General features: G+C 65.6%; 52 protein-coding genes, 2 tRNA genes and 1 pseudogene (2 of these 55 cut by a window edge). 32 read left to right on the top strand and 23 right to left on the bottom strand.

The genetic code is table 11. The annotated features are described in order from the left end of the window. The 3 genes from CH276_RS02025 to CH276_RS02015 all read left to right on the top strand — a co-directional run. Positions 1–131, top strand: the end of a protein-coding gene (locus CH276_RS02025; RefSeq protein WP_176459074.1) for an HNH endonuclease. The gene continues 532 nt to the left of window position 1, outside the view; 131 of the gene's 663 nt are visible here — the last part of the coding sequence; its start codon lies off the left edge, out of view; it ends in the stop codon at positions 129–131. 81 nt (positions 132–212) lie between these two features. Beyond that, positions 213–464: an aa3-type cytochrome oxidase subunit CtaJ gene (gene ctaJ / locus CH276_RS02020; protein ID WP_094631068.1), complete on the top strand. Its 252-nt coding sequence runs from the start codon at positions 213–215 to the stop codon at positions 462–464. After that, complete coding sequence (locus CH276_RS02015; protein ID WP_032394604.1) at positions 451–927, top strand: DUF5130 family protein; 477 nt, start codon at positions 451–453, stop codon at positions 925–927. The genes ctaJ and CH276_RS02015 overlap by 14 nt, the downstream gene beginning before the upstream one ends. A 91-nt stretch (positions 928–1018) precedes the next feature. Here the strand turns inward: CH276_RS02015 and pepN are convergent, their stop codons facing one another. Then, entirely contained in the window at positions 1019–3592 is a 2574-nt protein-coding gene (gene pepN, locus CH276_RS02010; protein WP_094631069.1) for an aminopeptidase N, read from the bottom strand. Between the two features lie 158 nt (positions 3593–3750). Between pepN and CH276_RS02005 the strand changes: the two genes are divergently transcribed. Next, on the top strand, positions 3751–4368 hold the full coding sequence (locus CH276_RS02005; protein WP_045194585.1) for a mycothiol-dependent nitroreductase Rv2466c family protein: 618 nt from the start codon (positions 3751–3753) through the stop codon (positions 4366–4368). 61 nt (positions 4369–4429) lie between these two features. On the opposite strand, the gene CH276_RS02000 is transcribed toward CH276_RS02005, so the two are convergent. After that, positions 4430–5092, bottom strand: coding sequence for a DUF429 domain-containing protein (locus tag CH276_RS02000; RefSeq protein WP_094631070.1), 663 nt, complete (start codon positions 5090–5092; stop codon positions 4430–4432). Between the two features lie 16 nt (positions 5093–5108). On the opposite strand from CH276_RS02000, the gene CH276_RS01995 reads away from it, so the two are divergent. Next, positions 5109–5588, top strand: coding sequence for a ribose-5-phosphate isomerase (locus CH276_RS01995; protein WP_032379225.1), 480 nt, complete (start codon positions 5109–5111; stop codon positions 5586–5588). Next, on the top strand, positions 5589–6383 hold the full coding sequence (locus CH276_RS01990) for an Fpg/Nei family DNA glycosylase (protein WP_032394602.1): 795 nt from the start codon (positions 5589–5591) through the stop codon (positions 6381–6383). Here CH276_RS01990 and CH276_RS01985 read toward each other — a convergent pair. Both CH276_RS01985 and CH276_RS01980 read right to left on the bottom strand, forming a co-directional pair. Further along, positions 6380–7156, bottom strand: a complete 777-nt coding sequence (locus CH276_RS01985) for a hypothetical protein (protein WP_032394601.1) — start codon at positions 7154–7156, stop codon at positions 6380–6382. The genes CH276_RS01990 and CH276_RS01985 overlap by 4 nt on opposite strands. Positions 7157–7265: 109 nt before the next feature. Beyond that, positions 7266–7339: transfer RNA gene (locus CH276_RS01980), tRNA-Gly, on the bottom strand. 170 nt (positions 7340–7509) lie between these two features. On the opposite strand from CH276_RS01980, the gene CH276_RS01975 reads away from it, so the two are divergent. The 5 genes from CH276_RS01975 (at position 7510) to clpX (ending at position 12067) form a co-directional block, all read left to right on the top strand. Beyond that, a tRNA-Pro gene (locus CH276_RS01975) sits at positions 7510–7583 on the top strand. 103 nt (positions 7584–7686) lie between these two features. Beyond that, the gene (gene tig, locus CH276_RS01970) at positions 7687–9066 is read left to right on the top strand and encodes a trigger factor (RefSeq protein WP_032394780.1); all 1380 of its coding nucleotides are present in this window, start codon (positions 7687–7689) and stop codon (positions 9064–9066) included. A gap of 83 nt (positions 9067–9149) precedes the next feature. After that, on the top strand, positions 9150–9800 hold the full coding sequence (locus CH276_RS01965) for an ATP-dependent Clp protease proteolytic subunit (protein WP_082073666.1): 651 nt from the start codon (positions 9150–9152) through the stop codon (positions 9798–9800). A 47-nt stretch (positions 9801–9847) separates the two neighbouring features. Continuing rightward, on the top strand, positions 9848–10489 hold the full coding sequence (locus tag CH276_RS01960; RefSeq protein WP_094631072.1) for an ATP-dependent Clp protease proteolytic subunit: 642 nt from the start codon (positions 9848–9850) through the stop codon (positions 10487–10489). Between the two features lie 297 nt (positions 10490–10786). Further along, positions 10787–12067 carry an ATP-dependent Clp protease ATP-binding subunit ClpX gene (clpX, locus tag CH276_RS01955; protein WP_032394600.1) on the top strand — a complete coding sequence of 427 codons (1281 nt, stop codon included), beginning with the start codon at positions 10787–10789 and terminating at the stop codon, positions 12065–12067. A gap of 79 nt (positions 12068–12146) precedes the next feature. Here clpX and CH276_RS01950 read toward each other — a convergent pair whose 3' ends face one another. The 3 genes from CH276_RS01950 to CH276_RS01940 all read right to left on the bottom strand — a co-directional run bounded on the left by CH276_RS01950 (position 12147) and on the right by CH276_RS01940 (position 15182). Next, on the bottom strand, positions 12147–12959 hold the full coding sequence (locus CH276_RS01950; protein WP_254924273.1) for an N-acyl homoserine lactonase family protein: 813 nt from the start codon (positions 12957–12959) through the stop codon (positions 12147–12149). Positions 12960–12967: 8 nt separating this feature from the next. Beyond that, the gene (locus CH276_RS01945) at positions 12968–14326 is read right to left on the bottom strand and encodes an MFS transporter (protein WP_032394599.1); all 1359 of its coding nucleotides are present in this window, start codon (positions 14324–14326) and stop codon (positions 12968–12970) included. Between the two features lie 178 nt (positions 14327–14504). Continuing rightward, positions 14505–15182 (bottom strand): TetR/AcrR family transcriptional regulator, encoded by a 678-nt coding sequence (locus CH276_RS01940; protein WP_094631073.1) that lies wholly within the window; start codon positions 15180–15182, stop codon positions 14505–14507. Between the two features lie 110 nt (positions 15183–15292). Here CH276_RS01940 and CH276_RS01935 point away from each other — a divergent pair, with 110 nt between their 5' ends. Both CH276_RS01935 and CH276_RS01930 read left to right on the top strand, forming a co-directional pair. After that, complete coding sequence (locus CH276_RS01935) at positions 15293–16180, top strand: shikimate dehydrogenase (RefSeq protein ID WP_094631074.1); 888 nt, start codon at positions 15293–15295, stop codon at positions 16178–16180. Further along, positions 16177–18063, top strand: a complete 1887-nt coding sequence (locus CH276_RS01930; protein ID WP_094631075.1) for a sugar phosphate isomerase/epimerase and 4-hydroxyphenylpyruvate domain-containing protein — start codon at positions 16177–16179, stop codon at positions 18061–18063. The genes CH276_RS01935 and CH276_RS01930 overlap by 4 nt, the downstream gene beginning before the upstream one ends. Positions 18064–18080: 17 nt before the next feature. On the opposite strand, the gene CH276_RS01925 is transcribed toward CH276_RS01930, so the two are convergent. From CH276_RS01925 to pcaH, 6 genes are read right to left on the bottom strand one after another with little or no spacing between them, the layout of a single operon-like run. Next, the gene (locus CH276_RS01925; protein ID WP_032394595.1) at positions 18081–19292 is read right to left on the bottom strand and encodes an acetyl-CoA C-acetyltransferase; all 1212 of its coding nucleotides are present in this window, start codon (positions 19290–19292) and stop codon (positions 18081–18083) included. Next, on the bottom strand, positions 19285–20106 hold the full coding sequence (locus CH276_RS01920) for an IclR family transcriptional regulator (RefSeq protein ID WP_094631076.1): 822 nt from the start codon (positions 20104–20106) through the stop codon (positions 19285–19287). The genes CH276_RS01925 and CH276_RS01920 overlap by 8 nt, the downstream gene beginning before the upstream one ends. Further along, positions 20103–21284 (bottom strand): bifunctional 3-oxoadipate enol-lactonase/4-carboxymuconolactone decarboxylase PcaDC, encoded by a 1182-nt coding sequence (gene pcaDC, locus CH276_RS01915; protein WP_094631077.1) that lies wholly within the window; start codon positions 21282–21284, stop codon positions 20103–20105. The genes CH276_RS01920 and pcaDC overlap by 4 nt, the downstream gene beginning before the upstream one ends. Then, the gene (gene pcaB, locus CH276_RS01910; protein WP_094631078.1) at positions 21281–22630 is read right to left on the bottom strand and encodes a 3-carboxy-cis,cis-muconate cycloisomerase; all 1350 of its coding nucleotides are present in this window, start codon (positions 22628–22630) and stop codon (positions 21281–21283) included. Before pcaB ends, pcaDC begins: the two co-directional genes overlap by 4 nt. A 23-nt stretch (positions 22631–22653) precedes the next feature. After that, on the bottom strand, positions 22654–23292 hold the full coding sequence (pcaG, locus tag CH276_RS01905) for a protocatechuate 3,4-dioxygenase subunit alpha (RefSeq protein WP_032394591.1): 639 nt from the start codon (positions 23290–23292) through the stop codon (positions 22654–22656). Further along, positions 23285–24001: a protocatechuate 3,4-dioxygenase subunit beta gene (pcaH, locus tag CH276_RS01900; RefSeq protein WP_032394590.1), complete on the bottom strand. Its 717-nt coding sequence runs from the start codon at positions 23999–24001 to the stop codon at positions 23285–23287. The genes pcaG and pcaH overlap by 8 nt, the downstream gene beginning before the upstream one ends. Positions 24002–24109: 108 nt before the next feature. Here pcaH and CH276_RS01895 point away from each other — a divergent pair, with 108 nt between their 5' ends. Then, positions 24110–24859, top strand: coding sequence for a CoA transferase subunit A (locus CH276_RS01895; RefSeq protein ID WP_217901406.1), 750 nt, complete (start codon positions 24110–24112; stop codon positions 24857–24859). Further along, on the top strand, positions 24856–25503 hold the full coding sequence (locus tag CH276_RS01890; RefSeq protein ID WP_094631079.1) for a CoA transferase subunit B: 648 nt from the start codon (positions 24856–24858) through the stop codon (positions 25501–25503). Before CH276_RS01895 ends, CH276_RS01890 begins: the two co-directional genes overlap by 4 nt. Here the strand turns inward: CH276_RS01890 and fdhD are convergent. Then, positions 25480–26325 (bottom strand): formate dehydrogenase accessory sulfurtransferase FdhD, encoded by an 846-nt coding sequence (fdhD, locus tag CH276_RS01885; protein WP_094631080.1) that lies wholly within the window; start codon positions 26323–26325, stop codon positions 25480–25482. The two genes, CH276_RS01890 and fdhD, sit on opposite strands and share 24 nt — an antisense overlap. Positions 26326–26359: 34 nt before the next feature. Beyond that, the gene (gene malQ, locus CH276_RS01880; RefSeq protein WP_052049369.1) at positions 26360–28531 is read right to left on the bottom strand and encodes a 4-alpha-glucanotransferase; all 2172 of its coding nucleotides are present in this window, start codon (positions 28529–28531) and stop codon (positions 26360–26362) included. 84 nt (positions 28532–28615) lie between these two features. On the opposite strand from malQ, the gene CH276_RS01875 reads away from it, so the two are divergent. The 13 genes from CH276_RS01875 to proB all read left to right on the top strand — a co-directional run bounded on the left by CH276_RS01875 (position 28616) and on the right by proB (position 45326). Beyond that, complete coding sequence (locus CH276_RS01875; RefSeq protein ID WP_094631081.1) at positions 28616–29371, top strand: FUSC family protein; 756 nt, start codon at positions 28616–28618, stop codon at positions 29369–29371. Between the two features lie 154 nt (positions 29372–29525). Continuing rightward, positions 29526–29957 carry an ATP-binding protein gene (locus CH276_RS01870; RefSeq protein WP_045194606.1) on the top strand — a complete coding sequence of 144 codons (432 nt, stop codon included), beginning with the start codon at positions 29526–29528 and terminating at the stop codon, positions 29955–29957. Continuing rightward, positions 29957–30742, top strand: coding sequence for a SigB/SigF/SigG family RNA polymerase sigma factor (locus CH276_RS01865; RefSeq protein WP_032394586.1), 786 nt, complete (start codon positions 29957–29959; stop codon positions 30740–30742). Before CH276_RS01870 ends, CH276_RS01865 begins: the two co-directional genes overlap by 1 nt. Positions 30743–30770: 28 nt before the next feature. Continuing rightward, positions 30771–32762, top strand: a complete 1992-nt coding sequence (locus CH276_RS01860) for an alpha/beta fold hydrolase (protein ID WP_094631082.1) — start codon at positions 30771–30773, stop codon at positions 32760–32762. 9 nt (positions 32763–32771) lie between these two features. Further along, positions 32772–35447, top strand: coding sequence for a valine--tRNA ligase (locus CH276_RS01855; RefSeq protein WP_094631083.1), 2676 nt, complete (start codon positions 32772–32774; stop codon positions 35445–35447). After that, positions 35448–36878 (top strand): bifunctional tetrahydrofolate synthase/dihydrofolate synthase, encoded by a 1431-nt coding sequence (gene folC / locus CH276_RS01850; protein ID WP_094631084.1) that lies wholly within the window; start codon positions 35448–35450, stop codon positions 36876–36878. It abuts the gene before it with no gap. After that, positions 36875–37264, top strand: coding sequence for a DUF4233 domain-containing protein (locus CH276_RS01845; RefSeq protein WP_032394583.1), 390 nt, complete (start codon positions 36875–36877; stop codon positions 37262–37264). The genes folC and CH276_RS01845 overlap by 4 nt, the downstream gene beginning before the upstream one ends. Before the next feature lie 70 nt (positions 37265–37334). Continuing rightward, a complete protein-coding gene (gene ndk / locus CH276_RS01840; protein WP_032394582.1) occupies positions 37335–37748 on the top strand; it encodes a nucleoside-diphosphate kinase in 414 nt (137 codons plus the stop codon). A 503-nt stretch (positions 37749–38251) separates the two neighbouring features. Further along, positions 38252–41686, top strand: coding sequence for a translation initiation factor IF-2 N-terminal domain-containing protein (locus CH276_RS01835; RefSeq protein WP_094631085.1), 3435 nt, complete (start codon positions 38252–38254; stop codon positions 41684–41686). Positions 41687–41921: 235 nt separating this feature from the next. Continuing rightward, positions 41922–42233 carry a 50S ribosomal protein L21 gene (rplU, locus tag CH276_RS01830; protein ID WP_032394581.1) on the top strand — a complete coding sequence of 104 codons (312 nt, stop codon included), beginning with the start codon at positions 41922–41924 and terminating at the stop codon, positions 42231–42233. 59 nt (positions 42234–42292) lie between these two features. After that, positions 42293–42556: a 50S ribosomal protein L27 gene (gene rpmA / locus CH276_RS01825; protein ID WP_032379202.1), complete on the top strand. Its 264-nt coding sequence runs from the start codon at positions 42293–42295 to the stop codon at positions 42554–42556. Positions 42557–42732: 176 nt separating this feature from the next. After that, on the top strand, positions 42733–44184 hold the full coding sequence (gene obgE, locus CH276_RS01820; protein ID WP_032394580.1) for a GTPase ObgE: 1452 nt from the start codon (positions 42733–42735) through the stop codon (positions 44182–44184). 2 nt (positions 44185–44186) lie between these two features. Next, the gene (gene proB, locus CH276_RS01815) at positions 44187–45326 is read left to right on the top strand and encodes a glutamate 5-kinase (protein WP_176459073.1); all 1140 of its coding nucleotides are present in this window, start codon (positions 44187–44189) and stop codon (positions 45324–45326) included. On the opposite strand, the gene CH276_RS01810 is transcribed toward proB, so the two are convergent. From CH276_RS01810 to CH276_RS01795, 5 genes and pseudogenes are all read right to left on the bottom strand, one after another. Next, a complete protein-coding gene (locus CH276_RS01810; RefSeq protein WP_441344232.1) occupies positions 45299–46165 on the bottom strand; it encodes a Sir2 family NAD-dependent protein deacetylase in 867 nt (288 codons plus the stop codon). The genes proB and CH276_RS01810 overlap by 28 nt on opposite strands. A 104-nt stretch (positions 46166–46269) precedes the next feature. Next, entirely contained in the window at positions 46270–46668 is a 399-nt protein-coding gene (locus tag CH276_RS01805) for an ectoine synthase (RefSeq protein WP_032394579.1), read from the bottom strand. A 40-nt stretch (positions 46669–46708) separates the two neighbouring features. After that, positions 46709–47986, bottom strand: a complete 1278-nt coding sequence (gene ectB, locus CH276_RS01800; protein WP_254924285.1) for a diaminobutyrate--2-oxoglutarate transaminase — start codon at positions 47984–47986, stop codon at positions 46709–46711. A 48-nt stretch (positions 47987–48034) separates the two neighbouring features. Next, positions 48035–48535: pseudogene (gene ectA / locus CH276_RS28845) on the bottom strand (diaminobutyrate acetyltransferase); the annotation flags it as partial. A gap of 176 nt (positions 48536–48711) precedes the next feature. Beyond that, on the bottom strand, positions 48712–50829 hold the full coding sequence (locus CH276_RS01795; protein ID WP_094631124.1) for a RecQ family ATP-dependent DNA helicase: 2118 nt from the start codon (positions 50827–50829) through the stop codon (positions 48712–48714). Positions 50830–50936: 107 nt separating this feature from the next. Here CH276_RS01795 and crcB (CH276_RS01790) point away from each other — a divergent pair, with 107 nt between their 5' ends. Both crcB (CH276_RS01790) and crcB (CH276_RS01785) read left to right on the top strand, forming a co-directional pair. Beyond that, positions 50937–51356 carry a fluoride efflux transporter CrcB gene (gene crcB / locus CH276_RS01790; RefSeq protein WP_094631125.1) on the top strand — a complete coding sequence of 140 codons (420 nt, stop codon included), beginning with the start codon at positions 50937–50939 and terminating at the stop codon, positions 51354–51356. After that, complete coding sequence (crcB, locus tag CH276_RS01785) at positions 51353–51724, top strand: fluoride efflux transporter CrcB (RefSeq protein ID WP_045194623.1); 372 nt, start codon at positions 51353–51355, stop codon at positions 51722–51724. The genes crcB (CH276_RS01790) and crcB (CH276_RS01785) overlap by 4 nt, the downstream gene beginning before the upstream one ends. 37 nt (positions 51725–51761) lie before the next feature. Here crcB (CH276_RS01785) and CH276_RS01780 read toward each other — a convergent pair whose 3' ends face one another. From CH276_RS01780 to CH276_RS01770, 3 genes are read right to left on the bottom strand one after another with little or no spacing between them, the layout of a single operon-like run. Continuing rightward, entirely contained in the window at positions 51762–52166 is a 405-nt protein-coding gene (locus tag CH276_RS01780; RefSeq protein WP_094631086.1) for a VOC family protein, read from the bottom strand. 9 nt (positions 52167–52175) lie between these two features. Next, positions 52176–52631, bottom strand: a complete 456-nt coding sequence (locus CH276_RS01775; protein ID WP_094631087.1) for a helix-turn-helix transcriptional regulator — start codon at positions 52629–52631, stop codon at positions 52176–52178. Then, entirely contained in the window at positions 52628–53500 is an 873-nt protein-coding gene (locus CH276_RS01770) for a ribokinase (RefSeq protein WP_254924276.1), read from the bottom strand. Before CH276_RS01770 ends, CH276_RS01775 begins: the two co-directional genes overlap by 4 nt. Positions 53501–53594: 94 nt before the next feature. On the opposite strand from CH276_RS01770, the gene CH276_RS01765 reads away from it, so the two are divergent. Beyond that, on the top strand, positions 53595–54860 hold the full coding sequence (locus CH276_RS01765) for an aspartate aminotransferase family protein (RefSeq protein WP_094631089.1): 1266 nt from the start codon (positions 53595–53597) through the stop codon (positions 54858–54860). Further along, positions 54857–57671, top strand: partial view of an FAD-binding and (Fe-S)-binding domain-containing protein gene (locus CH276_RS01760; protein WP_094631090.1) — the 5' portion only. 98 nt of this gene lie beyond the right edge of the window; 2815 of the gene's 2913 nt are visible here — the first part of the coding sequence; it begins with the start codon at positions 54857–54859; its stop codon lies beyond the right edge, outside the window. The genes CH276_RS01765 and CH276_RS01760 overlap by 4 nt, the downstream gene beginning before the upstream one ends.

Genomic DNA, 57671 nt, shown 5'->3' with positions numbered 1-57671 from the left:
TGCTCAGTGAGATCGGCTGGACACTGCGCGCCCAGTTGGTGCCGCCCAAGGGTCCGCACTGGCGACTGTTGGCGACGACCAAGGAGCTCGACCCGACGTGGCTCGCGTACCTCGGTGAGGGTGCTGCCTGACGCGGTCGGGTCCGCACATTTCGGTCACAACACCGGCCCCGACGTGGTCCGACGCGCAATTGTCGACTAACGTCACACCCCGTGAGCATTTTTGAGACCACGCTGATATTCGGGGTGATTCCGGTTGCGGTGATCGGACTCCTCGGCGCGTTGTCCTACTTGACCGACAAGCAGCCCGGTATGGACGTTCCGCCCTACCGACTGACGGACGAGTGGACGCGCGAGCCATTGCTGTGGAGTGCTACGGACGAGGTGACTCCTTTCGGAGGCCACGGTTCGCGCGACGCCGACACAGCCGACTCGATCGGAGGTTCCGCAAGTGGCAAGTGGTGAACTCGTCCGCAGTGACGTCAGAGAAGAAGACCTGCCTTTCGGGGCTGCGCTCACCTCGAGCGGCCGTGTCTCGGCGGCTCACGAGTTCGGGACCGCCAATCCCGAGCACCTGCCGTTCGCCACGCAGGACCTGGTTGCGCTCGACGACGCACTCACCCAAGCGATTCGGCAGACCAAGATCCGGTTCAACGTCTACATCGGTGATCTCGGCGTCGATCCGGCCGCGGGTGCGGATTCGGTGTTCCCCGGGACTCCCGATGCCGTTCGTTCGGTGCTGATCGCCGTCGACCCCAATCGGCACGCACTCGAGATCCGCACCGGCAAGCGAGTGTCCAACCGAGCGACCGACCGGGTCGCACAGTTGGGTGTCACCGCGGCCCTCGGCCCGTTCCGCGACGGAAACCTCATCGACGGTCTGGTCACCTCCGTCCGGGTGATGGCCGCGTCCATCCTGAGCCCCTAGCTCCCTTCCTCCCGACCGCGCTCGTACGACGAGGGCCGGTTGCTCCACCTCCGGGTGGAGCAACCGGCCCTCGTCGTCGGTGCCGTCGAGATCAGCTCGCGTCGAACTCCCGTGCAGCGAGAGCCCGAACGATTCCGGCCCGGCCCTCGATCACCAGGCGTCGGAGCGCGGGCGGTAGGTCGCCGTCGAGGAATCCGTCCGCCGCAGCGAGGGAGTCCTCCGAGATCGACCAGGACGGGTACAGGCCCACCACGACGGTCTGCGCGACCTCACTCGAACGACGCGCCCAGACACCTTCGATGGCGTCGAAATAGCGGGCGACGTACGGTTCGAGCAGCTCGCCCTGACCTGGTCCGGCGAAGCCGCCGATGATCGAGCGGGCCGTGATGTTGGGAACCGCATCGTCGTCCACCACTGTCGTCCAGGCCTGCTCCTTGACCTCCGCGCTGGGCCGAGCGGCTCGTGCAGCCGCTGCCGACCGGGCTCCGGCGGCAGTGTTGTCCCTGGCCGCCTCGGCGTCGATCACCGGCGAGTCCAGGCCGTCGGCGTCGATCGCACCGGCACCGGCCAGCGCCGTGACGATGCGCCAGCGCAGATCGGTATCCACGCCGAGGCCGTCCAGCGACTGCCCCTCCACATCACCGTCGAGCAGTGCCCTCAGCACGTCGATGTGACGGTCGCCGAGCTCGGTGCCGGTGAGAGCATTGACGAATGCCAGCTGGTGATCCGAGCCTGCTTCGGCGCTGCGCGCCAGGTCGAGCAGTGCATCGGCGAACTCGGGGGTACCGTGCTCGGCCGCCCATGCCGGGTCGGCGTAGCTGGAGATTGCGGTCTGGGCCTGCAGCAGAAGTCGTTGCACCACACCCACTTCCGTCTCAGCGCCGATTCCCCGCTGGACGAGGGCCACGAAGTCTCGCGCCTTCATCTCGGCGGATCGAGTCATCTCCCAGGCCGCCGACCACGCGAGGGTGCGGGGGAGTGGCTCGGCGATGTCGGCGATTCGAGAGAGAAGGACATCGAGCGAATCCGGGTCGAGTCGCACCGCGCAGTACGTCAGGTCGTCGTCGTTGACCAGGACGAGCTTGCCGCGCGAGACGCCGACCAACGCATCGACGGTCGTCGACTCGGCAGCGTCGAGGTCGAGTTCGACGCGGTCGGTGCGCACCAGCTTGCCGTCGACGTCGTCGTAGATTCCCACCGCGATGCGGTGCACGCGATGCTCGCCCGCACCCGGGGCAGCACCGGTCTGCAGCACCGAGAAGCGGGTGAACTTGCCGTCGGCGTCGACGTCGAAATCCGGGCTCAAGGTGTTCAGGCCGGTGGTGCGCAGCCACTGGGCACCCCAGTCGGAGAGATCGCGTCCCGACGACTTCTCCAGAGCGGCAAGCAGATCCGAGAACGTGGCGTTGGCGAAGGCATGATCGACGAAGTACGCCCGCAATCCGGCGAGGAAGTCCTCCTTGCCGACGTACGCCACCAGTTGCTTGAGCACACTCGCGCCCTTGGCGTAGGTGATGCCGTCGAAGTTGACCTCCACGGCCGCGAGATCGGGAATGTCGGCGGCGATGGGGTGCGTCGACGGCAACTGGTCCTGACGGTAGGCCCAGGCCTTCTCGACGTTGGCGAAAGTGGTCCACGCGTTGGTGTACTCGGTTGCCTCGGACTGGCACAGCACCGAGGCGAACGTCGCGAACGACTCGTTGAGCCACAGGTCGTCCCACCACGTCATGGTCACCAGGTCGCCGAACCACATGTGTGCCATCTCGTGCAGCACTGTCTCGGCGCGCCGTTCGTACGAGTACCGCGTCACCTTGGACCGGAAGACGTAGTCCTCGAGGAACGTGACGGCACCCGCGTTCTCCATGGCACCGGCATTGAACTCGGGCACGAAGAGCTGGTCGTACTTGCCGAACGCGTAGGGAGTGCCGAAGTTCTCGTGGTAGAAACCGAAGCCCTGCTTGGTCTCGGTGAACAGGCGCTCCGCGTCCATGTGCTCGGCAAGTGAAGCGCGGCAATAGATTCCGAGGGGAATGGTGCCGTGGTCGTCGGTGTACGAGTCGGTCCACTCCGCGTAAGGTCCGGCGATCAGTGCGACGAGGTAGGTGCTCATCAACGGTGTCGTGTCGAACACGTGCTCGCCCGCCGCAGGCTCGGCGGCGTGCGCGGCATTGGAGATGACCGTCCAGCTCTCCGGCGCGGTGACCTTCAGATCGAAGGTGGCCTTGAGATCGGGCTGATCGAAGCAGGCGAACATACGCTTTGCATCGGCGGTCTCGAACTGCGAGTACAGGTAGACCGTGCCGTCCGACGGGTCGACGAAACGGTGCAGTCCCTCGCCCGTGTGCGAGTAGACGCAGTCCGCATCGATGACGAGTTCGTTGTGCTCGGCCAGATTCTCGAGCGCGAGGCCGGTCGACTCGTCGTAGTCGGCGGTATCGAGATCGGTGCCGTTGAGCGTCGCGGAGCGGATCGTGCTCGCGATGACGTCCACGAAAGTCGACGCCCCGGCGGTGGCCGCGAACGTGATGGTGGTGAGCGAGCGGAAGGTCTTCTCGCCCGGATTGCCCTCGCCGTCGGTGAGATCGAGAACGATCGCGTACTTCGTTTCCCCGATGATCGCCGAACGCTCGGAGGCTTGGTCACGCGTCAGGTTGGGAGCAACCACTTCAGTCGACACCTCTTCGTGTAGTTATGGATAGTGCCTTCCATCCCATCACGTCACGCGTACCCCTCGCTGGCCGACGGGCCGTGCGGAATGTCTGCGCGGTGGGCGGTTGTTACGCAATGAAGAGACGTTGACCTCGACTTCCAAGGAGTAGGACAGTGGCCGGTTCAGGACAGAAAGACACTGCGGATTTTTGGTTCGACCCACTGTGCCCGTGGTGTTGGATCACCTCGCGGTGGATTCTCGAGGTGCAGCAGGTGCGAGACATCGACGTGAACTTCCACGTCATGAGCCTGGCAGTGCTCAACGAGGGCCGCGATCTGCCCGAGGAATACGCCGCGATGATGAAGAAGGCCTGGGGGCCGGTTCGGGTGGCGATCGCCGCAGCCAAGCTGAAGGGCGACGAGGTTCTCGCCCCGCTGTACGCGGCCATGGGAACGCGAATTCACAACGAGGGCAACAAGGATTTCGACGTCGTGATCTCGGAGTCGCTCGCGGAACTGGATCTGCCCGGTGACCTTGCGAAGGCCGCCGAGAGCACCGACTACGACGAGGACCTGCGGACCAGTCATCACGCGGGCATGGACAAGGTGGGGCCCGATGTCGGCACCCCGACCATCCACGTCAACGGCGTGGCTTTCTTCGGCCCCGTGCTCTCCCGAATCCCGCGCGGTGAAGAAGCAGGCAAGCTCTGGGACGCGTCGGTGATCTTCGCGTCGTACCCGCACTTCTACGAGCTCAAGCGCACCCGCAACGAGGACCCACAGTTCGACTGATCGCATGACCCTCGTGCGCGGAAATTCGTACCCTGCTACGAGTTTCCGCGCACGGGGTTCGTCAGGCGACGATCCGATCCGAGCTGTCCTCGGTACCGAACGTCCGATGCTCGCCGACGTGAAACCGCCTCGCCGACCACGCCGCTGCGGCCGCGTCGAGAACATCGTCGACGGCGGGTCCGGGCGGCAGATCCGCGAGATCGAGGTGTTCTTGCCAGCGCATCAGGGTGGACAAACGCTGCCCGGCGCCTCGACCGGACTTCTTCGACGCGAACGTCGTCGTCGGTGACATCGCCCGGAACGAGCATTCGGGATGTACCTCGACGTACCGGTCCCGGTCGAAGTCGGCATCGAGCCAGGCCTTCACGGACGGCAGGATGTGCCACGTCTGCTTGCTGATCGCCTTGCCGGTGAGTTGCCGAGACACCGCACACGCTTCGGGATACGACTCGGCGGCGAGCACGTCGACGACCGGCGTGTGGAAGATCGAGCTCCTCGCCGTTCCGAGAAACCTCTTGGCCTCCAGTTCGCTGACGCGATAACCGCCCCGGGGCAACGACAGCGGCATGTCGACTCCCACTCGTGCGCAGTCCCGAGTCACCTCGAGCACGTCGGCCACCGACGCGCAACCGGTCCACGTCAGCGTGGTCCCGGCCGAGATCGCGACCACCCATGCGCCCTTCGCGCCGTCCACACCGGCGAATTTCTCGGCTTCGGAGTTCACCTGTCAGACTCTAGGCATGCGCGTATACCTGGGTGCCGACCACGCCGGCCTCGAGTTCAAGAATCAGATCATCGAACACCTGACGGCGACCGGGCACGAGCCCGTCGACTGCGGTGCCTTCGACTACGACCCCGTCGACGACTACCCGGCATTCTGCATCGACGCAGCACGCCGCGTAGTCGCCGATCCGGGTAGCCGCGGCCTGGTGCTCGGCGGTTCCGGAAACGGCGAGCAGATCGCCGCCAACAAGGTGCCCGGCGCTCGCTGTGCGTTGGCGTGGAGCGTCGAGACCGCGAAGTTGGCCCGCGAGCACAACGACGCTCAGCTCATCGGCATCGGCGGCCGCATGCACACGCTGCCCGAAGCCCTCGCGATCGTCGACGCCTTCCTCGGTACCCCGTTCTCGGGCGAGGAGCGCCACCAGCGTCGCATCGACATCCTGTCCGAGTACGAGCGCAGTGGCGAGGCACCCGAGGTGCCGGGAAAGCCCGCATAGGTGCCCGAGGGTCACACTCTGCACCGACTGGCTCGGTTGCACGGACGTCGGTTCGGCGGGGCACCGGTTCGGGCGAGCAGCCCACAGGGGCGGTTCGCCTCCGGTGCCGCGCTGATCGACGGCCTCGTCCTCGAGAAGGCCGAGGCCTGGGGCAAGCATCTGCTGCATCGGTACGAGTCCGATCTGATCGTTCACATCCATCTCGGTCTGTACGGGAAGTTCACCGAACAGGCTGTGCCGCTGGACGATCCGGTCGGTGCCGTGCGATTGCGCATGGTGGGGGAGAAGTACGGTGTCGACCTGCGCGGCCCCACCGCCTGCGAGATCTACACCGAGGAGCAGGTCGACGCCCTGGTGGCGCGCCTGGGACCGGACCCGCTGCGTAAGGACGCCGATCCGGACGCAGCGTGGGCGCGAATCTCCAAGTCGCGCACGGCAATCGGCACGTTGCTGATGGATCAGAAGGTGCTCGCCGGAGTCGGCAACGTCTACCGCGCCGAGATCCTGTTCCGGCACGAGATCAACCCCATGCGGCCCGGCAAGGACCTCGATCGAGCCGAGTGGGATGCGATCTGGTTCGACCTCGTCGACCTCATGGCGATCGGTGTCCGACGCGGGCGCATCATCACCATCCGGCCCGAGGACGATCACGGCGACACTTACGGTGCACGGCGACCGCGGTCCTACGTCTACCGCAGGCAGGGGTATCCCTGCCGGGTGTGCGGAGCCGACATCCTGCACTCGGTGATGCAGGCTCGAAACCTGTTCTGGTGCCCGGTCTGTCAGGCGACCTAGAACCCGCCGAAGTCGCCCCCACCGCCGAAGTCGGCTCCGCCGTCGAACATGCCCCCGCCGCCGTCGTCCATCGCACCGTATTCGGTGTCGCCGCCGGAGTAGTCGTCGCCGCTGCCCCCGTCGGAACCGTCGGCCCCCATGTCTTCGCCTGCCGCGGTCTCCTCCGGCACCCCGGCCATGCCGGAGAACATCGCCGAGAACAGGAACATCGAACCCATTCCCCATGCACCTGCCACCAAGGCCGGCCGCCACCACGGCTCGGAGTACCAGCCCGCGGGTACCGGACGACCCGCGACTCGGCCACCGGGGTAGTAGTTCGGGGTGCGATCGGACGGATCCGGCGATGCCGCGATCTCACGGCCCTCGAAGTCGACCTTGCGATCCTCGGTGACTCGACCCGCCTGCTGCTGGCCGTCGATGCCCTGGACCTCCGGGCCCGGGTCCATGCCCATCGCCAGGCGGGCGGCGCGGATGTAGTAGAGACCCTCGAGCGCCGTCTGCTTGGCCAGTCGGGCCTGTTCGGGGGTAGTGGCCTGGTCGATCTGCGAACCGGCGGCGATGTTGCGTTCGGATGCGTCGGCCAGGGCCTGCTTGGAGGCGGTGTCGGTGCCGATCAGGTTGTAGACCTGGCCGCCGAGACGCTCGATCGACTGCCGGGCATCGGCCTTGGCGTCGGCCAGCGCGGTTTCGGCGGCCGCGGCCGAGTTCTTCTTGCTTCGCAGCACCAACAGGGCCACTGCGGCGATGACGATGACGATCAGGACGATTTCCACTGCGGACCTTCCGCCGACGATGCATGCCCGGTTCGTACGGACAATTCGGACACCGTCCAGGGTACGCGGACACGAAAAAGCCCCGCACCAGGAGTGCGGGGCCTTTCGGTGGAGCCGATGACGAGAATCGAACTCGCGTAGCCTGTTTGGAAGACAGGGGCTCTACCATTGAGCTACATCGGCGTGCAAACAACAGTCGTGGGATCGCCAGTTCCGTCGCCTGCGTTTCAAGACTGTACCCAACGCCGACGCCGGATTCCAAACCGGCCCGCCGCGAGCGGTTCGTCCGAACGTCATCGGTGGGGCGCCCACGGGGGGCTACTATCGGTTGCTGTTCAATGGTGTCCGTACGACGGGGTGTGGCGCAGCTTGGTAGCGCATCCGCTTTGGGAGCGGAGGGTCGCAGGTTCAATTCCTGTCACCCCGACAAAATAGAGCCGCAGGCACGGCTCGCCGTGTTCGTGGCGAGCGAGAGCAGACAGCACACCGGAACCACCAGCAAGCAAGAACCACCAGAAGGAGCATGTCCCGTGAAGAGCACCGTCGAGCAGCTGAGCCCGACGCGAGTCCGTATCAACGTTGAGGTGCCCTTCGAGGAGCTCAAGCCTGATTTCGACCGCGCGTACAAGGCTTTGGCTCAGCAGATCCGCCTCCCCGGCTTCCGTCCCGGCAAGGCTCCGGCCAAGTTGCTCGAGGCTCGTGTCGGCCGTGGTGCGGTTCTCGAGCAGGTCGTCAACGACGCTCTTCCCTCTCGCTACTCCGAGGCCGTGACCAACGAGAAGGTCAAGGTCATCGGCCAGCCCGAGATCGAGATCACCAAGATCGAGGACGGTACCGAGCTCACGTTCACCGCCGAGGTCGACGTCCGCCCCGAGATCGATCTGCCCGACTACTCGACCATCAGCGTCGTCGTCGATCCGCTCGAGATCAAGGACGAGGCCGTCGACGAGCAGCTGCAGTCGCTGCGCCAGCGTTTCGGCACCCTGACCGGTGTCGATCGTCCCGTCCAGTCGGGCGACTTCGTCTCGATCGACCTCTCGGCCACCGTCGACGGCGAGAACGTCGAAGAGGCGACCGCGAGTGGGCTGTCCCACGAGGTCGGCTCCGGCCAGCTCATCGAGGGACTCGACGACGCGATCATCGGCGTGTCGGCCGACGAGTCGAAGGAATTCACCTCCACTCTCGTTGCCGGTGAGTACGCAGGCAAGGAAGCCGTCGTCACGGTCAAGGTCGTGTCCGTCAAGGAGCGCGAGCTGCCCGAGGCCGACGACGAGTTCGCTCAGCTGGCCAGCGAGTTCGACACGTTCGACGAGCTGCTCGCCGATCTGAGGACCCGCGTCGAGCGAGTCGCGAAGGTCGAGCAGGCCGGTCAGATTCGCGACAAGGTGCTCGAGACGCTGCTCGACACGATCGAGATCCCGGCTCCCGAGGCCGTCGTCAAGGCCGAGGTCGATTCCCAGGTGCACGAGGCCATCCACGGCCTCGACCACAACGAGGAAGCACTCGCCGAGCTGCTCGAGTCGCAGGGTTCGAGCCGCGAGGAATTCGACAAGGACGTCAAGGAAGGTGCCGAGAAGTCGGTGCGCACCCAGCTCCTTCTCGATGCGATCGCCGAGGCCGAGAACACCCAGGTCGGGCAGGAAGAGCTCACCGAGCGAATCATCTTCCAGGCGCAGCGCTACGGCATGCCGCCCGAGCAGTTCATTCAGCAGGTGCAGCAGGCCAACCAGCTCGGTGCCGTGTTCGCCGATGTCAAGCGCGGTAAGGCGCTGGCTTCGGTCGTCGAGCGCGTCACCGTGACCGACACCACCGGCGCGAGCGTCGACACCGCAGAGCTGTTCGGCAGCCCCGCCGATGCTCCCGACGAGGTCGAAGCAGCAGATTCTTCCGAGGGCGAACAAGAGAAGTAACGCTCACAGCGAACGACGGCGGTTCCGGGACTCCGGAGCCGCCGTCTTTCGTTAGTGTCTGTGTCAGGAACCAACGATTTGTTATGGAAAAGGCAGGTACCGTGACTGTTCAGAATCCGGCGGCTTCGCACCAGCAGAGTCCCGTCATGACTTCGGCTGCAGCAGGGCTGAATCTCAGCGACTCCGTGTACGAGCGTCTGCTTCAAAACCGCATCATTTTCCTCGGTACCCAGGTCGACGACGACATCGCCAACAAGTTGTGCGCTCAGATCCTGCTGCTCTCGGCCGAGGACCCCACTCGCGACATCGCGCTGTACATCAACTCGCCCGGTGGCTCGGTCACCGCGGGTATGGCCATTTTCGACACGATGGAATTCGCCGAGTGCGACATCGCGACCTACGGAATGGGTCTGGCTGCCTCGATGGGTCAGTTCCTGCTCTCTGCCGGTGCCAAGGGCAAGCGCTACGCCCTGCCGCACGCGCGCATCATGATGCATCAGCCTTCGGCCGGTATCGGCGGCAGTGCCTCCGACATCGCCATCATGGCCGAGCAGTTCGCGCACACCAAGCGTGAGATGGCTGAGCTCATCGCCCAGCACACCGGCCAGACCGTCGAGCAGATCACCGAAGACTCAGATCGTGACCGCTGGTTCACGGCGCAGGCGGCCAAGGAATACGGGTTCGTGGACCACGTCGTCAGCCGTGCGCGGCAGGCCGGCGGAATCGGCGAGTAACTCGGCCGCTCCCGGCGACCCTCGATCACTTACATCTTGGAGAAACGATGACAAACCTGTTCGACCCCACTCAGCTGCCGTCCTCCCGATACATTTTGCCCTCCTTCGTCGAGCACTCCAGCTACGGCGTGAAGGAATCGAACCCGTACAACAAGCTGTTCGAGGAGCGCATCATCTTCCTCGGCGTCCAGGTCGACGACGCGTCCGCCAACGACGTCATGGCGCAGCTGCTGGTGCTCGAGGGCCTCGACCCCGACCGAGACATCACGATGTACATCAACTCGCCCGGTGGCTCGTTCACCTCGCTGATGGCGATCTACGACACGATGCAGTACGTCCGCGCCGATGTTGCGACCGTCTGCCTCGGCCAGGCCGCGTCGGCCGCGGCCGTCTTGCTCGCCGCAGGCACTCCCGGTAAGCGTGCGGCGTTGCCCAACGCGCGCGTGCTGATTCATCAGCCCTCGAGCGGTGGCATTCAGGGCCAGGTGTCCGACCTGGAGATCCAGGCCGCCGAGATCGAGCGCATGCGTCGACTCATGGAGACCACCCTCGGCCGCCACACCGGCAAGGATCCCGACGTCATCCGCAAGGACACCGATCGCGACAAGATCCTCACCGCGGAACAGGCCAAGGACTACGGAATCATCGACACCGTGTTCGAGTACCGCAAGCTCTCTGCCCAGAAGTAGCAGAGCGAGTATCACCGGTCGGACCTGACGGGTCCGGCAGAAGATTCCGACGCCGGGCGTGAGTGTGAAACTCCGCCCGGCGGTCGTGATCGACGACCCGAATGGTCCATTCGACGAAATCGGGTGGCGAATCACCGGAAACAACCCGCCCATGTTCGGCGAACACGGGTACCGTCGCATCCAAGAACTCGGTCGACCGAAGTCGGCATGACGACAGACCGAGAAGTAGCCCACGAAGGTTTCGGCCACACCCGGTCGGCGTGGGTCGTACGCGGACAAGGAAGTAGGAACCTCCGAATGGCACGCATCGGTGACGGTGGCGATCTGCTGAAGTGCTCCTTCTGCGGCAAGAGCCAGAAGCAGGTCAAGAAGCTCATCGCTGGACCAGGGGTGTACATCTGCGACGAGTGCATCGACCTCTGCAACGAGATCATCGAAGAGGAATTGGCCGAATCGAGCGAGGTCAAGCTCGACGACCTCCCCAAGCCCTCCGAGATCAAGGACTTTCTCGAGAACTACGTGATCGGTCAGGACGCTGCCAAGCGCACATTGGCCGTAGCGGTCTACAACCATTACAAGCGCATCCAGGCCGGTGACAAGGCACGCGACGTGCGAGGCGAATCCGTCGAACTGGCGAAGTCGAACATCCTGATGCTCGGACCGACGGGGTGTGGAAAGACATACCTCGCGCAGACCCTGGCCAAGATGCTCAACGTGCCCTTCGCCATCGCCGACGCCACCGCGCTCACCGAGGCCGGATACGTGGGCGAGGATGTCGAGAACATCCTGCTCAAACTGATCCAGGCCGCGGACTACGACGTCAAGCGGGCCGAGACCGGCATCATCTACATCGACGAGGTCGACAAGATCGCTCGCAAGAGCGAGAACCCGTCGATCACGCGTGACGTGTCCGGTGAAGGCGTGCAGCAGGCGCTGCTCAAGATTCTGGAAGGAACTCAGGCCAGCGTGCCGCCGCAGGGTGGTCGCAAGCATCCGCATCAGGAGTTCATCCAGATCGACACCACCAACGTGCTCTTCATCGTCGCCGGTGCATTCGCCGGACTCGAGAAGATCGTCTCCGATCGGGTCGGCAAGCGCGGGCTCGGATTCGGAGCCGAAGTTCGCTCGAAGGCCGAGATCGACACGCAGGATCACTTCGCCGAGGTCATGCCGGAGGATCTGATCAAGTTCGGTCTGATTCCCGAGTTCATCGGGCGACTGCCGATGATCGCGTCGGTGACGAATCTGGACAAGGAGTCGCTGGTGACGATTCTGTCCGAGCCGAAGAACGCGCTCGTCAAGCAGTATCGCCGTTTGTTCGACATGGACGGCGTCGAGCTCGAGTTCACCACCGAGGCCCTCGAAGCGATCGCGGACCAGGCCATTCTCCGTGGAACCGGTGCTCGTGGACTGCGCGCCATCATGGAAGAAGTTCTGCTTCCGGTGATGTACGACATCCCGAGCCGCGACGACGTGGAGAAGGTCGTCGTGACTGCCGAGACCGTGAACGACAACGTGCTGCCGACCATCGTGCCGCGCAAGCCCGAGCGTCCGGAACGCCGCGACAAGTCCGCCTGATACGCGCCGGCCGAGCTGCCGAACAACGACGAATCCCCGACCTCATCGCGAGGTCGGGGATTCGTCGTTTTCGCTGTGTTCAGCCGATGATCACCGCGTGCGCGCCGGGAACGTCGGTCAACGCGGCGAATCGGTCTCGAACCAGGGGGTCGTGGCCGGGCACGACGGTACCGGAGCCGGCGGCGAGCTCTCGGATTCGGTCGAAGGCCCCGTACATGTCCGGCAACGCGTGCAGGATCGCGAACGGGCTGTCGTCCTCGAAGTTCTCGTAGAAATGACTGGCGTCGGAGGCCAACACCACCGGGCCGCGGTCGGTGTTCACCCTGACCACCTGCATGCCTGCAGTGTGTCCGCCGACGGCGTGCACGGACAGCCCGGGGAACAGGTCGAGATCGCCGTCGACGAGGTCGAGTCGACTGCCGCGATCGGCGGTTTCGATGTGTTCGGTGTCGGCTCGCGAGTGCAACCAGTGCTCTCGGGTGATGCGGGCGGCCCACGGCCCGGTCCAGTACTCGAGTTCTCTGCGCTGCACCACGTATCGTGCGATCGGGAGCTCCGCGACGACCCCGGTGTGGTCGTAGTGCAGGTGGGTCAGGATGCAGGTGTCGATGTCGTCCGGTGTCAGGCCGAGCTCGCCGAGCAGGTCGATCGGCGATCCGTGATAGTCGAGCCCGTCGACAGATTCTGCTGTGGCAGCGGATATTCCGGCGTCGATCAGCACCGTGTTGTTCTTCGAGAGGGCGAGCCACACGTAGTAGGCCACCGTCTGGCTTTCGGTACTGCGTTCGTCACGTTGGTGAAAGAGGTTGCTGCGCAATGCCGTTCGACTGGCATACTGCAGGGCGAGCACCGTCCAGGTGCCCGCCGCTGCAGGTCGAAGTGCGTCGATCACGATGTCGGTCAGACGGACGCGACGCGCGCGCTGTCGGTGGTGCGGGTCCGAACGCCGAGCTCGTCGGTGGGGGTACGGAAGGTCTCCTTCGAGGTCGCGACGATCACGACGTTGATGGTGCAGAAGACCGCGGTGACGATAGCGACGGGTAGCCACGCACCGATCTCGGCTCCGGCGATCGCGCCCGCGATGGTCGGCGCGAATCCTGCGATGGCGAAACCGATCTGGGTTCCCAGTGCGGTTCCGGTCAGGCGGACCCGGGCTGGGAACATCTCACCGTAGAACGAGGGCCAGACGCCGCCGGTGGCGCTGTGCACGAAACCGAACATCACGATGCCGAAGACGAAGATGAGAACGTAGTTGCCGCTCGAGATGGACCACAGGTAGCCGAACATCAGGATCGCGCAGCCGATGGAGCCGAAGAGGAACACCGGCTTGCGACCGATGCGATCCGACAGTGCACCGAAGAAGGGCAGTGCGAACAGTGCGACGACGTTGGCGAGAACGCCGACCCACAGCATGGGGGTGCGTTCGAGGCCGACGGTGTTCACGGCGTAGGACAGCGCGTAGACGGTGAAGATCGTGCTGACCGAGGCGATGACTGCGGCCAACATGACGCGGACCACGGCCGACCCATGCTCGCTGAGCAGTTCGGCCACGGGCAGGCGCTGCGGCTCGGTCGAGGCCTTCTCTTCCTCGAAGACCGGGGTCTCGTCGAGCGAACGGCGGATGACGAAGGCGGCGACGACGACGAAAGCGCTGAGGAAGAACGGGATTCGCCAACCCCAGCTGAGCAGTGCCTCCTCGGGGAGCATGGCGACGGGCAGGAACACGGCGGTGGCGAGAATCTGTCCGCCCTGAGTGCCGCTGAGGGTGAAGCTGGTGAAGAACGCGCGCCTGTTGTCCGGGGCATGTTCGAGCGTCATCGAGTTCGCTCCGGCCTGCTCGCCGCCGGCGGAGAATCCCTGGCACAACCGAAGCAGCACCAGGATGATGGGAGCGGCGATGCCGATGGATTCGTACGACGGCAGGACGCCGACGCCCAGGGTGGCGATTCCCATCAGCAGGACCGTGGCGACCATGACCTTCTTGCGTCCGTACCGATCACCGATGTGGCCGAGGACCAGTGCGCCGAGCGGCCGTGCGAGGTATCCGACGCCGAAGGTGGCCAGGGCCAGCAGGGTGCCGGTCGCCGGGTTGGAACCCGGGAAGAACACGCGGCCGAAGACGAGCGCGGCGGCCGTGCCGTAGATGAAGAAGTCGTAGTACTCGAGGGCGCTTCCGACCCATGCGGCTGTCGCCGCTTTGCGCGGGTTCGCCCCGGGGCGAAGCGGCGTCGGGTGGGTGCCGGGGGTGTGCGAATCCATCGTTCTCGTGTCTCTCTTCGTGAGGCGGGGGAGCGTAGGCGCTGGTCGACGATGCGTTCTCGGCAATCGGACCGCTAATGTACTAAATGGTTAACACCGGGTGCCTCTGAATACTGAACGTGATCCATGCCACGTGTCAACCCCTGACGTGACGAGACCTACCGAGAAATCGCGAATTTCAGCGAGAAGGCGAGGTCAGGAACGCGATGATCATGTCGCCGAGCATCGAGCGCAGCCGGTCTCGATGCCGGGGATCGGTGAGGTCACGGCCGAAGAGGGCCTCGAAGGTGTATCGATTCGACAGGCGGAACACACAGAAGCTGCTGATCGTCATGTGCACGTCGAGGGCATCGACGTCCGTCCGGAACACGCCGTCCGCCTGGCCTCGCGCCAGGATGCTCGACAGCAGCTCCGCGGCGGGATTGCCGAGGTTGCTCAATGCCTCGGACGTGGAGATGTGTTCGCCGCGAAGGATGTTTTCGGTGGAGACCAGGCGAATGAAGTCGGGATTTTCCTCGTGATGGTCGAATGTCAGCGATGCGATGGCACGAATGGCCTCGACCGGTCCGAGGCCTTCGACGTCCACGTCTCGTTCGCGCTCGCGAATGCGCATGTACGACCGTTCGAGCACGGCCTTGTACAGGCCTTCCTTGTCGGTGAAGTAGTAGTACAACATTCGCTTGGTCGTGTGTGTCCGCTCGGCGATCTCGTCGATGCGCGCTCCTGCGAAGCCCTTGTCCGCGAACTCCTCGGTGGCCACCTCGAGGATGTTGTGCCGGGTCAGGTCGCTGTTGCGTCGACGCTTGACGCCGTGTCCGCTGGTGTCGTCGGACGTGTCGGTTGCGCGCGGAGCCATGGATCAACTCTATCGGCGCCGATTGTGGCGAAAGGGTTGGGCGCGAGGCAGCCGCGTAGTACCGTCGAGCTAGTTCACCAATTCGTACATTAAGGCTCGAGGAGATCGACATGCCGGAATCCCTGCTCTGCGGACTGATCGGGACGGGTATCGGCAAGTCGCTCACACCCGCGATGCACGAACGAGAGGGCTCCGAGCACGGGCTGACCTACCAATATCGGATCATTGACCTGGACAGCCGTGGACTGACCGTAGAGGACCTTCCCCGTCTCGTCTCCACCGCAGCGGACCTCGGATTTCGGGGACTCAACATCACGCACCCGTGCAAACAACGCGTCATCTCCTCTCTCGATGCGCTCTCCGAGGACGCCGCCCGACTCGGAGCCGTCAACACCGTGGTGTTCGCCGACGGCCGGGCCGTCGGCCACAACACCGACTGGTCCGGATTCGATCGCAACTTCGGCCGCGGACTACCCGGTGCCGACATCGGCGACGTGGTGCAACTCGGTGCCGGGGGAGCAGGGGCGGCCGTCGCCTACGCGATGGCCCGCCGCGGCGCAGGCAGGCTCACCCTCGTGGACGCCGATCCGCTGCGGGCACAACAACTACGGAAATCTTTGTCCGTGATGTTCCCGGACGTCGAGATCCTCTCGGCGGGCCTCGACCGGCTCGCCGCCGTTCTCGACACCGCGACCGGCCTGGTGCATGCCACCCCGATCGGAATGGTCGAACATCCCGGATCTGCTGTGCCCGAGTCACTGCTGAACCCGAGGATGTGGGTCGCCGAGGTCGTGTATCGGCCCGCCGAAACCGAATTGCTCGCTGCTGCATCCCGAGCTGGGTGCCGAACGCTCAGCGGAACCGGAATGGCAGTGTTCCAGGCCGCGGACGCGTTCGAGATATTCACCGGACGCACTGCGGACGCCGATCGCATGATCGCGCACATGAGCGCGCTGATCGCGCTGGAGGATCGCGCGACCGCAGGGGTTCTGGCATGACGCGCATCGCAACGTCGGTGGCCACGGTATCGCTCAGCGGTTCGCTGGACGAGAAGATGCGCGCCATCGCCGAGGCCGGGTTCGACGGTTTCGAGGTGTTCGAGCCGGACCTGATCAGCTCGCCCGACCTTCCCGAGGACGTCGCGAAGAAAGCAGCCGACCTCGGTCTGACCGTCGACCTCTATCAGCCCTTCCGTGACGCCGACTCGGCCGATCCGGAACAGTTCGCCCGCAATCTCGTTCGCGCCGAACACAAATTCGACGTGATGGAACAGCTGGGGTGCGATCTGCTGTTGGTCTGCTCCTCTCCGCTGGCCGGTGCCGTCCGTGACGACGCCCTGCTGGTCGAACAGATGGCAACCCTCGCCGAGCGTGCGCATCGGCGCGGAATGCGACTGGCGTACGAGGCGTTGGCGTGGGGTGCCCACGTCAACACCTACCGCCACGCCTGGGACATCGTCCGGCAGGTCGATCATCCCGCGCTGGGAACGTGCCTGGACAGCTTCCACATCCTCTCCCGCGGTGACGATTCCGCAGGCATTCGCGAGATCCCCGGCGAGAAGATCTTCTTCCTCCAGTTGGCCGATGCCCCGCACCTGGTGATGGACGTACTGCAGTGGAGCAGACATCACCGATGCTTCCCCGGTCAGGGCAGCTTCGATCTGGCGCGCTTCGGTGCCGATGTCGCGGCCTCCGGGTATTCCGGCCCGTGGTCGCTCGAAATCTTCAACGACGTCTTCCGACACTCCGACACCGGCCGCACGGCATCCGACGCGCACCGGTCGCTGCTGTACCTCCAGGAGCAGGTGCGCGGCGTCGAAACACCCACGGACGGAAACGATCTGTTCGCGCCGCCACCGCCGGGTCCGATCGAGAACGTCGTCTCCCTGCGGATCGCGGCCGGGCCTGCGAAAGCAGCGCAGCTGGGCACCACACTGCGGCACCTGGGCTTCGATCTCACCGCAGCACACAGCGAACACGGACTCAGCCTGTTCACCCAGGGTCCGCTGGCCGTCGCCGTCGATACCACGGTGGACACGTTGTGGACCGCGCCGGGTGTCCCGGCTCATCTACCGGCGTTGGCCCAGATCGGGGTTCGCAGCGAGCGCCCGGATCTGTGGCTGACTCGGGCCCGCGCACTGGGAGTCACCGCATCCACCGTCTCCATGCCCGGTGTGGCTGACGCGACCGATGCGGTGGTGCGTCTGGCCGTGACCGGTGCGACGTCGCTGGACCTACGCACCCGCGACAGTGCGGGTGCCTGGCAATCGGCGTTCGATCTGGTGCCGAGGGTGGTGGAGGAGAACCGGGCCTGCGTCACGCACGTGGATCACATCGCGCTCGCCGTGCCTGCCGAGAGCTGGGACGGGGTGATGCTGCTGCTGCGCTCGGTGTTCGGCATGGTGCCACACGAGGGCCAGGACGTCGTCGACGCGATAGGCCTGGTTCGCAGCCGAGCCCTCACCCTCGCCACCGCCAACGGCACGATTCGACTCTCGCTCAACATGGTTCCCGGCCGCCCGTCCGACTCGGACCCGCTTCCCGCGGCCCGGCGCGGAGGCGTCGGACACGTGGCGTTCGGATGCGAGGACATCCATGCCGCTGCGAGAGCGATGACCGAACGCGGGCTCACCCCGTTGCGGATCTCGCCCAACTACTATCGCGATCTCGACGCGCGATTCGGGCTCGGCCCCGAGACCCTGGACGCGATGCAGCGTCTGGGGATCCTGTACGACGCGGACGCGACCGGCGGCGAGTTCTTCCACTTCTTCACCGAGACCGTCGGCGACGACCTGTTCTTCGAGGTGGTCCAGCGCGTGGGTGGCTACGAGGGCTACGGAGAGACCAATTCGGCCGTGCGACTGGCGGCGCAACTGCAGTAGCAGTCACCGGACGGTGGTCAGCCGATTCGCTCGAACACCGCAGCGAGTCCCTGGCCGCCGCCGATGCACATCGTCTCGAGTCCGTAGCGGACCTCTCGGCGGTCCATTTCGCGCAACAGCGTCGCCAGAATGCGGGCTCCGGTGGCTCCGACGGGATGGCCGAGCGAGATGCCGGACCCGTGTGGGTTCAGTCGCGGATCGTCGGGGTCGATGCCCCAGGACCTGGTCACGGCGAGAGCCTGCGCGGCGAATGCTTCGTTGAGTTCGATGATGCCCATGTCGTCGAGACTCAGTCCCAGCCGTCCCAGAGCCTTCTCGCTCGCGGGGACCGGCCCGATCCCCATCGTGCGTGGAGCCACGCCTGCGACGCCCCAGCCGGCCAATCGTGCCAGCGGCCGAAGGCCCAGTGCGGCAGCTTTTTCCGGGGTGGTGACGATGGCGATGGCGGCACCGTCGTTCTGTCCGCTGGCGTTTCCTGCGGTGACGGTCGACTCGGGGTCGATCGACGCGCGGATCGCCTTCAGCTTCGCCAGTGACTCCACGGTGGTGTCGGCTCGCGGATGCTCGTCGGTGGTGACGAGCAACGGATCCGATCTACGTTGGGGGACCGACACTCCCACGATCTCCTCGGCGAACACACCGCTGTTCTGCGCGGCGACTGCACGTCGGTGGGACTGGACTGCGAGTGCGTCCTGATCGGCGCGGCTGATGGAGAACTCCGCGCGCAGGTTCTCTGCGGTTTCGATCATGCCGCCGGGAACCGGAAAGTTCTTGCCGCCCGCGGTCACTCGCGCCCGGGCGAGGCGGTCGGACAGAGCCACGGCCTCGGCCTTGACGCCCCAGCGCATGCCGGTGGCGTAGAACTCGGTCTGACTCATGCTCTCGACACCGCCCGCCAGCACCAGATCGTTGCCGCCGGACTGGACCTGCATGCACGCCTGCAACACCGCTTGCAGACCGGAGCCGCAGCGACGGTCGACCTGCATCCCGGGGACGTCGATACCCAGATCTGCATCGAGCGCGGCAATGCGTCCGATGGCCGGTGCATCGCCGTTCGGGGACGCCTGACCGAGGATTACGTCGTCGATGTCGGCACCGGAAATGCCCGTGCGGGTGACCAGTTCGGCGATCACCGCACCGGCAAGAGCCTGGGCGGAAATGTCCTTGAACTGGCCGCCGAAGCGACCGACCGGGGTCCGAAGTGGTTCGCAGATCACGGCATCAGGCATGGGTGGTTCCTCGCTTGTCGTTGGGTCCGGTGCTCACCCGGAGCAGGTCGATCTCGATGGCGCGGGTGGCGTCGAGCAGAGCCGGTAGCAGTTCGGTGCGCACCGCATCGGCGGAATGCCGCGCGGCCTGGGTCGAGACGTTCGCCGCTGCGACCACGGCTCCGTGTCCGTCGTGGATGGGAGCCGCGATGGAGCGCAAACCCTCTTCGAGTTCCTGGTCCACCAGGCAGAAGCCGTCGGATCGGACCCGGTCGAGTTCGCGGCCGAGCGCGTCGGCAGTGGTGATGGTCTTACCGGTGAGCGGAGTCAACCGCACCCGATCGAGGTATGCCGCGAGTTCGTCGGCAGGCAGTCCGGCCAACAGCACGCGCCCCATCGATGTTGCGAACGCGGGAAATCGGGTGCCGATGTTGATGCCGACGGTCATGATGCGGCTGACCGGAACACGGGCGACGTACACCACGTCGTCACCATCGAGAATCGAGACTGAGGACGACTCGCGCACTCGTTCGGCGAGAGCCTCCAGGTGCGGTCCCGAGACTTCCGGGAGCGACAGGCTCGACAGGTAGCTGTAGCCCAGCTCGAGCACTCGCGGGGTGAGCCAGAACATCGAGCCGTCGGTACGGACGTAGCCGAGTTCGACGAGGGTGAGCAGGAACCGCCGAGCAGTGGCTCGGGTGAGGTCGGTGGCTCGGGCGACATCGGAGAGTGTTCGACGCGGATGCTCGGCGTCGAAGGCTCGGATCACCGCAAGACCACGGCCCAGTGACTGGACGTAGTCCGAGGACGGCGGCGGCGATTCCGCGGAGTTCACGAGGTACCCGATTCGGTCTCGGCCGATGTCTCGGCGATGGCCGCGTTCGCGAGACCGAATGCACTGTTGCTGTTCGGAACTCCCGCGTACACCGCGGTGTGCAGGAACACCTCCGCCATCGTGTCCGGCGCAGTGCCCGCTCGCAGGGCGGCCCGAATGTGCATGTCGAGTTCGTGCTGGTTACCCACCGCCGTCAGGATCGCCAGGGTCAGCAGTCTGCGGGTGTGGTGATCGAGTCCTGGCCGATTCCAGATGTCACCCCATGCAGTGCGGGTGATGAAGTCCTGGAACGGTGCGGTGAAGTCGGTTCGCGCGGCGACGCTGCGGTCGACGTGCGCATCACCGAGGATGCTGCGCCGCACCGCCATTCCGGCATCGTGGGCAGCTGCGCGTCCGAGCGCATACGCATCCGCTCCGATGTGTGCGGCGATCGCCGCGGTGACGGGCCCGGCTTGTTCGACGTTGGCCAGGTGCGCGGCCGGGTCGAGAACTCGGAACGTCGATCCGATGACGCCGTCGGCGATGATCTTCAGGTCCTCGGGCGTGGTCGAGGGGTCCTGCCGGCCCGCGATCACCAGGGTCGGAGCGGTGATCCGGTTCAGATCCGAACGAGAGTCCCAATCCGACAACGCCTCACAGCATGCTGCGTAGCCCTCGTCGGACGTTTCAGCGATCATCCGGCGATGCCGGTCGACGAGATCGACGTCGCGAGCGGCCAGTTCGGGGGTGAACCAGCGCTGGAGGACGGCGTCGGCCAGGGACGCGGTTCCCGCCGACCTGACCGTTGCGGCCCGATCGAGCCATTGCGCCGGCTCACCGAACCTGGCCGAGGTGCACAGCAACGTCAGAGTGATCACGCGCTCCGGGCGATGGATGGCGATCCACTGCGAGACTGCGCCGCCGAGCGAGAGACCGACGATGTGAACACGCCGTAGATTCAGGGAATCGATCAGTGCCAGAACATCTTCGGCCAGTTCCGCGACGGAGTACGGACCCGACGGCACCGGCGATGCCCCGTGCCCACGAAGATCGACGGCGACCACATGGGCAGAAGCGGACAGTGGTCCGATCTGCGGGTTCCACATCGATCGGTCGGAGCCGAGCGATCCGATCAGCACGACGGTCTCCGCGTCGGCGCGGGGTCCTTCGGTGCGTTCGTGAGCAAGTGCGACGGTCATCGTGAATCCTTCGATTCTGTGGTGAGTTCGGTGTCGAGGGCGTGCTCGGCGAGGATCGCGTCGACCAGCTCGGGTGCGTGGCCGAGATACGCGGCGGGGTCGAGTAGTTCGCGCACCGTCGAGGGTGGCAGGAATGCCGTGATGGCAGGGTCGCTGTCCAGCGGCGCTCCCACCGCGCATCGCGCAGTGACTATCTCGCGGGCCTGCTCGGTGTGCGCTGCCAATGCCGCGGTGACACGTTCGGCGAGCAGCGCTCCACCCGTCGCATCGAGATTGCGGGCCATCGCCTCCGGATGAACGTGCAACCCGCTCAGGCTCTGCGCGAGTCGATGGGCGGCACCACCGGTGAAGCGCAGAAGATCGGTGATCGTCTCCCATTCGGCATGCCACGCTCCTGCGGCGCGCTGATGTTCGTGGTCCATGTTCGACAGCACCGTCGACACCGCACCCGGGACTCGCCGGGCCGCAGCCCGCGCGGTGATGGCCGCAACGGGATTTCGCTTGTGCGGCATCGCCGATGATCCACCCGGCGCGTCCTCCGAGACCTCGCCCAACTCGGTGCCGGACATCGCCACGATGTCCTGGGCGATCTTGCCGATCGTTCCTGCCGCGATGCCCAGGGAACACGCGATGTCGGCGATCGCGGTGCGGTCGGTGTGCCAGGGAGTGTTCTGTCGAGCCAAGCCCAGTTCGACGGCCATCGCCGCTGCGATGGCGGGTCCGTGCGGATACACGGCCGCGAGAGTGCCTGCAGCACCGCCGTACTGGACGGCGCACGCACGTCGAACGGCCGCGATCCCGGTCTGCGCGCGGCGTAACGCCGAGAACCAGTTCGCGGCCACCAGACCGAAGGTGGTGGGCAATGCCTGCTGTCCGAGAGTGCGCGCCGCCATCGGGGTGGTCCGGTGGGTCAGGGCGAGACCCCGCGCCGCCGTACTCGCGGCGTCGAGCGAGCCCTCGATCGCACCGAGCGCATCGCGGGAGACGAGCATCAGCGCGGTGTCCATGATGTCCTGGCTGGTGGCCCCGGGATGCACTGCCGTAGCAGGAACATCGGCCTCGGCCACCTCGCTGCGAAGGATCTTCACCAACGGGATCACCGGATTGCCTCCGGCCGCCGAATCCACTCCGAGCCTCGCGATGTCCAGTCCTGCTCCGAGTTCGGTCGCAACAGAGGTGACGACCTCGGCGTGAGCGGCCTGCACGAGACCGACCGTGACCGCGGCCCGGGAGAGCGCCGCCTCGACGGCGAACAACGCTGTCACCCAGGCTCGGTCGCCTACGAGCGGCGCAACGGTATCGCTACCGAACGTCGGATCGAACAGTGCCCCTCGCTCGGATTCCATCGTCCCCTCTCGGCAATCGTGTGTCACAGCGCGAAGAACGGAGTCTCGTCGCCGTCCGGATCGGTGTTCTGCAGCACGATGTCGAGGTGATACCCACCGTGCACCGGTGCTGCGACGAGTCTGGCACGCTTGTGCGCAGGCATGGCGGACAACACCGGATCGACCGCATTGGCCTCGACTTCGTCGGGAAAGTACACCCGTGTCACGGCTCGGTCGAGCATCCCGCGAGCAAAGACGCTGACGTCGATGTGCGGTGCTTCGACACGATCGTCCTCGGCCGGCAACGGTCCGGGCTTGATCGTGGTGATCGACATCGTCCCGGTCTCGTCCGCGAACGCGCGCCCGAAGCCGCGGAAACCGACGGTGCGTGACGCCACCGCGCCGCGCGGATCGTCGGGGTGATCGAACCGGCCGTCGGCATCGGCCTGCCAGGTCTCTATCATGGCGTCGGACATGGGGTTTCGGGCTCCGTCGATGACGGTGAACGAGACGGTGATCTCGCCGTCGGTGCCCTGCGGTACCACGCTCTCACCGTCGGGCCACAGCAGTCCGATATGGACGTAGGGACCCACTGTCTGAGACGGCGTCTGGCCGAACGGTGCGGTGGTGAAGTCGGCACCGGAGACCACCGGGTAGCGCGGGGCGAACTCGGGATCAGTCATCGTGGTCGTCTTCCTCGAAGGGGGTGGCGTTTCGGCCGCGGAGCACGATGTCGAATCGGAATCCGAGGGCCCAGTTGTCCTGTGTCGCTTCGTAATCGAACGCGCCGATCATTCGGGCTCGCGAGTCCTCGGGTGCGGCGTTGAAGATCGGATCCTGAAAGAACATGGGGTCGTCCGGGAAGTACATCTGGGTCACCAGTCGCTGAGTGAACGCCTGGCCGAACAGCGAGAAGTGAATGTGGGCCGGCCGCCACGCGTTGTGGTGGTTGCCCCACGGGTATGCGCCCGGCTTGATCGTGGTGAAACGGTATCGACCCTCGGCATCGGTGAGAACGCGTCCGGTGCCGTTGAAGTGCGGATCGAGCGGTGCAGGCCACCGATCGCCGGTGTGGCGGTAACGGCCGCCTGCATTGGCTTGCCACACCTCGACGAGGGTGTTCGGAATCGCCTTGCCGTCGCTGTCGAGTACGCGGCCGTGGACGATGATCCTCTGCCCTTGTGCCTCACCGCCGTTCGCCAGGGTGAGATCGGCGTCGGCGGCGGTGACACGTCCCTCGCCCAGCACCGGTCCGGTGATCTCGGTGAGTCGCTGGGGGAGCAGGGTCAGCGGCTGCGCCGGATGCCGAAGAGCGGTGGTCCGGTACTCGGGGAAGTCGAGCGGGGCATGGACCCCCGATTGATCCCGATACTCGGGCGGGAGAAGAAGCATCGAAGGTTCCTCACGATTGTGGTGATCTACGCAACAGACACCATAGCGAGATGTTCGCATTGTGGCAACCTGTTCATATTCCGCACAACATGCGGTAGCGTGCGTCTCATGTTGGACAAAGTCGTGGCCAGCGCCACCGAAGCCGTAGCGGACATTCCCGACGGATCGTCGATCGCCGTCGGCGGTTTCGGATTGGTCGGAGTGCCGGAGATTCTCATCGACGCCGTGCTCGTGCAGGGTGCGACCGATCTGGAAACCATCAGCAACAACTGCGGGACGGATGGCTTCGGCTTGGGAGTGCTACTGGCGCAGCACCGTATTCGCCGGACCATCAGCTCGTACGTCGGCTCGAACAAGGAGTTCGCGCGGCAGTATCTCTCCGGAGAACTCGAGGTCGAGCTCACCCCGCAGGGCACCCTCGCCGAGCGACTGCGAGCGGGCGGTGCCGGCATTCCGGCGTTCTTCACCCCCGCAGGGGTCGGAACTCAGGTCGCAGACGGCGGATTGCCGTTGCGTTACGACGGCAGCGGCGGTATCGCACTGGCCAGTCCTCCCAAGGAGACCCGCGAATTCGACGGTGTCACCTACGTGATGGAACGCGGAATAGTCGCCGACTACGCGCTCGTGCACGCATGGAAGGGCGATCGACACGGCAACCTGGTGTTCCACGCCAGTGCACGAAACTTCAACCCGCCGGCCGCCGAGTCGGGGCGCATCACCGTCGCACAGGTCGAGCATCTGGTCGAGCCGGGGGAGATCGGACCGGACGAGATACACACCCCGGGTATTCACGTGCAGCGGGTGGTCCATGTCGGACCGGTCGAGGTCGGCATCGAGCAGAGGACGGTACGAGCATGAGCGAGAAGATGACCCGCGAACAGATGGCGGCTCGGGTGGCGCAGGAACTCGGCGACGGTCAGTACGTCAACCTCGGCATCGGCATGCCGACTCTCGTGCCCAACTACATCCCCACCGACGTATCGGTGATCCTGCATTCGGAGAACGGAGTGCTCGGTGTCGGCCCCTATCCCACCGAGGACGAACTCGACGCCGAGATCATCAACGCGGGCAAGGAAACCATCACGGTCCTGCCCGGTGCGTCCTACTTCGACTCCGCGCAGTCGTTCGGAATGATCCGTGGCGGCCAGGTCGACGTCGCAGTACTGGGGGCGATGCAGGTCAGCGCCACCGGCGATCTGGCGAACTGGATGATTCCCGGGCACATGGTCAAGGGGATGGGTGGCGCGATGGATCTGGTGCACGGAGCGCGACGCGTCATCGTGATGATGGAACACGTCTCTCGCAAGGGTGAGCCGAAGATCCTCGAACGCTGCTCTCTGCCGCTCACCGGCAAAGGCTGCGTGCACCGCATCATCTCGGACATGGCCGTACTCGACGTCACCGAACGCGGACTGCGCCTGGTCGAGACCGCGCCCGGTGTGTCCGTCGACGAGGTCAGAAATGCGACCGCTGCCGAACTACTGGTGGACGCCGACGTCTGAGACGTGAACGCGGTGGGCGTGAGAGTAGATGTTCATGGACCTACCGCGGAGGAAGCCGACGACCGTCAAACCGGACTCGGTGGCGAGGTCGACCGCAAGCGAGGACGGGGCCGAGACCGCTGCGAGAATCGGTATTCCGGACATCACGGCCTTCTGGGCCAATTCGAACGAGGCGCGGCCGCTGACCATGAGCACTGTGGCCTGCAGGGGAATTCGATCGTTGGTCACCGCCCAACCGACCACCTTGTCGACGGCGTTGTGGCGTCCGACATCCTCACGTAGAACGAGCATCTCGCCGTCTGCGGTGAACAGGGCGGCGGCATGCAGACCGCCGGTGGCATCGAAGACCTTCTGCGCGGCCCGCAACGTGTCGGGTAGCCCGGACAGAGTATCGGACGTCACGACGACCGAATCGGCCACGGGGGAATGCTTGGTGCGCAATCGAATTGCGTCCAACGATCCCTTGCCGCACACCCCGCACGAGGACGTCGTGTAGAAGTTCCGTTCGACGCCGGTCTCCGGTGGAGCGACACCCTCGGCCAGGGTGACGTCGAGGACGTTGTAGGTGTTCGCGCCCTCGTCGTCGACCCCGTCGCAGTAGCGAGCCGCTGCGATATCGGCCCCCGAGGCGATCACACCTTCGGTCAGCAGGAAGCCGTGAGCGAGCTCGACGTCGTGGCCGGGAGTTCGCATGGTGACGGCCAGCGCTGTGCCGTCGACTCTCAACTCCATCGGCTCCTCCACCACGAGGGTGTCCGGGCGCTCGACGCGGTGCCCACTCCTGAGTCGGACGACGGGTCTGCGGGTAGTGATGCGGCCCATCAGTGTCGGTTGGATTCGCGGTGACGACGGTGACTCATTCTTCGATTGTGGACCCCGGCGTTCTCGGGCCGTCGACGCGGTCGGTCATTGCGTTCACCAACGACACCATGCGCGGGTGATCGACGAGGTCGTCGACGAGTACTCGCTTGCCTTCGGCGTCGGCCAACGGGATCTTCCAGTTCTCGTACTGGGTTTCGTCGGTGCCGGGCTGGTTCTGGATGCGATGTTCTCCGACTGCGTCGACGAGAGCGACACCGATCAGCAGGGACGGACTGCGCTGGACGAGGCGATGCAGAGCTTCCACCGTTCGGTGGTTGTCGGCGTCGGCGTCGAGCAATCCGCGCTCACGCGCCAGCTCGAGGACCGCCTCGCGTTTTTTCGCGTCGACCTCCTTCTCGGAGTCGATATCGCGTTCGAGAAGGCCGAGACGTGATCGCAGGTCGATGTGTTCGCCGTCGAGATATCCGGCCGTGGGCGGCAGGTCGTGCGTGGTCACCGACGTCAGACACAGACTGCGGTAGTTCTCGGGCGGGATCGGTCCGGATTCGTCGGCCTCGAACCACAGGATCGAGGTGCCGAAGATGCCGCGTTCGGTGAGGTACTCCTGCACCATCGGCTCGAAGACGCCGAGATCCTCACCGACGACCACCGCGCCTGCGCGTTCGGCCTCGAGGGCCAGGATGCCGATCAGGGCCTCGTGGTCGTACTCGACATACGTTCCGCCGCCTGCGTTCTCGGCCTCCTGCGGAATCCACCACAGGCGGAACAGGCCCAGGATGTGGTCGACGCGGATACCGCCGGCATGACGCAGGATCGTGCGCAGCATGTCCCGGTACGGCACGTATGCCAGCTCGCGGAGTCGGTCGGGATCCCACGGGGGTTGATTCCAGTTCTGGCCCTGCTGGTTGAAGTTGTCCGGCGGTGCGCCCACCGTGACTCCCGACGCGAGCACGTCACCGAGCGCCCACGCGTCGGCTCCGCCCCGCGCCACGCCGACGGCGAGATCGTGCATGATGCCGATGTCCATCCCCGCATCGAGCGCCGCACGCTGCGCGGCGGCCAACTGCTCGTCGCAGATCCACTGCAGCCACATGTGGAAGTCGATGCGCTCGGCGAGCTTGGTGCGCTGCTCGAGCACGAAGTCGGTCCGTGGGTGCGCTGCTCTGTCGGTCCACGCCGAATTCTCGGGTCCGAATTTCTCCGCCAATGCGCTCCACACCGCGAAATCGCGCAGTCCGGAACCCTCCCGTTCGACGAATGCACGGAATGCGGACTCGCGGGCCGGGCTTCGTTCCACTTTGTGAACACGTTCCAGGGCACGCAGTTTGGCCCTGAATGTCGAGTCTCGGTTCAGCTTCCCGGTTCGCTTGTTGGCCTTGTCGAAACGCTTCGCGGCTTTCTCGACCTTGGCGAACTGTTGCGGCGACAGCAGTGCGGTCTCGCGAATGTTCTCCACGCGGATGTAGAGCGAGTTGAAGAACCGGCGGGTGGTCGGCAGGTAGGGCGACGCCTCGACCGGTGTGGTGGGTCGGTCGGCGTGCAGCGGATTGACGAGAAGGTAGTCGAACCCGTGCTCGCGGCCCGCGATGTCGGCCATGTCCTCCAGGTCACCGAGATCACCGATTCCCCAGGACCGCTTCGATCGCACCGAATACAACTGAGTGAGCAAACCCGTGCGCTGCCGGTCTGCCAGTTCTGCATTGGGGGACAACGACTTCGGCGTGACCACCACAACCGTGTCCGAGGTTCGGACCGTGTTGTCCTCGCTGATCGTCGTCGCGGTCAGGCTGTGCCAACCGAGCGGTGCGCTGCCGGGAACGACGAACGTGGCGCGACCGATCAGGCGGCCGTCGACCTCACGGGGATCGACCCAGACATCGGCTTGGGTCACCTCGATGGTCTCGCCGTCCTCGGAGACCATCGAGACCTCGACCGGATTGCCGTGTGGCACATGCACCCACACCACTGCATCGGTGCCCTGGGTCGCCACTACCACCGGCGGAAGCAGACGCCGCCACGGCGCGTTCTCGATGTCGGCCCGAGCTCGGTCGACGTCCTCGGTCGATTCGGTTGCGTAGCCGCGCGCGGCGAGCACTCGACGCAGGGTGTCGTCGCTCACTTCGCGAACGGTGTCGTCCCAGCCTCGGTACGAGGTCGATGTGCCGAGACGTCGAGCGAGAGAGCGAAGTGCCTGCGAGTAGTCCACATCGATGATCGTGCCAGTTCGCTGCGTCCCCGTCACCCGGGCCGGGCGGTTTCGGGTCGACCGGGGTCGGGTGGGCGAACTGCGATGAGGTGGACACGACAGTCGGTCTCGCGAGACAGGACGATCGAAACCCTCGTCGTGTCCGCGAAAATGGCGGGTGCCGCGGCGGCGGCGTGGATTCTGGCCACCGAACTGCTGTCGATGTCGCAGCCTTTCCTCGCTCCCTACGCAGCGGTGTTCCTGATCGAGGTGACGATCAGCCGAAGCCTGCGCTCGGCGGCCGAGCAGATCGCCACGGTGACCGCAGGGGTTCTCGTCGCGGCACTCGTGGTTCGCATCGTCGGCCATCCAAGTGTGGCTCTGGCGGTCAGCGTCTTCGTCGGTGCGCTCGTGGGCCGTTGGTCGAAGTTCGGTACGAGCGGAATCTGGATACCGGTGACCGCGCTGCTGATGGTCACCTACGGATCGGCATCCGATCCGGTCGCCTTCGTGGACAGGATCGTCGAGCTCGCGGTTGGTGTGGCGGTGAACGCTCTCGCAGCACCGCCGCTGTACTGGCGGCAATCACAACACGCGGTGGAGTCGGTGCCCTCGGCCGCGGGATCCCTGTTGCGGGACGTCGCCTCGATCCCGTTCCGCCGTTCCACGCGCTCGGAGACGACGTCCGTGTCGCCGGTGCCGACTTCGTGCGTGCCCTGGCGGACGTGGTCGAGGGCCGGTGCGATGCGCGCCGTACCCAGGCGGACGTGGTCGACCGGGTCGCTGCGGCGGAAGAGACGTTGGCAGTGCTCGTGCACACGGTGGTGGCGTCCGGGCAGGGATCCTCCGGAGCGACGATGAGCGCAGGCAGGCTCGTGGGGCCGGCAACGGCAGCGCTCCGAGCGCTCACCTGACGCGTGTGTTGCTTCCGACTGCCAGGATTGAAACGCCGGGCGCTGGGTAGTCTGGCTCGGCGAACGGTAAAACGACTGCTCGGCGACGATGGGAAGTGCGGATGGCTGGGGTCAGCAAGATCGAAGAACTGGAGCGAGGTTCCGGTGCACCGGTCGAGCTGAGGGTGCGTGCAGAGGCAGACCAACTTCCTGTGGTTCGTGCCGTCGCCGAAACCCTCGCAGTGCTCAGCGACTTCACGCTCGACGACATCGCCGATGTGAAGTTGGTCGTCGACGAGGTGTGCTCGCAGCTGATCAAGGGCTCGGTCACCGATGCCGAGCTGTCGTGCATGTTCGCAGTGAGCGACTCCGGAATCCGAATCGTCGTCACCTCCACCCTGACACCCACTTCCGTACCGAAGAAGGACAGCTTCGGGTGGCACGTGCTGCAGACGTTGACCGACGCCATCGAACTGCGTGCCGACGACGCGGTCGACGACGAAGCAGGTCGCACGGTCGCGATCGACGTGGTCAAGCGGAGGAGCAAGGTCTAGTGCCTGTGCCGCACGAACGAAGCACACGGCGAGAGTCCGACGATTACAGCGACGTTGTCGCCCTGATCCAGCAGATGCAAGCGCTCGACGAGAATTCACCGCAGCGCCGAGTGCTGCGCGATCGCATCATCACCCGCTGCCTTCCTCTCGCAGAACACATCGCCCGCCGCTTCGGCGGTCGCGGCGAAGCACACGAGGACCTCCTGCAGGTCTCACGCCTCGGTCTGGTGAACGCGGTCGACAGATTCGACATCGAACGTGGTTCGGATTTCGTGTCGTTCGCCGTACCCACGATCATGGGCGAGGCTCGCCGGTACTTCCGGGACGCAGGATGGTCGGTTCGGGTGCCGCGGCGCATGAAGGAACTGAACTCGATGATCTCCCAGGCGGTGGGATCGTTGTCGCAGAAGCTCGGTCGAGCTCCGACTGCCAGCGAGATCGCCGTCGAGCTCGGGATCGACGTCAAGGAAGCCTCGCAGGCGTTGCTTGCGCGAAGCGCGTATCAGACCGTCTCGGTCGACTCGGTGGTCAGCGAAGATCGATTGCCGCTGATGGACACCCTCGGTGCCGACGATCCCGAACTCGAGAAAATGGAGAGCTATCTCGCGGTGCGCCCTGCGCTCGAGAAGTTGCCCGAGCGTGAGCGTCGCATCGTCGTGCTCAGATTCTTCGGGTCGATGACCCAGACACAGATCGCGGAGAAGGTGGGAATCTCGCAGATGCACGTCTCGCGAATCCTGGCTCGCACGCTCGCTCAGTTGCGTGAGGACCTCGGCGAGGACTGACAGCGGCCGGTGGAGCTAGGCTCGCTGGATGAGCATGTACGACGACGTCGACGAGTACATCGGAGCCCGTCGGGTCACAGGCCTGGCGGCATCGCACGATTTCTCGCGGGCGGTGATCGTAGTTGCCGCACTGGACGATTCGCGGACCGAGTATCGAACGTCGTTGTGGGAGATCGATGTCGACGGTGGTTCGCCGGCCCGACGCCTCACGCACGGCGAGTGGGGCGAGAGCGCTCCGGTGTTCACCCCGGCCGGCGACTTGTTGTTCTCCCGCCGATCGAGCAAGGACGATCCGGCCCGGTTGTGGATTCTTCCTGCCTCGGGCGGTGAGGCGCGAATGATCGAGACTCGGTCGGCCGGTCTGAGCGAAATCCGAAGCGCCCGTTCCGGACACGGGCTGGTCGGGTTCTCGCCGGTGTTCGGATCGTCGAGCACCGATGAGGACGACGATGCCCTGCGCACCGAGCGCAAGGCCAACAAGGTGGATGCAATTCTGCACACCGGGGTTCCGGTGCGTTTCTGGGATCACGATCTCGGTCCTGCCACCCCGCATCTGTTCGCCGGATCGACCGACGGCACGAAGGTGTTTCGTGATCTGACCTCGGATGCGGCCGGAGCTCTGCACGAGGCGGCGTTCGACATCAGTGCCGACGGTGCGTTCGTCGTGTCCACCTGGGCCGTACCCGGCGCTCTGGCGACCGTGCGGACGGTGCTGGTGCGCATCGACACCGCGACGGGGGAGCGCAGCACGATCGTCGACGACGTCGATGCCGATCTGGGCGCGCCGGCGATCTCGCCCGACGGTGCGTCCGTGGTGTTCGTGCGTGAATCGCTCTCCACTCCCGAGGATGCGCCTCGAATGACGCTGCAGCGCTACGACTTCGGGACTGCTTCCGTCGTCGATGTCGCGCCCGGCTGGGATCGATGGCCGATCGACCCGGTGTGGTTGCCGGACGGGTCGGGGGTGCTGGTGACCGCGGACGACGACGGCCGGTCGCCGATCTTCGTCGTCCGCGAGGGTGCGGAGCCGCGTCGGCTGACGAATACGAACGACGCCTACACCCACGTTCACGTGTCCTCGGACGGAACCAGGGTGCTCGCACTCGCCGCGTCCTATCTGGCCGCCCCGCATCCGGTGTCGATCGATCTGTCCGACGGCACCGTTGTGGACCTCGACACCTCCATCGACCGCAGTCCGTTGCCCGGAACTCTCACCGAGATCGACACCGTCGTCGGCGACGGAGCCCGGGTGCGCGGTTGGCTGGCACTGCCCGAGGGTGCCTCGAACGAGGAACCCGCACCGCTGCTGCTGTGGGTGCACGGTGGTCCGCTGAGCTCGTGGAACACCTGGTCGTGGCGGTGGAATCCGTGGCTGATGGTCGCCCGTGGGTACGCGGTGCTGCTGCCCGATCCGGCTCTGTCCACCGGGTACGGCCAGGAGTTCGTGCAGCGCGGCTGGGGCGCGTGGGGAAAGGCCCCGTTCACCGATCTGATGGCGTTGACCGATGTCGCAGCCGCGCTACCGCACATCGACGACACCCGCACCGCGGCGATGGGCGGATCCTTCGGCGGCTACATGGCCAACTGGATCGCCGGGCACACCGACCGGTTCGACGCCATCGTCACCCACGCGAGCCTGTGGGCGCTCGATCAGTTCGGGCCGACCACCGATGCCCCGTACTACTGGGCTCGTGAGATGTCTCCGGAGATGGCGGTGGAGAACTCCCCACACCTGTTCGTCGCGGACATCGCCACGCCGATGCTGGTCATCCACGGCGACAAGGACTATCGAGTGCCGATCGGCGAGGGCCTGCGGCTGTGGTACGAACTGCTCAGCGAATCCGGCCTGCCCGCCGACGACGAGGGCAACACCGACCATCGTTTTCTCTACTTCCCGGCCGAGAACCACTGGATTCTGAGTCCCCAACACGCCAAGGTCTGGTACGAGGTGGTGCTGGCATTCCTGGCGCAGCACGTGCTGGGCGAGAGGGTGTCGATGCCTCGAATCCTCGGCCACTAGAATCGACCGGTGACCAGTTCAGCGCCAGAGCACTCAGAGAACCCCGCCGATTCGATCGACCTGCCCAAGAGCTGGGATCCCAGTGCGGTCGAGGCGGAGCTGTACCGGTCCTGGGTCGACGCCGGGTACTTCGAAGCCGACGCCACCAGCGGCAAGCCGCCCTACTCCATCGTGCTGCCCCCACCCAACGTCACGGGCAGCCTGCACATGGGTCACGCTCTCGACCACACGTTGATGGACGCGCTGAGCCGTCGCAAGCGGATGCTCGGGTACGAGGTGCTGTGGTTGCCGGGCATGGACCACGCGGGTATCGCCACCCAGACCGTCGTGGAGAAGCAGCTCGCCGCCGACGGAAAGACCAAGGAAGAGTTCGGCCGCGAGCTGTTCATCGACAAGGTCTGGGACTGGAAGCGTGAATCGGGCGGAACCATCGGTGGGCAGATGCGACGCATCGGCGACGGTGTGGACTGGAGCCGAGAGCGATTCACCATGGACGACGGCCTGTCCGAGGCCGTGCAGACCATGTTCAAGCGGATGTTCGACGACGGTCTGATCTATCGCGCCGAGCGACTGGTCAACTGGTCTCCGGTGCTGCAGACCGCCATCTCCGACATCGAGGTCAAGTTCGAGGACGTCGAGGGCGAACTCGTGTCGCTGCGATACGGCTCCCTCGACGATTCCGAGCCGCATGTCGTCGTCGCGACCACCCGAGTCGAAACGATGCTCGGCGACACCGCAGTTGCGGTTCACCCCGACGACGAGCGATACAAGGCTCTCGTCGGCACCACCCTCGAGCACCCGTTCACCGGGCGGCAGATCCCCATCATCGCCGACGACTACGTCGATCCCGAGTTCGGCACCGGTGCCGTGAAGATCACCCCGGCTCACGACCCCAACGACTTCGAGATGGGTGTGCGGCACTCGTTGCCGATGCCCTCGATCATGGACAAGGCAGGTCGGATCGCCGACACCGGAACGCAGTTCGACGGCATGGACCGTTTCGAGGCGCGCGTGAAGGTTCGTGAAGCACTGGCCGAGCAGGGCCGCGTCGTCGCCGAGAAGCGTCCCTACCTGCACAGTGTCGGCCACTCCGAGCGCAGTGGCGAGCCCATCGAGCCGCGCCTGTCGCTGCAGTGGTGGGTCAAGGTCGACACCCTGGCGAAGGCGGCCGGTGACGCAGTGCGCAACGGCGACACCGTGATTCACCCGAAGAGTCAGGAACCGCGCTGGTTCGCCTGGGTCGACAACATGCACGACTGGTGCATCTCGCGTCAGCTGTGGTGGGGTCATCGGATTCCGATCTGGTACGGACCCGACGGCGAGACCGTCTGCCTCGGACCGGGGGAGACGCCGCCCGAGGGTTGGGAGCAGGATCCCGACGTTCTCGACACCTGGTTCTCGTCCGGGCTGTGGCCCTTCTCGACGATGGGGTGGCCCGACGCCACGGCGGATCTCGAGAAGTTCTATCCCACCGGTGTTCTCGTCACCGGATACGACATCCTGTTCTTCTGGGTCGCCCGCATGATGATGTTCGGCACCTACGTCGGAGCGGACGACGCGATCACCGCGGGCAAGTCGGGGCCGCAGGTTCCGTTCCGAGATGTGTTTCTGCACGGCCTGATTCGGGACCAGTTCGGCAAGAAGATGTCGAAGTCGCGGGGCAACGGCATCGACCCCCTCGACTGGGTCGACCGTTTCGGTGCCGACGCGCTGCGCTTCACACTCGCTCGCGGCGCGAACCCCGGAGCCGACATGTCCGTGGGCGAAGACCACGCCCAGTCGTCGCGCAACTTCGCCAACAAGTTGTTCAACGCCACCAAGTTCGCTCTGATGAACGGCGCGGCACCGGCAGATCTGCCTCGGCGCGGCGAGTTGACCGACGCCGACCGATGGATACTCGACCGGCTCGAACAGGTTCGGGCAGAGGTGGATTCGGCGTTCGATCGGTACGAGTTCAGCAAGGCCTGCGAGGCGCTCTATCACTTCGCCTGGGACGAGGTCTGCGACTGGTACCTCGAGATCGCCAAGGTTCAGTTCGCCGACGACGCCATCGCCGCCACCACGCGCGGAGTTCTCGGTAACGTCCTCGACGCCCTGCTTCGGTTGCTGCATCCGGTGATTCCGTTCGTCACCGAAACGCTGTGGAAGGTGCTCACGGGCGGCGAGTCGCTGGTGATCGCGGCGTGGCCCACTGCCGCCACCGGATCGTTGGATCCTGTTGCGGCACAACGCATCGAGGACATGCAGCGGCTCATCACCGAAATTCGCCGATTCCGCAGCGATCAGGGACTCAAGCCGTCCCAGAAGGTGGCGGCCCGCATCGTCGGAGTCCGCGACTCCGATCTGGACGGGCAGATTTCGGCGGTCACCGCACTGGCTCGACTGACCGAGCCCGCCGAGGACTTCGCCGCCACGGCCTCGGTGGAGGTGCGCCTGAGCAAGGCCACCGTGGTCGTCGAACTCGACACCTCGGGCACCGTCGACCTCGTCGCCGAACGGGCCCGCCTGGTGAAGGATCTGGCCGCTGCGGAGAAGGAACTGGCGCAGACCACCGGCAAGCTCGGCAACGAAGCGTTCCTCGCGAAGGCACCGGATGCGGTGGTGGACAAGATCAGAACACGCCAGACGATCGCGGGCGAAGAGATCGCACGCATCTCGGCGCGGCTCGAATCGATGGGAACCTAAGTGACCGAACCCGACGCCGCCCTGCCGCTACCTCCGCCGAGCCCGGTCGATCTGGCCGAGCTCGCCCTCGTGGAGGCCGAGCTCGACAAGCGTTGGCCCGAAACCAAGATAGAGCCGTCGACGGCTCGGATCTCGGCGCTGATGGATCTGCTCGGGTCGCCGCAGAAGGCGTACCCGTCGATTCACGTCGCCGGCACCAACGGCAAGACCTCGGTGACTCGCATGATCGATGCACTGCTCACTGCCTTCCACCGACGCACGGGCCGAACCACCAGTCCGCACCTGCAGATGGCGACCGAGCGGATCAGCATCGACGGGAGGCCCATCTCTCCGCGGCTCTACGTCGACACCTACAACGAGATCGCACCGTTCGTCGAGATGATCGACGCGCAGTCCGAGGCTGCGGGCGGACCCCGAATGAGCAAGTTCGAGGTGGTCACGGCCATGGCGTTCGCTGCGTTCGCCGAGGCCCCGGTCGAGGTCGCCGTCATCGAGGTCGGACTCGGTGGGCGTTGGGACGCCACCAACGTCGTCGACGGCGAGGTCGCCGTCATCACCCCGATCGGCCTCGATCACGTCGAGTTCCTCGGCGACGATCTCGCCGGGATCGCAGGCGAGAAGGCGGGGATCATCAAGAAGGCACCGGAATCGCTCGTGCCGCGCGACACCGTCGCGATTCTGGCGAAGCAGCAACCAGAGGTCTCCGAGGTGCTGCTGCGGGCGGCGGTGCAGGCGGATGCTGCGGTGGCGCGGGCCGGATCGGAATTCACCGTGCTCGGGAGGCAGATCGCCGTGGGGGGCCAGCAACTGGAACTGCAGGGGCTCGGCGGGGTGTACACCGACGTTTTCCTGCCGTTGCACGGCGAGCATCAGGCGCACAATGCCTCGCTCGCACTCGCGGCGGTCGAGGCGTTCTTCGGTGCCGGTCCGGATCGCCAACTCGATCAGGACACCGTGCGCGGCGCGTTCGCGACGATCGTCAATCCGGGTCGGCTCGAGCGGGTTCGCAATGCCCCGACCGTGTTCCTCGACGCCGCGCACAACCCGCACGGGGCGGCAGCGCTCGCCGCCGCCCTCACCGACGAATTCGACTTCCGCAAACTCGTCGGCGTCGTCAGCGTCATGGCGGACAAGGACGTCGGAGCGATTCTCGACGCACTGGAACCGGTGTTCGACGACATCGTCGTCACCCACAACGGGTCGGTGCGGGCGATGGACGTGGACGCGTTGGCCGACATCGCGGTGGCCAAGTTCGGTGACGAACGCGTCGTGGTGGCGTCGACACTGCCCGATGCCCTGGAAACGGCGATCGGGCTGGCCGAGGAAGTCGCCGAGCCGGGGGAGGCCGTGTCCGGTGCCGGAGTCGTCGTGACCGGATCCGTGGTGACCGTCGGTGCAGCTCGCACTCTGTTCGGAAAGGACCCCGCGTGAGCGAAACAGAGTTCAGACCACCCACGAACGACCCGTGGAAGGGGTTCCGCGGTGTCGCGGCGGGCACCCTCGTGCTCGAAGCCATCGTGACACTGCTCGCGCTGCCGGTGGTGGCGACCCTCGGCGGCGGCGCGACCTGGTTCTCGACGACCTACATCGTGGCGTTGGCCGTCGTGATGGTCCTGGCGGCGGGCAAGCAGGGGGAGCCGTGGGCGATGAAGCTCAACCTGATTCTCCAGCTGTTCGTCGTGGCCGGGGCGGTGTTCCACCTCTCCATCGGTGCCGTCGGCCTGATCTTCATCGCGGTCTGGCTGTATCTGCTGTACCTGCGCCGTGACATCACCGAGCGGATCCGACGAGGAATGTTGCCGGGGCAGCGCGACTGACCGGGGAAACCCGCCGGTTTCGGCGATGCGGCGCGCGCTGCATCGCCGGGTTCCATTACTGTCGTCTTTCGTGACCGACCGCACCCTTGTACTGATCAAGCCCGACGGAGTTGCCCGGCGTTACGTAGGAGAGATCCTCGGCCGCGTGGAGAAGAAGGGTCTGAGCATCGTCGCACTCGAGCTCAAGACCGTCTCCCGCGAATTGGCCTCGGCTCACTACGCGGAGCACGAGAGCAAGCCGTTCTTCCCCGAACTCCTCGAGTTCATCACGTCCGGACCGGTCGTGGCCGCAGTTCTCGAAGGCCCCCGCGCCATCGCGGCCTTCCGTCAGATCGCAGGCGGCACCGACCCCGTGGCCAAGGCGGTTCCCGGGACCATCCGCGGTGACCTCGCCCTGGATGGTCAGCAGAACCTGGTACACGGATCGGATTCCGTGGAATCGGCCGAGCGCGAGATCGCACTCTGGTTCCCCGGCCTCGCCTGACCGTTCCGCCGTCGACAGAAACAGCAACGTTCGTCAGCCACGCCGCACCCGTCGGAAACCCGATCGGTGCGGCGTGGCGAGTACGCATCACAGCGTGTGGGATACTCGACAACAGATCGACTCCACTGCACCAGTACGTACAGGTTTCACGCTCCACCCGAAGCCCAGGCTTCACGGAAGTTCGCTAGACCGGTGTGATGGATTCGATCGGATGACTGTCGTCTATCCGCTGCCCGTCATCGCAGATGCTCGAACGAGAGACAGGCTCGTTCGCGTTCTTGCTTGATGATCAGGCGCTCGGATCGCCGGTACACCACCATCCAGCCAGGCACTGCACACGCTGTCGTCGACCACCGAGAACTACGAAGTGGTCATCGGCTCGGGTGCGGAGCGAGACCGAACAGCCCACGTCCAACCCGACGTGAGTACACAAGGATTGCCCTCGCGTGGCCGCGTCACACCCGGAAGTCGGATGGACGCGCCCGGGGGCCCGAGGAGACTACGTGGCCGATCAAAGCCCGCCCGAAGATGTACAGAACGAAAACGCAGGACGTACGGAGGCCCCCGGCCCGGTGTCGCCTGTGGAAACCGACGCGGTGTCGTCGGTGCAACCCGACACCATCGAGCTGCCGACCAGGTTGCGCGTGCACGCATTGGCGAAGATCCTGGGCGTCACCAGCAAGCAGCTGCTCGTCACCCTCGGTGAGCTCGGCATCGAAGCGCGCAGTGCTCAGTCGAGCCTGAGCCGTGACGTCGCCGAGTCCGTTCGTGATTCGGTCAACGGCCCCACAGCAGCAACTCTCGATTCCTCGACTGCCGAGCCGACTCCGGTGCCCGATGTCGATGTGCCTGCTGCCGATGAGCCCGCAGGCGAGGTTCCGTGGACCGAGCCGCAGCTGTTCACCAGTGCGCCCGCACCGGAGCCGGAGGCGGCCAAGCCCGCGGCAACGACCGACCAGCCCACAGCGACGACCTTCGCCACCCCTCTGTTCCTGCAGCCCGCCGCTGTCGATGCTCCGGCGACGGAATCGACGGAGTCACCGGCCGAGCCTCCGGCTCGCCGTCGCCGCAGCCGCAAGGCCGCGCCCAAGGACGAGGCTGCGAACGCCGAGAGCAGTGCCACTACCGACAGCAGCGAGTCCGCAGTGACGCCGGAGACCGGTGCATCCGAGGTCTCCGCCGTCGAGACCGACCGGTCCTCCTCCGAGGCCGGTGAGTCGGCCGAAGCCGAGAGCTCGACCGACGGTGACGGCGACGACGATCAGTCTCAGCCTCGACGTCGCCGGCGCGGCCGTCGTGGTCGCGGACGCGGTCGCGGCGAGCAATCCTCGGACGAGTCGACCGACGAGAACTCGGACGACGATTCCGACGGGGACACCGACAGCACCGACACCACCGATTCGACCGACGCGGAGTCGAGCGACGACGCGGACTCGGACGAGTCCTCGGCAGGTGACGGGCAGCAGTCGAACTCGGGACGACGCTCGCGTCGGTCACGTACTCGCAGCCGTTCCTCCGACCGTCAGAACTCCGATTCGTCCGACTCCTCCGACGACGCGCGCACCGCGGACTCCTCGGCCGAGGACGGCGACGACGAGTCCGATTCCGGAGCCCAGGACAACTACGACGACTCCGACAACGGTGGTTCGGACGGAGACGGCTCCAGCCGCCGCCGCCGTCGCCGTCGCAGGCGCAAGACCGGAGCCGAGGCCGCTGCCGAAAGCGCGACGTCCGAGGACGATCCGCCCAACACCGTCGTGCACGAGCGTGAGCCACGCAACAAGAGTCGCGCACCCCGGGACGAGGTTCAGGGAATCACGGGTTCGACGCGCCTCGAGGCCAAGCGTCAGCGCCGCCGCGACGGGCGCGATGCCGGCCGTCGTCGTCCGCCGATCCTCACCGAGTCCGAGTTCCTGGCGCGCCGCGAATCCGTCGACCGCGTCATGGTCGTGCGCGAGAAGGCGACACCGGATCATCCGCTGACCACACAGGTTGCCGTGCTCGAAGACGGCGTGCTCGTCGAGCATTTCGTCACCAGCAGTGCCACCGCGTCGATGGTCGGCAACGTGTACCTGGGCCGCGTCCAGAACGTGCTGCCCAGTATGGAAGCAGCGTTCATCGACATCGGCCGAGGCCGTAACGGTGTGCTGTACGCAGGCGAGGTCAACTGGGACGCTGCCGGTCTCGGCGGGAGCGCGCGCAAGATCGAGCAGGCCCTCAAGCCGGGCGATCAGGTTCTCGTGCAGGTCAGCAAGGACCCGGTGGGGCACAAGGGTGCTCGCCTGACGACGCAGCTCTCGCTCGCCGGTCGCTTCCTCGTCTACGTGCCAGGTGGAAGCTCCACCGGTATCAGCCGCAAGCTGCCCGATACCGAGCGCAAGCGGCTCAAGGAGATCCTCCGCGACATCGTGCCTCCCGAGGCAGGCGTCATCATCCGCACCGCAGCGGAGGGCGTCAGCGAAGAAGAGCTCGCACGTGACGTGACTCGCCTGCAGGCGCAGTGGGCCAGCATCGAAGAACGCTCGGCCAACGCCGAAACCGGCAAGGGCGTGCAACCGCAGACGTTGTACGAAGAGCCCGACATGCTGGTCAAGGTCATCCGAGACCTGTTCAACGAGGACTTCTCCAAGCTCGTCATCGAGGGCGACAAGGCATGGACGACGACGTCCAACTACGTCGAGACCGTGGCCCCGGACATGATGGAGCGGCTGCACCGCTACGAGGCGGACGGCAGTTCGGTCGACGTCTTCGCTGCGCACCGCATCGACGAGCAGCTGGCCAAGGCTCTCGATCGCAAGGTCTGGCTGCCCTCGGGCGGCACCCTGGTGATCGATCGCACCGAGGCGATGACCGTCGTCGACGTCAACACCGGCAAGTTCACCGGCTCCGGCGGCAACCTCGAAGAGACCGTCACCCGCAACAACATCGAGGCGGCCGAGGAAGTCGTTCGCCAGATGCGTCTGCGAGACATCGGCGGCATGATCGTCGTCGACTTCATCGACATGGTGCTCGAGTCCAACCGCGATCTCGTACTGCGGCGGCTCACCGAGTCCCTCGGACGCGACCGGACTCGCCATCAGGTGTCCGAGGTGACCTCGCTCGGACTGGTTCAGATGACCCGTAAGAAGCTCGGTACGGGGCTCGTCGAGGCGTTCTCCACCACATGCGAGCACTGCCAGGGTCGCGGCATCGTCGTGCACCCGTTCCCCGTCGATGCCAAGCCTGACAACGACGGCGGACGGTCGAGTTCGTCGCGGTCCGACAGCAGCAACTCGGGAACGAGCAGCAGGCGTCGACGCGGCAAGGACAACAAGGCCGACGGCAACGATCGGTCGGACGGTGGCGACCGGGCGTCCTCGAACGATCGGGCAGGCACGGCAGACGGTCACGAGCCCCCGGTGGTCGATCCGTCGATCAAACGAGCGCACCCGGTGGCGCTGGCCATGGCCGCGCATCACGACGACGTGGTCGCCGACGTCAGCCCGGCCGATGTCGAGACACCGGCACCGGCCGAAGCTGCCGGCGGCGACGCAGTGGTGACCGTGGTCTCCGCCGACGACGTGGACGTAGCGGCCGCGTCGGTTGCCGACGCCGAGACCGAGGCCACCGAAGTCGACACGCCCGCCGAGACTGCGGCCGACGAGCCGTCGGCTCCGGTGGCTGCCAAGGCTCGACGCGGACGGCGGGTGGCCCGCAAGGCTGCCGCGCCGACCGGCACTGCACCCGACGCGGGCATGGTCATCGTCGTACCCGCCACGGACGACTCGGGGGACGCCACGTCTTCCGACCAGGCCGGGACGGCACCCGACGAGCCGTCGGCACCGCTCACTGCGGCGGCCGAGCAGCCAACGGAGCCGGTCGAGGTGCCTGCCGCACGTCCTCGCAGACGGCGCGCAGCAGCGCGGCCTGCAGGTCCTCCGGTGGACGTCGATGCCTAGCAGAGCAGGGCAGTTTGACCCTGGCCGTCTCCCTGCCGTAACCTTGATAAGTCGCTCCCGGTGACACCGTTCTGCCGTGCCGTAGTGGTGCTGTAGGGAACAACGGTTCTCGAGCGGGTCGGAATGATCATCATCCCGACCGGCCGATAGGGAGCAAGCAAACACGTTTTACCAGACCAGTCGTGTTGCCATGCGCAATGCGAGCAAGTTCGAAGAAGCAAGGGGTAGCCCTCCGATGGCAACGTACGCGATCGTCAAGACCGGCGGAAAGCAGTACAAGGTCGCTGTTGGTGACCTCGTCAAGGTCGAGAAGATCGAGGGAGCGCCCGGCACTGCTGTCTCGCTTGCTCCGGTCCTCGTCGTAGACGGATCCGACCTGACCACCGATGCAGACAAGCTGGCGAAGATCTCGGTCGCCGGTGAGATCGTCGAGCACACCAAGGGCCCGAAGATCCGCATCCACAAGTTCAAGAACAAGACCGGATACCACAAGCGTCAGGGACACAGGCAGAAGCTCACTGTCCTCAAGGTCACCGGCATCAAGTGACCAGGTCCCTTCGGACCCGCGTTCTCCCAAGCTGATTCACCCCGAGGAGGGTATGCAACATGGCACACAAGAAGGGCGCATCGAGCTCCCGTAACGGTCGCGACTCGAACGCTCAGCGCCTCGGCGTCAAGCGTTTCGGCGGCCAGACCGTAGGCGCAGGCGAGATCCTGGTTCGTCAGCGCGGCACGCACTTCCACCCCGGCGTCAACGTCGGCCGTGGCGGCGACGACACCCTGTTCGCACTCGCCCCGGGCGCAGTCGAATTCGGTGCCAAGCGCGGTCGCAAGACCGTGAACATCGTTCCGGTCGCTGTAGAGGCCTAGTCCTTCTGCAGCGCTCGCGCCCACGATGGCCGACGCGACCGGGCGACTGCTCGAGTCGACCATCCACGGCGTACGTTCACAGCTCCCGATAGGGGCGGACCAGGGTCATGAGACCGGTCCGCCCCTATCGCTTTTTTTCTCCCGCTTTTTCTTTCACGAAAGGATCGAAGACAGCTATGTCACGATTCATCGACCGCGTGGTGCTGCACGTCAGCGCCGGCAAAGGTGGCAACGGCTGCTCTTCGGTTCACCGCGAGAAGTTCAAGCCTCTCGGTGGCCCCGACGGTGGTAACGGAGGACAGGGCGGCGGAGTCGTGTTCGTCGTCGACAGCAACGTCCACACTCTGCTCGACTTCCACTTCTCCAGCCATGCAAAGGCAGGCAACGGAACTCAGGGCATGGGCGGCAACCGCGAGGGTGCCAACGGCGAGGACCTGATCCTCAAGGTTCCCGACGGCACCGTCGTGCTCGACAAGAAGGGCAACGTCCTCGCCGACATGATCGGCGAGGGAACACGTTTCGACGCCGCTCCGGGCGGCCGCGGTGGACTCGGCAACGCAGCTCTCGCATCGAAGGCTCGACGTGCCCCCGGATTCGCACTGCTCGGCGAAGAGGGCGTCGAGCGCGAACTCGTCCTCGAACTCAAGTCCGTCGCCGATGTGGGCCTCGTCGGTTTTCCGTCGGCCGGTAAGTCCTCGCTGGTTTCGGTGCTCTCCGCCGCGAAGCCGAAGATCGCCGACTACCCGTTCACCACACTGGTGCCCAACCTCGGTGTCGTATCCAGTGGAGACACCACGTTCACCGTCGCCGACGTCCCCGGGTTGATCCCCGGCGCGAGTCAGGGCCGCGGTCTCGGACTGGACTTCTTGCGGCACCTCGAGCGATGCGCTGTGCTCGCACACGTAGTCGATTGCGCGACACTGGATCCGGGTCGCGATCCGATCTCCGACGTCGACGCCCTCGAAGCCGAGTTGGCGGCCTACAAGCCGGCTCTGTCCGGTGATGCCAGCCTCGGTGATCTCGCCGATCGGCCCCGCATCGTCGTACTGAACAAGGCAGACATTCCCGAGGGTGCCGAACTCGCCGAGATGGTCACCGCCGAGTTCGAGTCGCGTGGGTGGCCCGTGTTCACCATCTCCGCGGTGACGCGTGCCGGTCTCAAGCCGCTGACGTTCGCGTTGGCGAAGCTGGTCGAGGAGTACCGCACTGCGCATCCGGCTCCCGAGCCGCGACGTCAGGTGCTGCGTCCGGTCGCCAAGAACGACGACAGCTTCAAGGTGGTGAAGGATCCGGACATCCCGGACGGCTTCATCGTTCGCGGTACCCGACCGGAGCGGTGGGTACGCCAGACGCAGTTCACCAACGACGAGGCCGTCGGCTATCTCGCCGACCGTCTCGCGCGGCTCGGCGTCGAGGACGCACTCATCAAGGCCGGCGCTCAGCCCGGTGCTTCGGTCACCATCGGCGACGTCTCGTTCGATTGGGAGCCGCAGACCCCGGCCGGTGTCGAGATCACGATGACCGGCCGTGGCACCGATGCCCGCCTGGATCAGGTCGAGCGCATCGGCGCATCCGAACGCAAGCATGCCCGCCAGGTTCGTCGCGGGCTCGATACCGAACAGGAGTAGCCGTGGTGGCGGTGCGTGAATCCGATTCGCTCGCAGAGGCTCTCACCGATACCCGTCGCACGATCGCCGATGCCAAGCGGATCGTGGTCAAGATCGGTTCCTCGGCTCTCACCAGCCTCGACACCGGTCTGGATCTGGGCCGACTCGATCTGCTCGCCGACGCCATCGAATCTCGGATGCGCAGCGGCACGGACGTGGTGGTCGTGTCCTCCGGCGCGATCGGCGCAGGGATGGCACCGCTGGGCCTGACCAAGCGTCCACGAGACCTGGCGACCAAGCAGGCTGCGGCGAGCGTCGGACAGCTCGCTCTGGTTCATGCGTGGAGCTCGTCGTTCCACCGGTACGGACGCACGGTCGGACAGGTTCTGCTGACGGCCGAGGACATCGCGCGGCGAACCAACCATCGCAATGCTCAGCGCACCCTGGATCGGCTGCGCTCGCTCGGTGCCGTGGCCATCGTCAACGAGAACGACACGGTCGCCACCGCGGAGATCAGGTTCGGCGACAACGATCGCCTGGCTGCCCTGGTCGCCCACCTCGTCGGAGCGGACGCGCTGTTCCTGCTCTCGGACGTGGACGGGTTGTACGACGGTGATCCTCGCAAGGGCGAGGCGACGCTGATCCCGGAGGTGACCAGTCCCGAGGATCTCGACGGCGTCGTCGCCGGCTCCGGGGGAGCGCTGGGCACCGGCGGAATGGCGTCCAAGCTGTCCGCTGCGCGTCTCGCAGCCGATGCCGGTGTTCCGGTGCTGCTGGCTGCGGCATCCGATGCTGCACACGCACTGACGACGTCCGCGGTGGGTACCGCCTTCGCTGCTCGGCCGACTCGGTTGTCGGCCCGCAAGTTCTGGGTCCGTCATGCCGCGGATGCCGCGGGAGAACTCCACCTCGACGCGGGGGCGGTGCGTGCAGTGGTGGATCGGCGACGGTCGTTGCTGTCCGCTGGTATCACGTCGGTGACGGGATCCTTCCACGGCGGCGATGTGGTCTCGTTGGTCGACCACGGCGGCGTCCTGGTGGCTCGCGGGGTCGTCGCGTACGACTCGGCGGAGCTGGCCGGAATGCTCGGGCGGTCCACAGGGGATTTGGCCGCGGAACTACAACGACCTGTGGTTCATGCCGACGATCTGGTTCCTGCCTGATCGAGGTCGTCGGCCAGCGCGGTCGCCACCTCAGAGCAACCGGCATGGACTGTGAGAGAAGCGAATTCGTCGCCGCGGGTGGTACCGCGGTTGACTATGACGATCGGCTTCGACTTCTTGGACGCGTGCCTGACGAACCGCAGGCCGGACATCACGGTCAGCGAGGATCCGAGCACCAACAACGCATCACTTCGGTCGACCAGATCGTATGCCTCGGCGACACGCGGCTTGGGAACACTCTCACCGAAGTAGACGATGTCGGGTTTCAGTATGCCCGAACATGATTCGCAGTCGACCATTCTGAAGTGCGCGGTCGAGGAGATGATCGCGTCGGCATCGGGCGCGATCTCGACGCCGTTTGCGGGTGCAACCGACTCGAGGAAACCCGGATTGGCACGATCGAGTCGCCGGGCCAGTTCGAAACGCGAGATCAATCGCTCGCAGTTCAGGCAGCGAACGCGGGCGTAGACGCCGTGCAGGTCGATGACGTTTCGGCTGCCCGCCTTGGTGTGCAGCATGTCGACGTTCTGGGTGATGATGCCGGTGACGACGCCGGCCCGTTCGAGTCGGGCGAGTGCTCGGTGCCCGTCGTTGGGTACCGCGGCATCCATGTGTCGCCACCCGACGTGGTTGCGTGCCCAGTAGTGCCGACGAAATTCGGCGTCACCGATGAACTGCTGGAATGTCATCGGGTTACGCGGGGGTGACTGCGGACCGCGGTAATCGGGAATGCCGGAGTCGGTGGACATGCCTGCGCCGCTCACGACGGTGACCGTCCTGCCCTCGAGCAGAGAAGTCAGCTGCTCGTACAGGACTGCGGACACAGCATATGCATTCACTTCGTCCAGGATAGCGATCCATCGCCCGATGAGCACCGTATCGACGCCTACGGCCCGCACCCGACGCGGAAGCGTCGGTGCGGGCCGTCAGGGACGTACTGGTGCTACGCGGGTACCTCGACGAGGGGGTACACGCCGTTCTCGTCGTGCGTCTCGTTGCCGACGACCGGGGGATTGAACACGCACAGCATGCGCATCGTGGTACGCGGCTCGACGGTGTGGCGCTCGTGTCCGTTGAGCAGGTACATCGATCCCGCACCGAGCTCGTAGGTTTCTCCGGTCTCGCGGTCGGTGAGCGTTCCCTCGCCCTCGATCAGCCAGACGGCCTCGACGTGGTTGGCGTAGTGGAAGTTGTTCACCGTGCCGGCCTGAATCGTGGTCTCGTGGAACGAGAATCCGACCTTGTCGCCGCCGAGAATGATTCTCTTGCTGCGCCAGTTGCCGTCTTCGCTCTCGATGTCGCGATCGGTGCCGGTGATCTCCTGGGTGGTGCGAACGATCATGCGATGTCCTCCTTCGATGTCGGTTGCTGCGGACGGACGGTCAGGAAAGCACCTTGGCGACGGCGCTCTCGATGACGTCCAGACCGCGGTCCAGCTCGTCCATCGTCGTGGTCAACGGTGGGAGCAGCTTGACGACTTCGTCCTTCGGTCCTGCCGTCTCCACGAACAGATGCTCGTCGTAGCAGAGCTGTGAGACCTTGCCGGCCAACTCGGCGTCGTCGAACACCAGTGCCTGGACCATGCCGCGGCCGCGAGTGGAGATGCCGTCGAACTTTGCGCAGAGCTTGATGAAACGATCCTGGATGTGCTCGCCCTTGGCGAGGATCTCCTTCTCGAAGCTGTCATCGGACCAGTAGTGGTCGATGGCGGCCTTCGCCGTGACGAACGAGGGGTTGAAGCCGCGGAAGGTGCCGTTGTGCTCGCCCGGTGACCACACGTCCAGCTCGGGCTTGAACAGGGTCAGTGCCAGCGGCATGCCGTAACCGCCGATGGACTTGGACAGCGTGACGATGTCCGGGGTGATGCCGGCTTCCTCGAACGAGAAGAACTGTCCGGTGCGACCGCAGCCCATCTGGACGTCGTCGACGATCAGCAGGATCTCGCGACGCGAGCACAGCTCGGCCAACGCGCGCAGCCATTCGGGGCGCGCCACGTTGATGCCGCCCTCACCCTGGATGGTTTCCACGATCACTGCGGCCGGGCGGTTGAACCCGCTGCCCGAGTCGTCGAGTACGCGCTCGAACCACTGGAAGTCCTCGGTGACTCCTCCGAAGTAGTTGTCGTACGGCATCGGAGTGGTGTGCACCAACGGAATTCCGGCGCCGGCACGCTTCATCGAGTTGCCGGTGACCGACAGCGCGCCGAGTGTCATGCCGTGGAATGCGTTGGTGAAGTTGATGATCGCCTCACGCCCGGTGACCTTGCGTGCCAACTTCAGGGCCGCCTCGACGGTGTTGGTGCCCGTCGGTCCGGGGAACTGAACCTTGTAGTCCAGGCCGCGGGGGTCGAGGATGTTCTTCTTGAACGACTCGAGGAATTCGCGCTTGGCGACCGTGGACATGTCCAGTCCGTGGGTGATGCCGTCGCTGGTGATGTAGTCCACCAACGCACCCTTGATCATGTCGTTGTTGTGGCCGTAGTTCAGTGCGCCTGCGCCACCGAAGAAGTCGAGGTAGTCGTTGCCGTCCTCATCGGTGATCACCGAGTTCTTCGCGGTGGAGAACACGGCGGGCCACTGGCGGCTGTAGCTCCGCACTCCGGACTCGACGGTCTCGAACACATCGGGCTTCTCTGTTGTGACGGTGTTCTTTTCGGTCATGTTCTGCTTGTTCCTTTCGTAATTCCGCGATGCGTCGGGGCCTACGGTGTAGAGCTCCTCCGCTTCGTGGCTATCAGGGAAATCGTTGGGCGCGAACAAATCCGACTTGACGATGTCGGTGCCTCGCTTACGTGCGAGGCTCGTGAAGGTTGCGATGGACGCTTCGTTGTCCGGGCTGATCGTCGTTTCCAGATGCGTGATGCCCTGTGGCTCGAGGCGGTCGAGCAGCTCCATCAGCATGCGACCGGCAAGTCCCTTGCCACGCTGGTCCGCATCCACGGCGACCTGCCACACGAACAGTGTGCGGGGGGCGTCCTGGCGGATGTATCCGGTGACGAAACCGACTGCGCGGCCGTCGATGTCGGATACGACGGTGGTGGCCGCGAAATCACGGCACCACAACACGTACGAGTAGCTGGAATTGAGATCCAGAACTCGCGAATCTCTTGCGATCTCCCAGAGCCGGACTCCGTCGGAGATCTGTGGCTTACGAAACTTCACTGCGTCCGGCGCAGTGAGCGGGGTACCTCTCAGCAATGCGGGCTTCATAGGAAAAACAAACGTAACAAGGTCGCCGAGGCATATCGAGTGAGTCCGCAGATCGACCCCCGAAACGGACATGCTTCCCCTGGTTAACCACCGATTGTGATGGTGGTCACACATTCCTGACCCAGCTGGCTGTACCCAGCGCTGCAGAAATCAAACCAGGCAATTTCGACCGGTCGTCATTTCGGTGTTGCGAGAGCGAACGGCAACACCGCCGAGGCGCCCGCTGACGTCAGAGCCGACGCCGCACAGGTGAACGTCCACCCCGTGTCGGTGACCAGATCGATCAACAGGATCGGTCCCGTCACGGACGATACGTCCGGAACGTCCCACGAGTCCACCAGCCCGGCGACCCGAAAGGCCGAATTGGCGGCCGACACGGGTGGATGACCTGCCCTGACCTGCATCACCCCGAGATCCTCCAATTTGCCGACCGATGCCAATCGCGCGGCGATCGACCGCACCAGGAGCGGGTGGGTAGGGGAGTCGAGAGCCAGAACGGCAGTGGGCCGCTGCTTCCAATCCCAGTTGGCGAGCACGGTGATGCACGCCTTCTCCAGTGCATCGGTGGCCGGAGCGTCGGGCGCATCGAGCAGGGCACGCAGTCGGCTGCCCCAGCCCAGGTCGGTGAGCCGGCCCAGTACACGCCCGGGTTCGTGGGGGTCGGAGATCTTGCCCGAGAGCGAGACACCGAGCTTCTTCATACCGCTGGGCCACTGCTTTCTGGGCTGCAGGTCGATGCCCGGCCGATCCAATCGTGCCCTCGCCGAGTCGACCGAGGCCGCATCCACCGAGGCGGACAGGTGCTCACCGGTGCAGTTGTCGCACCGCCCGCATCGGTCGGACTCACTACCGGGTGCGCCCAGGTCCGGGTCGTCGAGCTGTCTCCGCAAGAACTCCATCCGGCAGCCGTCGGTGCTCTGGTAGTCGATCATGGCTTGCTGTTCGCGGTCCCTGGCCTGCTCGAGACGCTCGTAGCGGGACGCGTCGTACGTCCATTGCTCCCCGGTCGCCATCCAGCCGCCACGAACGCGTCTGACCGCGCCGTCGACGTCGAGGACCTTCAGTACCATCTCGAGCCTGCTGCGGTTCAGCTCGACCAGCGGCTCCAGTGCCTGCGTCGACTGAGCCTTCTCGGTGTTCAATGCATCGATGACCTGCCGCACCAGATGTTCGCGGGGGAAGGCGACCGAGGCGAAGTAGCTCCAGATCTGCCGATCCTCGTGGCCGGGAAGCAGCACCACATCGGCTCGTTCCGTGGCGCGACCGGCACGCCCGACCTGCTGGTAGTACGAAATCGGAGACGACGGTGCCCCCATGTGCACCACGAAACCGAGGTCGGGCTTGTCGAAGCCCATGCCCAATGCGGACGTGGCGACCAGGGCCTTGACTCGGTTGGCCAGCAGGTCACCTTCGAGCGACTCGCGTTCGGTCGGGTCCGTCTGACCGGTGTACGAGGCCACGACGTGCCCCTGATCGGTCAGCAGCGCCGCCAGGTCCTTGGCCGCCGACACCGTCAGGGTGTAGATGATTCCCGAACCGGGCAGCGTCTTCAGATGATCGCCCAGCCACGCCGCCCGTTCGGTGGCGTTGTCGATCTTCACCACGGCCATGCGCAGAGAGTCGCGTGCGAGCCCGCCGCGCAGGACGAGTGTGTCTCCGCCGCCGACACCCAACTGCGCCGCGACGTCGTCCACCACGCGGTCGTTCGCCGTCGCCGTGGTCGCGAGTACGGGGATACCGTCGCGCAACTCGGCGATCAGAGTTCTGATTCGTCGGTAGTCGGGTCGAAAGTCGTGGCCCCAATCGGAGACGCAGTGAGCTTCGTCGACCACGACGAGGCCCGCGTCCCCGGCCAGGGACGGCAGTACCTGATCGCGGAAATCGGGATTGTTCAATCGCTCCGGACTGACCAGCAGCACGTCGAGTTCACCGGAGTTGACCTGCTGATGAATGTCGTCCCATTCGGTCATGTTGCCGGAGTTGATGGTGGCGGCGCGCACGCCCGCCCGCTCGGCGGAGGCAACCTGGTTGCGCATCAGCGCCAACAGCGGAGAGACGATGACCGTCGGACCCAGGCCCTGCGCGCGCAGCAGCTTAGCCGCGATGAAGTAGACCGCCGACTTGCCCCAACCGGTCCGCTGCACCACCAGCGCCCGCCGCCGATGCACCACGAGGGCCTCGATGGCCGTCCACTGGTCTTCGCGCAGCACTGCATCGGGGCCGGCGAGTTCGCGCAACAGTTCCTCGGCGCTCTCGCGCAAGTTCCCGGTCGTGGGCTCCGTGGTCGTTGTCATAGGCTCCATCGTGCAGTAGGCATCCGACATCAAACACGGGCCGGGCGGAAACGGTCGGACCGAGCAGCCCGAAAGGATCATCGGTGGTCGATCCCGATTCCGATTCGATGCCGGCCGACCAGGGACCCGTGCACCGTCACCTGTGGGCACTGGCAGTGGTGTTCGTCGGCGGAGCGGCGGGTACGGCAGTCCGCTACGTGATCGAGGAGCAGCTCCCGCATTCGGCATCGCAGTGGCCGACGGCGACCTTCGGCATCAACATCGCCGGTGCATTCGTGCTCGGCCTTCTGCTCGAGTCACTGGTTCGCGGTGGGCCCGATGCGGGAAATCGGCGCAGGCTGAGGTTGCTGGCAGGTACCGGGTTCTGCGGTGCGTTCACCACGTACAGCACCTTCGCCCTCGAGACGGTCGAAGGGTTCCGGAGTGGGTTCACCGGGGTGGCCGTGGCCTACGCAGTGGTCAGCGTGTTTGTCGGCATACTCGCCGCCTGGGCCGGAATCGCACTGGCAGGCAGAGTGGTTCGATGATCGCGCTGTGGATCGCAGTGGCCGGCGGGCTGGGGGCAGTCGTTCGCTTCGTCGTCGATGCGGAAGTGAAGTCACGTCTCGCGGCACGGACGAGCTTTCCGTGGGCGACACTCGGCATCAACGTGTCCGGGTCGTTCCTGCTGGGGGTGCTGGCCGGATGGGTGATGTTCCGAGCCGGCTCGACCGACGTCCAAGCCGTCATCGGCACCGGGTTCTGCGGCGGGTACACCACGTTCAGCACGGCGAGTGTCGAGACCGTCCGGTTGCTACAGCAAGGGCGTCGACGCGATGCCGCAGTCAACGCGATCGTCTCGCTGCTGGCGTCCGTCCTCGCATGCGGCGGTGGTCTGGCCCTCGCGTCGATGTGAGGTCGGAAACCATGATGGTTCGTTCCGCGGGCTCCACTCACGCCTGACTGACGCGAACCATGTTCCCGGCGGGATCGCGGAATGCCGCGTCGCGCGCTCCCCACGGCTGACTGGTCGGTTCCTGCAGAATTTCGGCGGTGCCTGCCGCGCGTATCTTCTCGAACGCGCCGTCGAGGTCGTCTGCGCGGAACCACAAACCGGGCAGTTCACCCTTGGCGAGCAGCGCAGCGATCTGATCGCCGAGCTCCTGGGACCGTCCTGCATGCGGCTGTGACAGTACGATCGCGATTTCGGGTTGATCGGCGGTGGACAGGGTTATCCACCGGAAGCCGTCGTTCACCACCTCGTTCTTCACCTCGAGTCCGAGGGTGTCGCGATAGAAGGCCAGAGAGGCATCGGGGTCGTCGGTGTAGATGTGGCCGTGGCTCAGGGAAAGTGTCATGTCGCAAGGCTAGGACGCGTCGGTCGACATCGCTTCTTCGATTCTGCTCGATTGCACGGAGATCGCGGTCCGTATCGGTCGGCCCATCGCCAGGGACACGCAACTCGGCATCCCCTGGCTGTCGCTGTGATCACGGGCGCGGTACGCGCTGGGTGTCTCACCGACGATCTCGGTGAAGCGGGAGCTGAAGGATCCGAGACTGGTACAGCCCACTGCGAAGCAGGCCTCGGTAACGCTGACATCTCCGCGGCGCAGCAGGGCCTTGGCGCGCTCGATTCGGCGGGTCATCAGATGTGCGTAAGGCGTCTCACCGTAGGCCTCGCGGAAACGGCGACTGAAGTGCGCGGTGGACATCGATGCCGTGCGGGCCAGAGCGGGAACGTCGAGTGGCTCGGCGAATTCGCGATCCATTCGGTCGCGCGCGCGGCGCAGACGTCGGAGTTCGTCGAGGTCGGGGGTGTTCATCCAGTGGCCGCATCTCGCAGTGCGTCGATGTCCTCGCGAGTACCCGAGGACGTGCTCGCACCCGGCCTCGTCGCGGCGAAAGATCCTGCAACGCAGGCCCATTCGACTGCCTTGCGCGGGCCGTCGAACCAGGACGCAGCCAGTGCTCCGGCGAATGCGTCGCCGGCCCCGGTGGTGTCGACGGCGTCGACGCGCGGAGCAGGGACCTCGAACGATTCCGAGCCGCGGTACCGAGCGCCTCGGGCACCGAGTGTGGTGATCACGTGCGTCACCTCGTTCAGCCGGTTTCCGAGTCGGCTTTCCTCGGCCTCGTTGACCACGAGCACGTCGGTTGCCGCCACCAGGGCGTCGGGCAGATCCTGAACCGGTGACGGGTTCAGCATCGTCACCACACCGCGAGAGCGTGCGTACTCGAATGCGGTCACCACGGTGGCGAGGGGAATCTCCAACTGACACAGGAGAATGTCGGCGTCGGAGATGACGGTCAGGTCGTCGTCGGTGAGGTCGCGAACGCGTTCGTTGGCCCCGGGGACCACGACGATGTTGTTCTCGGCGTGATCGTCGACGGTGATGGCGGCGATGCCGCTCGAACCTGCTGTGGTGCGCAGCGCGCGGTCGTCGACTCCCGCGCTCGACAGGGTCCGGCGCAGTGTTTCCCCGAACTCGTCGTCTCCGACCGCTCCGATGAACGACACAGGAACGCCGGCTTTGGCGGCGGCGATGGCCTGATTGGAGCCCTTGCCGCCCGGCGAGGTGGTGAACGATGTGCCCAGCACGGTTTCGCCGGGTTCGGGCAGGGACGGTGCCCGGGTGATCAGATCCATGTTGATGCTGCCGAGCACGGCGATGCGAGGGTTCGAAGCGGACACCGACGAACTGTATCGCTCGGGCGGATGCACTCGTCCCTGAACTGCCAATTGCAGATTGTTGACAATCCTAATTCGGTGGGTGACGATGGCAGCCATGACAGCGTCGACTCGCACCCACCTCAGCCCGGCACTCAAGCAGGCGACCCCGATCGTCGTCGATCACGGAAAGGGCAGCTGGATCATCGGCACGGACGGGCGCAAGTACCTCGACTTCACCACCGGTATCGGCGTCACCAGCACCGGGCACTGCCATCCCCGCGTGGTCGAGGCCGCCCGCGAGCAGGTGGGCAAGATCATCCACGCTCAGTACACGACAGTCATGCATCATCCGCTGCTGGCGCTGACCGACAAGCTCGGCGAGGTACTACCGCCCGGTCTCGACAGCGTCTTCTACGCCAACTCCGGCTCCGAGGCCGTCGAGGCATCGATTCGGTTGGCGCGCATGGCGACCGGACGGCCCAACATCATCGCGTTCCACGGAGGGTTCCACGGACGCACGGTGGCGGCCGCGTCGTTGACCACCGCGGGCACCAAGTTTCGGTCCGGATTCTCACCGATCATGGGCGGTGTGCATATCGCGCCGTTCCCGTACGCGTTCCGATACGGCTGGGACATGGACACCGCCGTCGCCTTCGCGTTGAAGGAACTCGACTACCTGCTGATGACGATGTCGAGCCCCGCCGACACCGCTGCGTTCATCATCGAGCCGGTACTCGGTGACGGCGGTTATCTGCCCACGCCTCCGGAGTTTCTCGAGGGCCTGCGCGAACGCGCGGACACCCACGGGATCGTCCTCATCGTCGACGAGGTGCAAGCGGGGGTCGGCCGTACCGGGAAATTCTGGGGTCATCAGCACTCGTCGATCACTCCCGACATCGTCATCACCGCGAAAGGTCTGGCCAGCGGATTTCCGATCTCGGCGATCGCGGCATCGACCGAGTTGATGAGCAAGGCCTGGCCCGGATCGCAGGGCGGCACGTACGGCGGCAATGCCGTCGCCGCTGCGGCGGGTGTCGCGACGCTCGACGTCGTGCGTGAGGAAGGTCTGGTCGCCAACGCTGCCGCGCAGGGCCGAGTTCTGCTCGACGGCCTGCTCGCACTGAAGTCCGAGCACTCTGCAATCGGTGATGCACGTGGACTCGGCTTGATGCAGGCACTCGAATTCGTCGACAGCGCAGGCAATCCCGATGCTGCGGCCGCTCTGCGCGTACAACAGGGCGCGATCGACGAGGGGTTGTTGCTGCTCACCTGTGGCGCGCTCGGCAACGTGGTCCGGATCATCCCGGCGCTGATCGTGAGCGACGACGAGATGCGGCAGGGCCTCGACGCGTTGTCGCGCACACTGAAGAACGTGCTGTGACGGCTGCTTCCGTTCGGTCCCCGGTTCCTGCACTCGTGCAGGAAGTACGCGAACTGGGCATCGAGATCGACGACTCGGATCGGCGGCTCGCCGAGTACTCCTACGACGCCTCGAACTACCGAATTCCGCCTGCCGCCGTCGTGTTTCCGCGCAATGCCGATGACGTGTCCACCGTGGTTTCGCGGTGCGCCGCTGCCGGAATCGCGGTCATCGGCCGAGGCGGCGGAACGTCCATGGCGGGCAACGCGATCGGTCGCGGCATCGTGCTCGATTTCTCTCGCCACATGAATCGCGTGATCTCGGTGGACACCGACTCGCGAACGGCGGTGGTGGAACCGGGAATCGTCATCTCGGAGTTGCAGCGAGAGTTGGTGGCGCGCACAGCCGGGGAATTCACGTTCGCCCCCGACCCGTCCAGCAAGACACGCGCGACGGTCGGCGGGGCGGTCGGCAACGACGCATGCGGTAATCATTCGGTGCGCTACGGACGAACAGCGGACCACACGGTGGCGATGGACGTGGTCACCGCCGACGGGCACCTGCTTCGAGTGACTCGTAGCGGTGTGGCGGCAGTGCATTCGCAGGATTCCGCGGCAACCGATGCGGCCGAACGTATCTCGCGTGAGCTGCAGTCGCTGGCGGCGGACAACCTCGCCCTGTTCAGAGTCGAGCTGGGCCGCATACCGCGACAGGTCTCCGGATTTCACCTGTCGCATCTGCTGCCCGAGAACGGGTTCGACGTCGCTCGTGCACTCGTCGGAAGCGAGGGCACCTGCGCGGTGATCGTCTCGGTCACCGTCGCCGTCGTGCCCGTACCGCGGGCCGCGCTGTTGCTCTGCCTGGGCTACGACGACGTGGTGGCCGCCGCGGCCGACGTGACGGCCATTCTCGAGTTCTCGCCTGCCGCGGTGGAGGGTATCGACGACAACATCGCCCGGACGATGGAGTACCGCCGCGGACCGGACTCCGTCCGCGGTCTGCCCGCGGGAAACGCCTGGCTCTACGTCGACCTCGACGGTGCCGATACCGCCGAAGTGGAGAACAAGGCCGCCCGTCTGCTCGAGGCGCTCGGTCTTCTCGGCCGCGTCAAGGAGGGCCGCATCGTCACCGACCCTGCCGATCGAACAGCGCTGTGGCGAGTACGTGAGGACGGCGCGGGGCTCGCGACCCGCCTGGCCGGCGGAGCCGAGTCCTGGGGCGGCTGGGAGGACGCCGCCGTCGCACCCGAGAACCTGTCCGCCTATCTCGCCGACCTCAACGTGCTTCTGGCCGAACACGATCTGACGGGGGTGATGTACGGACACTTCGGTGCCGGCTGCATGCACGTGCGCATCACGTTCGATCAGCGCACCGACGCCGGACGACGAGTGATGAACGACTTCCTGCGCGCCGCCGCGCGGGTGGTGGTCGAGCACGGCGGCAGCCTGTCCGGTGAGCACGGCGACGGCAGGGCACGCTCGGAACTGCTGCCGGTGATGTACTCGTCCCGCATGCTCGACGCGTTCGCACGATTCAAGCGCATCTGGGATCCCGGCGGCATCCTCAACCCGGGGTCGATCACCGATCCGGAACCGATGATGGACAACCTGATGCTGCAGGGCATCCCACAGCGGGAATGGAAGACGACCTTCGATCTGCACCAGATCGGGACGCGGGCAGACCTGGATCCCTTCGTACACGCAACTCAGTCGTGTGTCGGTGTCGGTAAATGCCGCACAGCGTCCGGAGGCGTCATGTGCCCCAGTTTCCGCGCCACGGGCGACGAGAAGGATTCGACGCGGGGACGGGCACGAGTGCTGCAGGAGATGGTGCGCAGTTCGCCGACAGTTGCCGACGGATGGGCCTCGAAGGACGTGGCCGAATCGCTCGATCTGTGTCTGTCCTGCAAGGCCTGTTCGTCCGATTGTCCTGTCGGAGTGGACATGGCGACGTACAAGTCCGAGTTCCTCGATCATCACTACGCGGGGCGACTGCGGCCGCTCTCGCATTATTCGCTTGGCTGGTTGCCCCGCTGGCTGAAGGTGACGAAGAGAACGGCACCGTTGCTCAACCGTCTGCTCACCCCGCGCATCGCGGCACTGGCGGCTCGGCTCGGTGGGCTGACCACCGAGCGGCCGTTGCCACGATTCGCATCGGCGAAGGAACTGGCGCGAGAAGTCCGGCTCGGCGGCGGCCGCGACGCGGACGTCGTGTTGGTCGTCGACACCTTCACTCAGGGTTTTCGTCCCGAGGTCGCGGGCGCGGCTCAGCGCGTGCTCGAGGACTCGGGCCGCAGCACCGAATGCCGGACCGACGTGTGCTGTGGTCTGACCTGGATCTCGACGGGCCAGCTGAAGGCCGCCCGCGCGCACCTCACGAAAGCCGTTGCAGCACTGGACGACGGCACCGACCGGCCCATCGTCGTCACCGAACCGAGCTGCGCGGCGGCGTTCCGCAAGGACATGCCGGAGTTGGTTCCCACCCCGGCCGCGAGACGAGTCGCGGCGCGAGTACAGAGTTTCGCGGGCGCGGTGATCGATCAGGCCGCGGCCGGGTGGGTGCCCACGGCCGAGATTCCCGACTCGGTGACCGTACAGACCCACTGCCACGAATATGCGGTGTTCGGCAACGCCACCCAGCGCACGGCATTGGCCTCCGTCGGTATCGACGCGGTGCGGGAGGCCACCGGATGCTGCGGCGTGGCAGGCAATTTCGGCTTCGAGTCTCGGCACTTCGAGCTGAGCATGGCGGTCGCCGAGCAGGCCCTCGCGCCGGCGCTCCGTGACGCCGAGCCGGACACTCCGATTCTGACCGACGGATTCTCCTGCCACA

This window comes from Rhodococcus sp. 06-470-2 (genome assembly GCF_002258235.1).
Taxonomy (GTDB): Bacteria; Actinomycetota; Actinomycetes; order Mycobacteriales; family Mycobacteriaceae; genus Rhodococcoides.
This window is presented reverse-complemented; position numbering and strand designations above follow the sequence as displayed.

Excerpts from the sequence above, each read along its gene's own strand:
- CH276_RS01890 (WP_094631079.1), top strand. The coding sequence starts at position 24,856 with ATGAGCGAGAAGATGACCCGCGAACAGATGGCGGCTCGGGTGGCGCAG.
- fdhD (WP_094631080.1), bottom strand. The coding sequence starts at position 26,325 with ATGGGCCGCATCACTACCCGCAGACCCGTCGTCCGACTCAGGAGTGGG.
- CH276_RS01870 (WP_045194606.1), top strand. The coding sequence starts at position 29,526 with ATGGCTGGGGTCAGCAAGATCGAAGAACTGGAGCGAGGTTCCGGTGCA.
- CH276_RS01940 (WP_094631073.1), bottom strand. The coding sequence starts at position 15,182 with ATGGCTCCGCGCGCAACCGACACGTCCGACGACACCAGCGGACACGGC.
- ectB (WP_254924285.1), bottom strand. The coding sequence starts at position 47,986 with ATGACCGAAAAGAACACCGTCACAACAGAGAAGCCCGATGTGTTCGAG.
- CH276_RS01945 (WP_032394599.1), bottom strand. The coding sequence starts at position 14,326 with ATGGATTCGCACACCCCCGGCACCCACCCGACGCCGCTTCGCCCCGGG.
- CH276_RS01795 (WP_094631124.1), bottom strand. The coding sequence starts at position 50,829 with ATGACAACGACCACGGAGCCCACGACCGGGAACTTGCGCGAGAGCGCC.
- rpmA (WP_032379202.1), top strand. The coding sequence starts at position 42,293 with ATGGCACACAAGAAGGGCGCATCGAGCTCCCGTAACGGTCGCGACTCG.
- CH276_RS01780 (WP_094631086.1), bottom strand. The coding sequence starts at position 52,166 with ATGACACTTTCCCTGAGCCACGGCCACATCTACACCGACGACCCCGAT.
- crcB (WP_045194623.1), top strand. The coding sequence starts at position 51,353 with ATGATCGCGCTGTGGATCGCAGTGGCCGGCGGGCTGGGGGCAGTCGTT.
- CH276_RS01765 (WP_094631089.1), top strand. The coding sequence starts at position 53,595 with ATGACAGCGTCGACTCGCACCCACCTCAGCCCGGCACTCAAGCAGGCG.
- pcaB (WP_094631078.1), bottom strand. The coding sequence starts at position 22,630 with ATGGAATCCGAGCGAGGGGCACTGTTCGATCCGACGTTCGGTAGCGAT.
- CH276_RS01995 (WP_032379225.1), top strand. The coding sequence starts at position 5,109 with ATGCGCGTATACCTGGGTGCCGACCACGCCGGCCTCGAGTTCAAGAAT.
- rplU (WP_032394581.1), top strand. The coding sequence starts at position 41,922 with ATGGCAACGTACGCGATCGTCAAGACCGGCGGAAAGCAGTACAAGGTC.
- CH276_RS01930 (WP_094631075.1), top strand. The coding sequence starts at position 16,177 with ATGACGCGCATCGCAACGTCGGTGGCCACGGTATCGCTCAGCGGTTCG.
- clpX (WP_032394600.1), top strand. The coding sequence starts at position 10,787 with ATGGCACGCATCGGTGACGGTGGCGATCTGCTGAAGTGCTCCTTCTGC.
- CH276_RS01875 (WP_094631081.1), top strand. The coding sequence starts at position 28,616 with ATGAGGTGGACACGACAGTCGGTCTCGCGAGACAGGACGATCGAAACC.
- CH276_RS01860 (WP_094631082.1), top strand. The coding sequence starts at position 30,771 with ATGAGCATGTACGACGACGTCGACGAGTACATCGGAGCCCGTCGGGTC.
- CH276_RS01775 (WP_094631087.1), bottom strand. The coding sequence starts at position 52,631 with ATGAACACCCCCGACCTCGACGAACTCCGACGTCTGCGCCGCGCGCGC.
- CH276_RS01805 (WP_032394579.1), bottom strand. The coding sequence starts at position 46,668 with ATGATCGTTCGCACCACCCAGGAGATCACCGGCACCGATCGCGACATC.
- pcaDC (WP_094631077.1), bottom strand. The coding sequence starts at position 21,284 with ATGACCGTCGCACTTGCTCACGAACGCACCGAAGGACCCCGCGCCGAC.
- CH276_RS01965 (WP_082073666.1), top strand. The coding sequence starts at position 9,150 with ATGGAAAAGGCAGGTACCGTGACTGTTCAGAATCCGGCGGCTTCGCAC.
- obgE (WP_032394580.1), top strand. The coding sequence starts at position 42,733 with ATGTCACGATTCATCGACCGCGTGGTGCTGCACGTCAGCGCCGGCAAA.
- CH276_RS01895 (WP_217901406.1), top strand. The coding sequence starts at position 24,110 with ATGTTGGACAAAGTCGTGGCCAGCGCCACCGAAGCCGTAGCGGACATT.
- CH276_RS01935 (WP_094631074.1), top strand. The coding sequence starts at position 15,293 with ATGCCGGAATCCCTGCTCTGCGGACTGATCGGGACGGGTATCGGCAAG.
- crcB (WP_094631125.1), top strand. The coding sequence starts at position 50,937 with ATGCCGGCCGACCAGGGACCCGTGCACCGTCACCTGTGGGCACTGGCA.
- pcaH (WP_032394590.1), bottom strand. The coding sequence starts at position 24,001 with ATGCTTCTTCTCCCGCCCGAGTATCGGGATCAATCGGGGGTCCATGCC.
- CH276_RS01960 (WP_094631072.1), top strand. The coding sequence starts at position 9,848 with ATGACAAACCTGTTCGACCCCACTCAGCTGCCGTCCTCCCGATACATT.
- pcaG (WP_032394591.1), bottom strand. The coding sequence starts at position 23,292 with ATGACTGATCCCGAGTTCGCCCCGCGCTACCCGGTGGTCTCCGGTGCC.
- CH276_RS01925 (WP_032394595.1), bottom strand. The coding sequence starts at position 19,292 with ATGCCTGATGCCGTGATCTGCGAACCACTTCGGACCCCGGTCGGTCGC.